The organism is Streptomyces sp. HUAS 31, from assembly GCF_028198125.1.
In the GTDB taxonomy this organism is placed as follows: domain Bacteria; phylum Actinomycetota; class Actinomycetes; order Streptomycetales; family Streptomycetaceae; genus Streptomyces; species Streptomyces chartreusis.
Map to the genome: position 1 here is coordinate 1,712,827 of NZ_CP116353.1, position 57,093 is coordinate 1,769,919.

Below are 57,093 nucleotides of genomic sequence, written 5' to 3' on the forward strand. Positions count from 1 at the left end.
AGCTTCGCCCAGATCTCGCGGATGCGCGGCACGTCCCGCTCGCGCATGGCCCGGTTCATGTCGGAGAAGTCGGCGCCCTCTTCGAGGCACTTGTTCCACGCCTCGGCGACGTCGCGGTAGACCTGCGGCAGGTCGTCGATCGTCTCGGCGTAGTGCGACTCGCCCTTGAGGTCGACGACGGTGGAGGGCGTGGCCTCGGCGAGGGGGTTGGGGAACGGGCTGGTCTTCAGGCCCACCAGGTCGATGTAGTGCTGGAGCGCCGTGGAGGACGGCGGGAAGCGCATCGCGCCCATCTCGGCCGTCAGGCCCTCGGTGCTGGGGCCGTCGAAGCCGACGGTGCGCAGCCGGCCGCCGATCTCGTCGGCCTCGTACACGACCGGCTTCAGGCCCATCTTCATCAGCTCGTAGGCGGCGATGATGCCGGACAGGCCGCCGCCGATGACCGCGATCTCGGTGCCGTGCCCGGTCGCCGGTATCTGGCCGAGCCCCGCCGGGTGGGCGAGGAAGTCGTCGTAGGCGTAAGGGAAGTCCGGGCCGAACATGGTGATCGGCGGCTGCTGCTGCTCGTCGGTGTGCTCGACGGCGTTGGGCACCATGGACGTCATGGGGTACGGACTCCTTGCGACTGCGTCAGGGGGGGGGAAGCGGGGGAAGCGGGGGAATTCAGACGAGCGATCCGTAGAGGCCGGGGCGGCGGTCCTTCAGATACGGGTTCGCCTCGCGGGAAGCGGCGACGAAGGAGGGGTCGACGTCGGCGAGGACGAGTTCCTCGGCGTGGCCGGCCCGGGTGCGGGCGACTCCGTCGGGGCCGGCGAGCGTGGAGAGGCCGACGAACTCGAACTCCCCTTCCCGGCCGACCCGGTTGACGTAGGCGACGTACATCTGGTTCTCGAAGGCCCGCACCGGGATCATCGACTCGGCGACGAACTGGAACGGGTGCATCTGCGCCGTCGGCACGACGAGCAGGTCGGTGCCGGCGAGGGCGTGGGCCCGGACGTTCTCCGGGAACTCGACGTCGTAGCAGATCAGGATGCCGACCCGGACGCCGTGGAGTTCGGCCTGGACGATCTGCCGGTCGCCCGGCGTGAAGTGGTCGCGCTCGAAGCAGCCGAAGAGATGGGTCTTGCGGTAGTTCGCCAGTCGGGTGCCGTCGGCGGAGATCAGCTGGGCGGAGTTGAAGACGACGTCGCCCTCGCGCTCCGGGTAGCCGTAGACGACGGCCAGGCCGTGCCGGCCGGCGATCTCGGCGACCGCGTCCGCGCAGTCGCCGTCGGCGGGCTCGGCGAGACGGGCGATGTCGTCGCCGATCGCGTAGCCGGTGAGGAACATCTCCGGCGCCACCAGCAGCCCGGCGCCCGCGGCGGCGGCACGGTCCGCGGCGTCGTCGAGGACCTTGAGGTTCTCGACGGTCGAGCCGGGACGGCCGGAGCTCTGGAGCAGGGCGGTGCGCATGCGTGTCCTCACCGGGGCGAAAGGGTGATTGTGGGGGCCATGTAGACGGTACGGGCGGCTGACCAGGCCGGACAAGAAGGAGCCGTTGCGCGCCGGTGAGCGGTTTGTTGCGTGCGCCGCGGGGTCGGCGGCGATTCGTTGCGCGACCTCGGGCGTAGTTCCGCTCGTCCCCGGGGCGCAGGGCCCGGCGACTCCCCCGCCGAGCGGCGGAGACCGGGTCCCGCCCCCGGCGCGATGTGGCACCGGCACGGCACCGGGAGAGTGGGGACCGACCGCTTGACCTGGGGAAAGGACCGCGATGAACCACCGTACGAAGATCGTCGTGCTCGGCTCCGCACTGCTGCTCTGCGCCACGGCGGCCTCCGCCGCCGCCACCGCGTCCGACGACGCGCCGCGGCAGCGGGAGGCAGCCGCGCTCACCGGCACCGCCAAGCTGTACCGCTCGGCCGGGGACGACATCACGTTCTCCTTCGACGCCCATCTGGCGGCGAAGGACAACGCCGACCCGATGAAGGCGACCGGCACCTTCGAGTGGAGCCACTACCTGGACGGCGAGGGCGCCCGGGCGAAGGCGAAGGTCGACTGCCTGGTCACCGGCGGGAAGGTGGCCGTCGTCTCCGGTGTGATCACCGACTCCGACCTGCCGGGCGCCGAGGGCAAGCGGGTCGGCATCACCGTCCATGACGTCGGCCGCCGTGACCGGCTCGGCTACAGCTGGGCCTCCACGGGCAGCCCCGTCGAGACGAAGGAGCTGCCCAAGTGCGTGGGCTCCGCCCCCTTCGAGAAGGTCAGGAAGGGGACGGGCGACTTCACGGTCGTGCCGTGGCGGCCCGACTTCTAGCGAGCGCCAGCGCCGTCACCAGATAGGGCACCGCCAGCACGGCGAAGACGGTGCTGTGCGCCGCCTCGGTGCCGAGCAGCGCGTACACGCCGAAGGTGACGACCGTGGCGAGCTCGGTGCCCAGGCTCGCCACGGAGGTGAGCGTGGCCCGGCGCGACTCGTCGATGCGGTGCTGGAGCCGGACGTCGGCGAGCACCTCGGCCAGCTGGAACCCGGCGAAGGCGAGGCCGACCAGCGCGATACCGGCCAGGGACCGGGCCGCGGCGCCGACGGCCAGGGCGAGGGCACTGGCCGCGAGGAGCGCCGCGAGCCCGGTCGTGCCGAGGCGTTCGGCCGGTCCGGTCAGGAGGCTGCCCAGGGTGACGCCTGCCCAGATCAGCATGATCAGGTACGGCACGGTCGCCTCGGCGACGCCGAGGTCGCGGACCAGCAGCGGGGTGTACTCGTCGAGCGCGCCCCACACCGCGGCGACGGCGGGGACCAGCAGCAGGGCGCCGCGCACCGTACGGTCCCCGCGGACCTCGGCGAGTCCGGTCCGCAGGGTCTTCGCCCAGCCGTCGTCGCCGGTCCCGGGCCGCACCCGGTGCTCGGGGAAGCGGGTCGCGACGGCGGCGGTCAGCACACAGGCGACGAAGCTGGCGGCACCGACCGCCGCGTAGCCCCCGCGGGCGAGGACGGGCCCGGCGAGGCCGATGGAGGACACGGTGCCCAGCAGCCGCGCGGCCCGGGACCGGCCCATGACGCCGGCGTACCGGTCGGCAGCGCCCAGCCGGTCCAGTTCGTCGTAGACCAGCGCCTCCAGGGCACCGGAGCCGAGCGCCCCGCCGGCGCCCCACAGGACGAAGCCGGCCGCGAAGGCCCAGTACGACGGGACGGCCACCCACAGGACGAAGCCGGCGGCGGTGAGCAGCGGGCCGATCCACAGCAGCCGGCGCCGCGACACGGCGTCGGCCCAGGCACCGGAGGGCACCTCCAGGAGCACACCGGTGATCGACCACAGGGCGAACAGGGAGGAGATCTGCCAGAGCGACATGCCGGTGTCGGCGAACAGCAGCGCGTACACCGGGTAGAGCAGGACGAAGTCGTCGAGGAACGAGTAGCCGTACAGCGTGGTCGTCAGCCGCCGGACACCGGTGGCGGGCACACGCGCAGGTGAGAGTGTCATGAGGCCTTCCCGCAGGGACGTTTCGGACACCGGGGGTACGGCGTCCGAGGCGGCCCTCGGGAGGCACGGCTGGTGGATCAATGTCGCCAGGTCATGGCACCGATGGTAGGCGCCCGTGGCTCATTCGCGCAGGGAGAATGTGGTGATCACGGCGGCGTGGTCGGACGGCCACTCGTTGTGCTCCACGTCCGGCCACGGGCGCGGTGTGCCGCTGACGCAGGTCTGGGAGTGCAGCACGCGCAGGCCCCGGTGCAGCACGAAGTCGATCCGGTCCTGCGGCTCCGGGCGGCCGCTGCCGTCCTCGTGCAGGGCGTGGATCGGCGACCAGGTGTGGCCGGGGTGGGCGGCGGGGTCGGGGTGGGCCTCCCGGTAGGAGTCGCGCAGGCCCGCCTCCTCCGCCGCCTTCGTCACCGGCCACTCGACGTCCGGGCGGTCGAGGTGGGAGGGGCTGTTGAAGTCGCCGACGAGGACGACGGGCACGCCGGGGGCGGCGCTCTCCTCGATCCGGTGCAGGGCGTCCCGCATCTGTGCGAGCCGCACCTGTTCATGGGCGACGAGCTCGGCGGCCGGGAGCCCGTCGAAGGCGGACTCGTAGGGGCCGTAGGGCGTGTAGTCGAGGTGGGCCGTCCAGATGTCGACCTCGCGCTCGCCCGCCCGGACCCGGACGCCGGCCGCGCCGTAGAAGCCGACGGCCGGGTCGCCGAATCGGGCCGTGATCGGATGGCGGCTGATGACGCCGAGGTTCTCGCCGGCCCGGTGGTGGTACCAGCCGAGGGCGTCGGCGAGGTCCTCGGCGGCGGTGCCGTTGGTCTCCTGGAGGCCGACCACGTCGACGCCGGTCTCGGCGATGACCTTGAGCTGCTTGGCGAGGTGGTCATGGACCTTGGTGCCGCCGTGCCAGAGGTTCCAGCTCATGACGCGCAGCTCGTGCGAGGGCGCGGCGGCGGTCGGCAGGGTGCGCAGCCGCTGCGTGGTGACACCCTCCAGGCTGGGCAGGACGGTCCGGCCGGGGGCCGGCTCGATCGGTGCGAGCGAGGGCACCGCGAGCACCGTGCAACCGGCCGCCTCGGCGGAGCTGACGCCGGTACGGGTGTCCTCGACGGCGACGCAGGCCGCCGGGTCGACGCCGAGGGCGCGGCAAGCGGCGAGGTAGGGGTCGGGGGCGGGCTTGGTGCGGTCGGTGTCGTCGGCGGTGACGGAGACCGCGAAGCGGCTCGCGCCGAGGGCTTCGAGGACGGTGTCGGCGACGGCCCGGGGAGACGCCGTGACCAGGGCCGTGGGGACGCCGTCGCGGGCGAGGGCGTCGAGCAGGTCGAGGGCGCCGGGGCGCGGGACGATGCCGGCGCGGACCCGGTCGGCGAACTCGCGGTGCAGCGCGTCGGCAAGTTCGGCGGCCGGCGCGCCGGTGGCCGCGGCCAGCCAGTCGGCGGTGTGCTCGACGGGCCGGCCGAGCACCTCGGCCTCGTCCGCCTCGGTCAGGGCCCGGCCGGCGACCTGCTCCACCGCCTCCCACCACAGTCGCTCGGTGTCGACGAGCGTGCCGTCCATGTCGAACAGGACGGCCTGGAGCGGGAGTCGAGTCACGGTTGTCTCTTTCTTGCGTGGGGGGATCAGGTGGGTCGTACGGGGGTCAGCGGCTGCGTTCGGCCACCAGTACGGGCCGCTCGGGCAGCGACACGCTCACCGCGGCGCCCGCGCCGAGCGCGGCCGTCTCATGGGCGGGCAGGTCGGCCTTCACCTCGGTGCCGTCGGCGAGCCGTACGGTCAGCCGGGTGGTGGCGCCGAGGAACGCGGTGGCGACCACGCGCGCCTCGGAGGCGTCGTCGGCGCGCACGGCCACGGCCTCCGGCCGCACCAGCACGTCGACCTCGGACATCCGGGGTGCGTCGCCGTCGACGGGCAGCCGCCGGCCCAGCACCTCGACATCGCCGTCGACGAGCGTGCCCGGGATCCGGCTCATGGTGCCGACGAACTCGGCGACGAAGGCGGTCGCGGGCCGGCCGTACAACTCGGCGGGCTCGGCGCACTGTTCGAGCCGCCCGGAGCGCATGACGGCGACCCGGTCGGCCATGGACAGGGCCTCCTCCTGGTCGTGGGTGACGAACAGGGTGGTGATGCCGAGCTCCCGCTGCAGCCGCCGGATCTCCTCGCGCAGCGTCAGGCGGACCTTGGCGTCCAGTGCGGAGAGCGGCTCGTCGAGGAGCAGGACCCGCGGGCGCAGGGCGAGCGCGCGGGCCAGGGCGATGCGCTGCTGCTGGCCGCCGGAGAGCTCGTGCGGGTAGCGCTCGCCCTTGTCGGCGAGGCCGACCAGCTCCAGCAACTCGGCGGCGCGGGCCCGCCGTTCGGCGGTGCGCACCTTGCGCATGCGCAGCCCGAAGGCCACGTTGTCGAGGGCGCTCAGATGCGGGAAGAGGCTGTACGACTGGAAGACCATGCCGGCGTCACGGCGGTGCGCGGGGATGGCGGTGACGTCCTCGCCGTCCACCAGCACCTGCCCGGAGTCGGGGTGTTCGAACCCGGCGAGCATGCGCAGGGCGGTGGTCTTGCCGCAGCCGGACGGGCCGAGCAGGGCGAGCAGTTCGCCGGGTTCGACGGTGAGGTCGAGTCCGTCGAGGGCGACGGTGGACCCGAACTCCCGGCGCAGGCCGCGGAATTCGACGGTGGCGGCCTGCACGGCCGTCGCTTCGGCTGTCTTTTCTAGCACGGTCATGATCATCCCCGGGAGTCGGAACGGGTACGGCCGCCGAAGCCGGCCATCACGAGAAGGAGCACCCAGGTCACGAGCAGGCTCAGCACGGACACGGCGACCGACAGCTGGGCCTGCGAGCCGCTGACGTTCACGATCCACACGGCGAAGGGCTGGAAGCCCAGCAGCTGCGCGACCGTGAACTCGCCGAGCACGAGGGCGAGGGTGAGGAAGGAGGCGTTGAGCAGGGCGCCGCGGAGGTTGGGCAGCACGGCCCGGACCAGCGCCTGCGGCCAGCCGGCACCGCAGCTGCGGGCGGCCTCCACCAGGGTGCGTACGTCGATGGCGCGCAGTCCGGCGTCCAGGGCCCGGTACACGAACGGCAGCGCCATCACGACGTAGGCCAGGACCAGCACCACGGGGAAGTCCGGGTTCTGGATCGCGACGAACGTCTGGAACAGCGGCGTGCGCGACAGGTGCTCGGGCCCCCACTTCAGCACCGTGCCGATGCCGGCGACGAACGCGATGGGCGGCACGACCAGCGGCAGCGAGCAAACCACCTCGACGACCGGCCGCAGCCGGGGCGCGCCGAGCCGCAGGGCGACCATGGCGGGCACCATCAGCAGCAGGACGACGACGATGGTGGCGAGGGCCAGCTCCAGCGAGAGCAGCAGGCTGGAGACGAAGCCCTCGGTGGAGAAGATCTGCGTGTACGCGTCGAAGGTGAGTCCCTGCCCGGGCACATCGACGGTGAATACGACGGACGCGGCCAGCGGCACCAGGAAGTACAGGCCGGCGAGGCCGAGCACGCCCCACCGCCACAGGTTCAGGCGAGCCATCGGGCGCTCCGTCGTTGCAGGGGCAGATACACGGCCATCACCAGGCCGGCGACCAGGACCATGTCGAGGCTGAGGGCGAGCGCCACGTTCTCCTGCCCGACCAGGACGTTCCCGGAGAGCGCGTCGGCGATCTGGAGTGTGACCAGCGGGATCGAGCTGCCCACCATGGCGGCGGCCGTGGCATACGCGGCGAAGGCGCTGCCGAAGAGCAGGACGAAGCCGCCGAGGAGCGTGGGCAGCAGGACGGGCAGGGCCACGTGCCGCCAGTACTGCGCGGTCGTCGCGCCGTTGTTCTGCGCCGCCTCGCGCCACTGGGAGCGCAGGCCCTCCAGGGCGGGGGTGATGGTGAGGACCATCAGCGGGATCAGGAAGTACAGGTAGACCAGGACCAGGCCCCAGAAGCTGTACAGGTCCCAGCCCTTGTCGCTCAGGCCCAGGTGCCGGGTCAGCACACCGGCGTTGCCGAGCGTGGCGACGAAGGCGAAGGCCAGCGGGACGCCGCCGAAGTTCGCGAGCACCCCGGAGGCGGTGAGCACGGCCTCGCGCAGCGCGCGGAAGCGGGAGGTCACCACGGCCTGGGCGAGCGGCAGCCCGAACAGGGTGCCGAGCGCGGCGGAGACCGCGGACAGTTTGACGCTGCCGAGCAGGGCCGTGAGGTAGGCGCCCTGCAGCGAGTTCGTCAGGTTGTCGGCGGTGTACGAGGTCGCGGCCGTGGCCGGGTCCTTGGCGGTGAAGGCGCCGTTCAGCATGGCCAGGGCGGGGAGGCCGAAGGCCAGCGCGGTGAAGACGAGGAGCGGGAGGACGGCGAGCCAGCCGCCGACGGCACGGCGCCGCCGCTTCAGCGGAGCGGCGGTCGCCGTGTCGACCCGGGTGAGGGTGGTCGTCATCCGGAGACGGCCTTCGCCCAGCCCTGGCCGAGAACCGTCTTGGCCTTGTTCTGCTGGTCCTCGGTCGGGAAGGCGGGCGTCCCGGAGACCTCGGGCAGCTTGGCCGCGGCCGTCTTGTCGAGGGTGCCGGCCTTGTCCATGGCGGGCATCAGCACCGGGCGGGCGAAGCCCTTGAGCCACAGGTTCTGGCCCTCGGTGCTGTAGAGGTACTCCTGCCACAGGCGGGCGGCCGCGGGATGCGGGGCGTCCTTGTTGACGGCCTGGGAGTAGTACTGCGAGAACTTGCCGTCGCTCGGCACCGACACCTGCCAGTCGACGCCCTTGGACTTGAACTCCTCGGCGTAGCCGGCGTTGAGGTAGTCCCAGTCGATGCTGATGGGCGTCTCGCCCTTCTCGACGGTGGCCGGCGTCGACTCGACGGGCGTGTAGTTGCCGTTCTTCTTCAGCTTGCCGAAGAAGTCCAGGCCGGGCTGGATGTCGTCGAAGGAGCCGCCGCTCGCGAGCGCCGCCGCGTAGACGCCGCCGAAGGCGGAGCCGGACTTGGTGGGGTTGCCGTTGAGGGCGACCTGGCCCTTGTACTGCGGCTTCAGCAGGTCGGCGAAGGTCTTCGGGCACTCCTTGACCCGCTTCGCGTCGCAGCCTATGGAGATGTAGCCGCCGTAGTCGTTGTACCAGCGGGCCTGCGTGTCCTTCTGGCCCTCGGGGATGTCGGCGAAGGTCTCGACCTTGTACGGCGCGAGCAGCCCCTGCTGGGCGGCGCTGATCGCGAAGGAGCTGCCGAGGTCGAGCACGTCGGGGGCGCGGTCCTGCCCCTTGCGCGAGGTCACGGCGTTGATCTCGTCCTGGCTGGACCCGTCGGGGTTCTCGACCTCGATCTTGATGCCGTACTTCTTCTGGAAGCCGTCGATGAGGGCACCGTAGTTGGCCCAGTCGCGGGGCAGCGCCATGGCGTGCAGCGTGCCCTCCTTCTTGGCCGCCGCGACCAGCTTGTCCATCCCGCCGAGGTCGGCGGCGGAGGTGGCGGTGGCGGCGCTCTTGCCGTCGGCGGCGGTGGACGCGTTGTCGGGGGCGGCGCCACAGGCGCTCAGGGCGAGTGCGGCGACGACGGCGAGGGCACCGCCGAGGGCGGCGTTTCTCGGCAGGGCTGTACTCGGCAGGGACGTGGACACGGTTTCTCCAGGGGACGCGCGAGGGTGCAGGAGGATCTTGCCCAAGGAAAGATCTCAAACTTGTCTGAACAAGTTGGCCCCAGTAGGCCCGCCGATGGTGACACGTTCGTAAACACTGGCGAAAGCCTCTGCCCTGAATTTGTGCACACTCCCCTCAGAAACGGAGTGCTGGACGATCTCGATTACGCTGGTCACGCTGTGCACAGCAACGGACTCAGAGGGGAAGCATGACGGCGCGACACGAGGAGATCGCCGACGAGCTGCGTCGGGCGATCGACCGCGAGGAGTACACGGTCGGCTCGCTGCTGCCCGCCGAGACGGACCTCGCGGCCCGGTACGGCGTCTCGCGCGGCACGGTCCGCCAGGCCGTCGCGGCACTGACCGCCGAGGGCCTCATCGGCTCGCGCCAGGGCGCCCGCCGGGTGGTCCTGGCCAGCCGCCGCAGCCAGAGCTTCGCGGAGCTGCGCAGCTTCGCCCAGTGGGCGAACGCGATGGGCCGGGAGGCGACCGGCCACGTGGTCTCGCAGGAGTACCGCCCGGCGACGAAGGAGGACGCGGTACGCCTCCAACTGTCCGCCGGCACCCCGGTGTTGCACGTCCTGCGGGTGCGCGGCCTGGATGGCGAGCCGGTGCTTGTGGAGCGCACGGTCTACGCGGACTGGATCTCACCGGCCGTCGAGTCCATAGAGCCCGACTGCGCGTCGGTCACCCAACGCCTGTACGAGGACACGGGGTTGGTCTTCGCCTACGGCGAGCACGTCATCGACGCGGTGTCAGCGGGCGCCCAGGACGCCGAGTTGCTGGGCCTCCGCCGCACGAGCCCGCTGCTGCGGGTACGGCGCGTGACGACGACCCGCGAGGGCCGCCCGGTGGAGTGGTCGGACGACCGCTACCGCTCGGACGCGGTGAGCTTCAGCGTCCACAACTCGATCGACAACAACGCCCTGGCGAGAAAGACGGCCGACTGACGTCCTCCGCCAAACGGCTGTGCGGGTCCGCCTGCGGGAGGACGCAGCGGCGTGGCAGGGCGGGCGAGACTTCCCCCATGGACGCCACCGAGATCCCCGCCCTGCCGTTCGTCGACGAGCACGCGACACTCGTCGAGGCGGACACCGACGCCGTCTGGCAAGAGCTGACCGCCCTGATGGACGGCTCCCGCGGGTTCAAGGCGGCGGTGTCGATCCCGGGCCAGGAGCTGGCATACGTCGGCCGCCACCCGTTCTCGACGTACGCGCTGCTCTTCCACCTGGTGGAGACGCCCCAGGGCCACACCCGCCTGCGGGCGGAGACCCGGGCGAGGTTCCCGGGCCGGGCGGGCACCGTCTACCGAGGGCTCGTCATCGGCACGGGCGCCCACGCACTGGTCGTCCGGCACATGCTGAAGAAGGTCCGCAGGAACTTCCTGTAGGGGCGCGGGGAACTGCGCGACCAGCCCCCACCGGCCCGCGGATGAAACCCGGCCTCCCCGCGGAGCGCTACGTAGGCGACCCGGAAGAGAACCGGCGCAACAAGGGCGACAGCACCAGCACCGACTTGGTCCGCTCCACGAACGGCTCCCCGGCGATCCGCTCGAGCACCCGCTCGAAATGCCGCATGTCAGAGGCGAAGACCTGCACCACCGCATCCGCCTCACCGGTGACGGTGGACGCGGCCACAACCTCCTGATACCGCTCGAGCCCCCGCCGAATCGTCTCCGGCGAGGTGTTGTGCCGGCAGTAGATCTCGACGAACCCTTCGGTCTCCCAGCCGAGGGCCGACGGATCCACCCGCACGGTGAACCCGGTGATGGCTCCGGTGGCACGCAGCCGGTCCACGCGCCGTTTCACGGCGGGCGCGGACAGGCCGACGAGTTGCCCGATGTCCGCGTAGGAGCGGCGGGCGTCCTCGGCGAGGGCGTGCACGATGCGTTCGTCGAGATCGTTCAGCACTGCGGGTGGTTCACTTCACTTCTGATGTGGCAAGACGGGAACGGCGGTAGCCGTACAGGAAGTAGAACACGAGACCGGCGGCCATCCAGCACCCGAAGACCACCCAGGTGACGGTGTCGAGGCTGAACATGTTGTACGCGCAGAACAGGAAGCCCAGCACCGGCAGCACCGGCCCGAACGGCACCCTGAACGTGCGCTCGAGCTCCGGCCGCTTCACGCGCAGCACGATCACCGCGATGTTGACCAGCGCGAAGGCGAACAGCGTGCCGATGCTGGTGGCGTCGACGAGCTTGCCCAGCGGGATGAGGGCCGCGAGGGCGCCGCAGAACACGGACACGATGACGGTGTTGAGGCGCGGCGCGCCGGTCTTCGCGTGGACCTTGCCGAGCGCCTTGGGCACCAGGCCGTCACGGGACATGGCGAAGAGGATGCGGGTCTGGCCGTAGAGCACGGTCAGGACCACGCTCGCGATGGAGATGACGGCGCCGAGGGCGAGCAGCGTGCCCCAGTAGGACTGGCCGCTGACGTCGTTCATGATCGCGGCGAGGGAGGCCTCGGAGCCCTCGAACTTGGTCCAGTTCCAGGCGCCGACGGCGACACCCGCGACGAGGACGTACAGCGCGGTCACGATGATCAGCGAGAGCATGATCGCCTTCGGCAGGTCACGCTTGGGGTCCTTGGCCTCCTCACCGGCGGTGGAGGCGGCGTCGAAGCCGATGTAGGAGAAGAACAGGGTGGCGCCCGCGGCGCTCACACCGGCCATGCCGAGCGGCATGAAGTCCTCGTAGTTGCCGGACTTGAAGCCCATGAAACCGACCGCGCAGAACAGCACCAGCGCGACGATCTTGACGGCGACCATGATCGTGTTGGCGCGGGCGGACTCGCGGACGCCGCCGAGCAGGAACACCATCGCCAGCATCACGACGATCAGCGCGGGCAGGTTGATGATCCCGCCCTCGCCGGGCGCGGAGGACAGCACGGACGGGATGGTGACGCCTATCGTCCCGTCGAGCAGCTCGTTGAGGTACTCGCCCCAGCCGACGGCGACGGCGGCCACCGAGACGCCGTACTCCAGCACCAGACACCAGCCGCAGACCCAGGCGACGAGCTCACCCATCGTTGCGTACGCATACGAGTAGGAGGAGCCCGCGACCGGGATGCTGCCGGCCAGCTCGGCGTAGGACAGGGCCGAGAACAGCGCCGTGAGACCGGCGATCACGAAGGCCAGGGTGACCGCGGGACCGGCCTCCGGGACGGCGTCGCCGAGGACGACGAAAATGCCGGTGCCGAGTGTGGCACCGATGCTGATCATGGTGAGCTGCCACAGGCCGAGGGAGCGTCGCAGGGACCCTCCGTCGCCCTGGCCACCCTCTGCGACCAGGTGTTCCACGGGCTTGCGACGCATCAGGCGCGCGCCGACGCCCGGGGACGCGGGGGCGGCTTTCTGGCCTGGGGACTGCGGGGGTGCGCCTTGGTCGAGCACGCGCTGGCTCCTTATCGCTGCCGTTCAGGGCGACAGGGACCAGCGGCACCCCTGGCGACAGGGACCCACCGAGCGGGGTCCCTGCCACGCCACGTACGAGGCGACAGCCTAGGGCGAGAGACGTTGCTGGTGAAATGCAGCAACCTTGCGTGTGCCCGCATGATCATTGCGTGTCTGGCGGCTGGGTGGGTGTTCGTTGCAGGGGGGCTTTCGACCGTTGCAAGGCGCGGGTGGCCGGTGGCTTGTCGCGCAGTTCCCCGCGCCCCTGAAGGTGCGTTCGCCGCACCCCCCTGAAGGGGCGCGGGGAACTGCGCGAACGGCCCCCAAGCACCCGCAGTCGCCCGAACACAGCAGGACCCGAGCTACTGGGCGAGCCGGTCTTGACTGAGCGTCAGCTCCAGCTGGCGTGCAGCGGCTTGCCCTCGGCGTAGCCGGCGGCGCTCTGGATGCCGACGACGGCCTTCTCGGCGAACTCCTCCAGGGAGCCGGCACCCGCGTAGGTGCAGGACGACCGCACGCCCGCGATGATCGAGTCGATCAGGTCCTCCACGCCGGGCCGGGCCGGGTCGAGGAACATACGGGAGGTGGAGATGCCCTCCTCGAACAGCGCCTTGCGGGCACGGTCGTAGGACGACTCCTCGGACGTACGGTTGCGCACGGCACGCGCGGAGGCCATGCCGAAGGACTCCTTGTAGAGCCGCCCGCCGGCGTCCTGCTGGAGGTCGCCCGGCGACTCGTACGTCCCCGCGAACCAGGACCCGATCATCACGTTGGACGCGCCGGCGGCGAGCGCCATGGCGACGTCACGCGGGTGCCGGACACCGCCGTCGGCCCACACGTGCTTGCCGTACTTCTTCGCCTCGGCCGCGCACTCCAGCACCGCGGAGAACTGCGGCCGGCCGACGCCGGTCATCATGCGGGTGGTGCACATCGCGCCCGGTCCGACACCGACCTTGATGATGTCGGCACCGGCCTCGATCAGGTCCCGCACACCCTCGGCGGCGACGATGTTGCCCGCGACGATCGGCACCTGCGGGTCGAGCGCCCGCACGGTCCGGATGGCGGCGATCATCGACTCCTGGTGGCCGTGCGCCGTGTCGATGACGAGGGTGTCGACGCCCGCGTCGAGCAGCTGCTTGGCCTTGCCCGCCACGTCGCCGTTGATCCCGACGGCGGCCGCAATGCGCAGCTTGCCGTCGGCGTCCAAGGCGGGCGTGTACAGCGTGGCGCGCAGGGCGCCCTTACGGGTCAGGATGCCCGCGAGACGGCCCTCGGAGTCCACGGCCGGGGCGTAGCGCCGGTTGTGGCCGTCGAGCTTGTTGAAGGCCTCACGGGGGTCGATTCCGGCGTCCAGGAGCAGCAGGTCGCGGGACATGACGACTTCGAGCTGCGTGAAGCGGTCCACGCCGGAGAGGTCCTCGTCGGTGACCACGCCGACCGGCCGCTGGTTCTCGTCGACGACCACGCCGGCGTTGTGGGCCCGCTTGGGCAGCAGGGCCAGCGCGTCGGCGACGGTCTGGTGCGGGGCCAGCACGATCGGCGTGTCGAGGACGTGGTGCCGGCTCTTGACCCAGCCGACGACCTCGGTGACGACCTCGATCGGGATGTCCTGCGGGATGACGACCAGGCCGCCGCGCCGGGCCATCGTCTCGGCCATACGGCGGCCGGCGATGGCGGTCATGTTGGCGACGACCAGCGGGATCGTGGTGCCCGTGCCGTCCGGGGCGCTGAGGTCCACCCCCTGCCGCGAACCGACCGCGCTACGGCTCGGGACCATGAAGACGTCGTCGTACGTCAGGTCGTACGGGGGCTGGATGTCATTGAGGAAACGCACGTGCTGCACATCCCAGTCGATCAGAGGTGGCCCCCGGACAGGTCAGCCAGGGGGAAGAGCACGTACTTCATTGTCCCATGCTGACCGGATTGCGATGCACGGTTGCTTCATACGAGCAGGTCAGAGGCTCCCTGGGAGGATCCTCCAAGGGCGAGCAGCACGGAGAGCGCCGACGTGCGGTCCACCGCCTCGGCGAACACCTCCTGAGCGGTCTCCCACTCGTCGGGCCGGGCCTTCGCGTACGGCCGCCAGTTCCGTACGACGATCCGCATCCCCTGCTCGGCGGCGCTTTCCGGCCACACCGTGCGGTCGGAGAGGGAGTCGGCCAGCGCGTCCCAGTTGCGCCCGAACCAGTCGGGCAGCCGCAGATCACGGGCGCAGCGGTCCATCAGGCCCGCCTTGTCCGTGACCCCGTCCAGGTCGAGCGTGACCACGAGCTCCGTCATGCCGGTACCGCCCCGTCGTAGTGGTCGTCGATTCGTGGTGGTCGTACACGAAGGAGGGGGCGGCCGCGGCCACCCCCTCCTGATGTTCCGTCAGTTCCCGTCCGGATCCACCCTGTTGAGCGCCGGCTTCGGTGTCGGACCCGCTGCCATCAACACGTCCGCCGCCGATGTGTCCGTCACCAGGCTGGTGACGAGCCCGGACCGCAGCACCGCGTCGATCGCGGCCGCCTTGCGCGCCCCGCCCGCGATCGCGACGACCTCCGGGATACGACGGAGCTGGTCGGCCTTGACGGTGATGCAGCGCTCGCCGAGGTCCCGCCCCACGCGTCGGCCCTCGGCGTCGAAGAGGTGCGCGGACATCTCGGCGGCGACGCCGAGCGAGGCGTAGTGCGCGCGCTCCTCGTCGCTGAGCATGTCGTGCACCGTCGAGATGCCCGGCTCCCAGGAGCCGATGGAGACGCAGGCGACGGTGACCTTGTCGAAGTACTCGAAGGCCCGGGCGATGCCCGTCTGGTGGCGCAGTGCCGCCGCGGTGGCCGCGTCCGGCAGCAGCATCGGCGCGTAGATGGGGTGGGCGTCACCGCCCGACACCTGGGCCGCCCGGCGGACCGCCTCGACCGAACCGCGCTCGGCGGTCCCGGCGTCGTAGACACCCGTCAGCTGCACCACCGTGCACGGCGGCAGCCGGTCCAGGGCCGCGGCCATGTGGATGGTGGACCGGCCCCAGGCCAGGCCCAGCACGTCACCCTCGTTCACCAGCTCGCCGAGCAGGTCGGCGGCCACTTCTCCCAGGTTCTCCGGGTCGGGCGTCTCCTCGGCGTCGGCCGGGGACTCGACCACGACCGCGTGCCGCAGGCCGTAGCGGGCGCGCAGCGCGTCGGAGCGCTCGGCGTCCAGCTCGGCCGGCACCCGGATCTCGATACGCACCAGATCCCGTTCGAGAGCGGTCTCCAGGACCCGGGCCACCTTGAAGCGGCTGACGCCGAACTCCTCGGCGATCTGGATCTTGGATTTCCCCTCGAGGTAGAAGCGGCGGGCCATGGCCGCCGCCTGCACCAGCTCAGCGGGTCCCATCCGCATGGCTGACCGGCCCGCCGACATACCCGACACGGCGATCTCCTCACTGCTGTTCACACTCTGGATTCGCCGTTCATCCTTGCAGATCCGGCGCTCTTGATCCGCCCTGATGGGCGCCGTTCACGTTCCCTTGGCTCAGTGGTCGCATGCCCAGGCGGCGGACTTCGTCGCGTCCTCCGCCTGAGCGCGCAACGCGCGGACCGCCGCGGCGGGGTCGTCCGCCCCGTACACCGCCGAACCGGCGACGAAGACGTCCGCGCCCGCCTCCGCGCACCGCTCGATGGTGGTGGCCGAGACACCGCCGTCGACCTGGAGCCACAGGTCGAGGCCGTGCTTGCTGATCAACTCGCGGGTGCGGCGAATCTTCGGAAGCATGATGTCGAGAAACGCCTGACCACCGAAGCCCGGCTCGACCGTCATGATCAGCAGCATGTCGAGTTCGGGCAGCAGATCCTCGTACGGCTCGATGGGCGTCGCCGGCTTCAGCGCCATGGAGGCGCGGGCGCCCTTGGCCCTGATCTCGCGGGCCAGTCGCACGGGGGCGGCGGCGGCCTCGACATGGAAGGTGACGGAGGAGGCCCCCGCTTCCACGTACTGGGGCGCCCACCGATCGGGGGCCTCGATCATCAGATGGCAGTCCAGCGGGGTGTCCGTCGCACGGGCCAGGGACTCTACGACCGGCACGCCGAGCGTGAGGTTCGGGACGAAATGGTTGTCCATGACGTCGACGTGGAGGTAGTCGGCTCCCTCGACCGCCTTCGCCTCGTCCGCGAGGCGGGCGAAGTCGGCGGACAGGATGCTGGGGTTGATCTGCGCGGCCATGACCCAAGCCTGCCATGTCCGGGCACGAATGTTCGCGCCGGTCCAGACCTAAGACGTTCATCGGATGTTGTGGCCGGGCCGTGCGTGCCATGCTGGGCCGCCGGCCGGATCGCTGTACGGCTGCGGGGGTGACCATGACGGAGACCCGGGACAAGAACCGGCGGACGGGTTCGGGACAGCAGGGCATAGCCCATCTGGTCTGCGGACGACGCGCCAAGTGGGTGGTGCTGGCCCTGTGGCTGGTGGTGCTGTTCGTGACGGCGCCGCTCGCCCAGAAGCTGAGCGACGCGCAGGACAACGACGCGGCGTCCTGGCTGCCCGGGTCAGCGGAATCCACCCAAGTCCTCCAGATCTCGGAGGACTTCAGGCCGGAGCAGATCCCGGCGGTCGTCATCTACGCCCGTGACAGTGGCCTCACGGCCCAGGACCGGGCCGCGATCACCGAGGACGTGGCCCAGCTCAAGCAGCTGACCGCCCACGGCATCCGGGGCGACGAGACCCGCGGGCCCGTCTTCGAACGGGAGATCGACCCGCGCGCCGCGCAGGTCCAGGTCCCGATCACGATGGACGAGCAGGGCTGGGACCGTATCGCACCCGCCGTCGACTCCATCCGGGACATCGTCGGGACGAGCAGCGGCGGCCTGGCCGTGTACATCACGGGGCCGGGCGGCACCTCGGCGGACTTCGCCGAGGCGTTCGAGGGCATCGACTCCACGCTTCTGCTGTCGGCGATGGCGGTCGTCATCGTCATGCTGCTGATCACCTACCGCAGCCCGACCCTGCTCCTGGTCCCCCTGGTCGCCGTGATCGTCGCCCTGTTCACCGCGCAGGCCATCATCTATCTCCTGGCCGAGCACGGCGGTCTCACGGTCAACGGCCAGAGCGCGGGGATCCTGACGGTCCTCGTCTTCGGCGCGGGCACCGACTACGCGCTGCTGCTCGTCGCCCGATATCGGGAAGAACTCCGCCATCACGAGGACCGTCACGAGGCGATGGCCCTCGCGCTGCACCGCGCGGGCCCCGCGGTACTGGCCTCCGGCGCGACCGTCGTCCTGAGCATGCTGGTGCTGCTCGCGGCGGAGATGAACTCGACGAGCGGTCTCGGCCCGGTCGCCGCGATCGGTGTGGCGGTGGGCCTGCTGGCGATGGTGACCCTCTTCCCCGCGCTGCTCGTCATCTTCGGCCGCTGGATCTTCTGGCCGGTGATCCCGCACATCGGCGCGGAGAACCCGCACGAGCGCGGCGTCTGGGCCCGCATGGGCCGCAACATCGCCCGCCGCCCCCGGACAACCTGGGCCATCACGGCAGCGGTCCTCGCGGTCTGCTCCCTGGGCCTGCTCCAACTGCGCGCCGAGGGGCTGAGCAACGCCGACGCCTTCACCGACAAACCGGAGTCGATCACCGGACAGGAGATCTCGGAGGAGTACTTCCCGGCCGGCAGCGGCGACCCCCTGGTCATCGTCAGCAACCAGGCCCAGGCCCGCGAGGTGGGCCGCGCCGTCGCCGACACCCCGGGTGTCGTCCCCGAGTCCCTCGGCCTGCCGCCGGGCACGAAACCGTTCTTCGAGGGCAAGGTGCTGTTCGAGGCGACGATGACCGCCCCGTCCGACAGCGAGGCCGCGAAGCAGACGGTCGAACGGGTACGGGACGCCGTCCACGCGGTGCCGGACGCCGACGCCCAGGTGGGCGGCGGCACGGCGGCCCTGCTCGACGCGGACGAGGCGACGACCCACGACAACATCCTGATCATCCCGCTGGTCCTGGTCGTGGTGATGCTGATCCTGGCCGCCCTGCTGCGGGCCCTGATCGCCCCGCTGCTGCTGATCGGGACGGTGATCCTGTCCTTCACCGCGGCGCTCGGCATCAGCGCGCTGGCCTTCCGCCACATCTTCGACTACGCCGGCGAGTCGACCGACTTCCCGCTGTTCGTCTTCGTGTTCCTGGTGGCGCTGGGCATCGACTACAACATCTTCCTGACCACCCGCATCCGCGAGGAGGCCGCCCACCAGGGCACCCGCAAGGGCGTCATCACGGGCTTGGCCGCCACCGGCGCGGTCATCACCTCCGCCGGCCTGGTCCTCGCCGGCACCTTCGCCGCCCTGGGCACCCTCCCGATGGTCGCCTTCGCCGAGATCGGCTTCACGGTCGCGCTGGGCGTGCTCCTGGACACCTTCATCGTGCGCTCGGTCCTGGTGACGTCCCTGTTCCTGGACGTGGGCAAGAAGGTGTGGTGGCCACACAGATTGTCACGGGAGGACGGGGATCCGGCGGCGGTCACGGGGGCGGAGACGAGGGTCGGTCAGCGGGGTGGCTGACGGAGCGTGCAACGCAGCGGGGTGGCTGACGGAGCATGCGGCGAGCTACGGCTCCGCCCCCGCCTTCAGCCGACCTTCCGCATCAACGCCAGATACATCGCGTCCGTCCCGTGCACATGAGGCCACAACTGCACATCGGGCCCCTCCCCCAGCTCCGGCACGCCCGGCAGCAGCTCCCGCGCGTCGATCAACTCGACGTCGGCCCGCTGCTTCAGTACGTCGTCGACCACCGCCCGCGTCTCGGCAAGATGCGGCGAGCAGGTCGCGTACCCGACGACGCCCCCCACCCGCACGGAGTCGATCGCGCCGCGCAGCAGCTCCCGCTGGAGCGGGGCGAACCCGTCCAGGTCCTCCGGCCGGCGCCGCCAGCGCGCCTCCGGCCGGCGCCGCAGTGCCCCGAGCCCGGTGCACGGCACGTCCACCAGTGCCCGGTCGAAAATCCCGGCCCGCCACGGCGGCCGCGTCCCGTCGGCGGCGATGACCTGGTAAGGCCCCGGATTGCCGTGCAGGGCCTTCGCCACCAGCCCGGCCCGGTGCGGCTGCTTCTCGGACGCCAACAGCATCGCCCCGCGCTCGGCGGCGAGCGCCGCGAGGAGCGCGGCCTTCCCGCCGGGCCCGGCACACCCGTCCAGCCACTTCTCGTCGGGCCCGTCGAGCGGCGCGTTGGCGAGCGCGAGCGCGACGAGCTGACTGCCCTCGTCCTGCACCCCCGCACGCCCTTCGCGCACTGCCTCGATGGCCCCCGGCTCCCCGCCCTCGGCCAACCGCACGGCGTACGGCGACCAGCGCCCCGCCACCGCGGCCTCCTCGCCGAGCAGTTCCTCGGTCGTGGCCCGCCCGGGCCGCGCGACCAGCGTCACCTCGGGCCGCTCGTTGTCGGCCTCCAGCAGCCGCTCGATCCCGGCGCGCCCGCCGCCGAGCGAGTCCCACAGCGCGGAGACGACCCATCGCGGATGCGAATGCACGACGGCGAGATGCTCCTCGGGATCGTCGTCGTACGGCGGCGCGACCCGCTGGATCCACCCGTCCAGATCGTCCTGCGCGACCTTCCGCAGCACGGCGTTGACGAACTTCGCGCGCCCGTCGCCGAGCACGACCCGGGCGAGTTCGACGGACGCCGACACCGCGGCATGCGTGGGAATCCGCGTCCCCAGCAGCTGATGCGCACCCAGGCTCAGCACATCCAGCACCGGCGGGTCGACCTCGCGCAACGGCCGGTCCACACACGCGGCGATGATCGCGTCGTACGTCCCCTGCCGCCGCAGCGTCCCGTACACCAGCTCGGTGGCGAGCGCGGCGTCCCGCCCGTCGAAGTCGCCCTTCTCGCGCGCCTTCCGCAGCAGCGGCGGCAGAACGAGGTTGGCGTACGCGTCCCGCTCGTCCACCGCGCGCAGCGCTTCGAAGGCGAGGACGCGGACGGGGTCCTTCTTGGGCCGTCGGTAGGGCTTGCCGGGTTTGCGGGGCCGACGGGAGGTGTCGCTCACGAAAAGGTGCTCCGGATTACTGGATGAGATGTACGACCAGCCTACGTCGCAGGGTCGGCCCGACGGACGGCCGGTCAAGCCCCGACGCTCTCCCCGTCGCCGATCCGCACACCCCGCGCCCAGTCGGCGGCGCGCATCGGCTTCTTGCCCTGCGCCTGCACCCACAGCAGCTCGACGGCGTACGACCCGGTCCCGACGTACACGTTGTTCTTGGCCACGGAGAGCGCACCGGGGGCGAGGTCGTCCCGCCCCGGCACCGGCTGCACCTGGATGAGCTTGAGCCGCTCGCCGCGGAAGGTGGTCCAGGCGCCCGGCGCGGGGGTGCAACCGCGCACCAGCCGGTCGACCCGCAGCGAGGGGGCGCTCCAGTCGATGTGCGCGTCCTCGACGTTGACCTTGGGAGCGAGAGTGATGCCGTCGGCCGGCTGCGGTACGGCCTTCAGCGTGCCCTCCTCGATCCCGTCCATGGTCGCGGACAGCAGCCCGGCGCCCGCGAAGGCGAGCCGGGTGAGGAGGTCGCCGCTGGTGTCGGTGGACCGGATCGCCTCGGTGACGGTGCCGTAGACGGGCCCGGAGTCGAGCCCCTCCTCGATGAGGAACGTGGAGGCCCCGGTGATCTCGTCGCCGGCCATGATGGAGTGCTGCACGGGCGCCGCCCCGCGCCAGGCGGGCAGCAGCGAGAAGTGCAGGTTGACCCAGCCGTGGGCCGGCACGTCGAGGGCGACGCGGGGCAGCAGGGCGCCGTAGGCGACGACGGGGCAGCAGTCCGGCGCGATCTCCCGCAGCCGCTCCAGGAACTCGGGATCGCGCGGCTTGGCCGGCTTGAGCACCTCGATCCCGGCCTCCTCGGCCCGCTCGGCCACCGGGCTCGCCACCAGCCTGCGCCCACGGCCGGCGGGCGCGTCGGGCCGGGTGACGACGGCGGCCACGTCGTGCCGCCCGGAGGCGATCAGAGCGTCCAGAGCGGGAACGGCGACCTCGGGGGTACCGGCGAAGACAAGCTTCATGGGTGGGCACGGGCCTCTCGGTCGGGATCGGTTGAGATCGGTCGGGATCGGTGGGGATCGGTGGGGATCGGTTGGGCAACGCACAAGTCTATGGGAGTCGTCCGAGGCCGAAGGTCTGGACGTACACACCACCCAGGGGCGTGGGCATATGCCCACACGCCCCTATTGCGTGACCCGCGGAGCACTCCCGCGTTGGTCAAGAAAGAGTTGACCACAACGGGCCGCAACCGCCGTACGCGCGGCCCTCTCCTTTCATCGCCGGTTCGAGAGGCTTGTTCATGGCCGACCACGCAACCCACGACGCCCAGGCTCGGGCCAGCCTGCACTTGCTGGTGCGGGACATCGAGCGGGTCCGCCGGCAGGTGGACGCACTGCGCACGCTCACCGCGCAACTGGGCAATGTCTACCGCCCGCGCCGCTCCGGTCCCTCCACGGGCTTCGTCGTCTACGGACGCGCGCCCGCCCCGACGGTCCGTCTCGCCCAGGAGCTGCGGGACAGCGTCGAAACCCTGGTCACGGCAGCCGTGGACTTCGACCGCTCGCTCGGCTTCTCCTGGGACGCGGTGGGTTCCGCCCTCGGCGTCACCAAGCAGGCGGTCCACCGTCGCTACGGCGCGCGCCGCGCCGCCACCCAGGCAGCGGCCGAGGCCGAGCGCACGTCCGAACCGTCGGGCACCCGGACGGTCAACGTCTCCACGGCCCTCCCGCCGGTGCCTACGGTCCCCGCGGCCCGCTCGATGCCGACACAGCCGACGGCAGGCAGCCCCGGCCTGCGCGACGAGGCCAGGCCCACCGCGTTCCCGGGCCCGCGCAACGGCTGACCCCCAGCACTCTGCCCTCCTGGAGCGCACCCAGGAGGGCAGAGTTTTGTCCGGGGGCGGGCACGGGGCCCCGCTGCTTGGCCTTGAGGCGCATGTCGGTCGCCGCCAGGCGCAAGAGGCGATGCCTCCGCCCTCACCGGGTACAGCAGGCACCGCCTCCACCCTCACCCGGCACAGGAGGCACCGCCTCCACCCTCACCCGATATCAGGCGGATCAATCCGAACCCGCACCGCGACCTCGTTCGCGCCCCGCGCCATCCGAGCCGCCTGCGCGGCCTTCAGCGCGGCGGCCAACGCGGCCCCGCTCCCCGGCGGCACCCGGATCAACGCCCGGTCCCACTGCTCCCCCGGCGGCGGCCCGCCCACCCGACGAGGTCGCCCCACCGCCGTGACGGCAACCGGCACCGGCCCCAACACCTCGGCGTCCCGCGGCAGCTCGGCCGTACGGAGGAACTCGGCGACCGCCTCCCCGGGCCCGGACACCGCGGCCATCCGGGACACCGGCGGAAACCCCAGCTCGGCCCGCTCGCCGAGCTCGCGCACGGCGTGCCCGACGGGGTCCCACCGCACCAACGCCTGTACGGGCCGCAGCGTGGGCTCGGCGACGACGACCACCGTCCCCCCGGCGCCCTGCGGCCGTACCAGCGAGGCCGCCGCGATCCAACGGCCCAGCGCGTCCTCCCCCGCCCGCAGATCGGGCCGTCCGAGCATGGCCCAGCCGTCCAGCAGCAGCGCCGCGGCATAGCCGCCCTCGGCGACGGGCTCGGCGCCCGGTGTGCTCACGACCAGCGCGGGCGTGCCCGGCACGGTGTCCAGGACATGCTCACGCCCGGACGTCCGCACCGGAACGGCGGGAAAGGCCCGCCCCAGCTCCTCGGCGGTCCGACGCGCCCCCACCACCTGGGCGCGCAGCCGGAAGCCGCCGCATTCCGGGCAGTGCCAGGCACCCTCGTCGCGCCCGCACCACCCGCACTTCAGATCGGCCCCGGAACCCTGCGCCTCCAGCGGCCCGGAGCAGTGCCGGCACCGGGCGGGCGCACGGCAGTTGGCGCACGCCATCCGGGGCACGTAGCCGCGCCGGGGCACCTGCACGAGCACCGGCCCGTGCCGCAGTCCTTCCCGCACCGCCTGCCAGGCGAGCGTGGGCAACCGGGCGGCGCGGGCGGCCTCGTCCCGCGCGAGATCACCGTCCCCGACGGTCCGTACGAGCGGAGCCGCGCCCCGCACCTGCTCCCGCCCGGCGACCAACGGCCGGGCCCAGCCGCTCTCCACGAGTTGCGCGGCCTCGACGGTGCAGCTCCAACTCCCCAGCAGGAAGCCGCACTTGTCCTGGGCCGCCCGGAGCAGCAGCACTTCGCGCGCGTGGGGCTGCGGGGCGTGCTGCTCGCTGTGGCTGTCGTCGCCGTCGTCCCACAGGGCTACAAGGCCCAGGTCCTGCACGGGCGCGAACATGGCGGCACGTGTCCCCACGACCGCGCGCACACTCCCCCGCCGCACCGCGAGCCACTCCCGGTACCGCTTCTCGGGCCCGGCGTCGGCGGTGAGCACCGCATGCCGTCCCTCGCCCATCAGCGAGGTCAGGGCGGCGTCGACCCGCGCCACGGCCCTCCCGTCGGGCAGCACGACGAGCGCTCCCCGCCCGGAGGCCAACGTGGCGACGACGGCGCGGGCCAGTTCCTCGCTCCACTCAGGTCCGGGCAAGGCGTTCCACACGGCACGCGGCGCGCCCCCGGAAGCGAGCGCGTCCAGGAAGCCGGGCCCGCGCTCATAGCGCCCCCAGGACCCCGCCTCGGGCTTGCCGGGCGGCGGAAGCGGCTCCGGTGAGGGCCGCTGCTCGGCCCGCGCGCTGCGCGGCGGCACGGCCAGCTGAATCACATCGGCCAGCCCACCGGCGTACCGGTCGGCGACGGCTCGCGCGAGCCCCAACAGCTCCTCGCTCAGGACCCGCTCGGGCGAGACGACCTGGGCGAGCGCCGCCAGCGGACCCGAGTAGTCGGACTCGGCGACCCGCTCGACGAGGAACCCGTCGATGAGCCCGCCGCCCTCGCGCCGCCCCTCGCGCACCCGATGCCGCCCGGCCCCGAACCGCACCCGCACCCGCACCCCGGGCTGTGCGTCCGCGTCCAGCTCCTCCGGCACGGCGTAGTCGAAGTACCGGTCGAGATGCAGTACGCCCTTGTCGACCAGCACCCGCGCCACCGGCAATCGCTCGGCGAGCTTGGCCCCCCGCCAGGTCCTGGGCTTGGCCCGCGGTGTCCTGGCCTGCCGCACAGTCTCCCGGATGAGCGCGAGCTGCTCGGGCGACGCCCCCTCGGCGCCGCCGCCCTCAGTCCCGTTCTCGCTGCTCACGCTTGCATTCTTACCAAACGCCACTGACAACCGACGCCCGCCCGAGTTCCCGACCGGCGACGGACCGCACTCTGCCTTGGACCACTCGGCCACGCCACCGGACCCACCCCGGCCGACGGCGGGATTCGAACCCGCGGGGGACACAGCCCCGAAGTACCCGTCGCCTTCGCACCGGACGCCCCGGCTCGAACCTCCCGAGATCACCTCGGCAGCGGCACACAAACTCTCAGTTTCACCGCGCACCCCAAGGGCCCGCTCCACAGAAGCAGCCGCAACCCTCGCACCGGGAGACCATCAGCGTACGAATCCGCAAGCACGGCTTGCCAGCCATTTCCGTGATCGTTCCGGCCGCCCGCTTCGAGCCATGCTTGCCGCGGCCCTCCAGCCCGGTATCAGAACTGGAAACGGGAAACTCCGGCGCCCGCCTTGCCCGAGTCGCTCACCGAGCCGACGCTGTGGGGACCGGGCGGCCCGAGAGACCGGGGACGTCGGCCCAAGGGGGGAGACAGGTGCTGGAGCAGCCACCTGCGTTCGGCGCCGAGCTGCGGCGCCTGCGCATCGCGGCCGGACTCACACTGGCGCAACTCGCGTCATCGGTGCACTACAGCAAGGGACAACTCAGCAAGATCGAGACGGGACAGAAGCGCCCCTCGCCCGAACTGGCGCGGCTGTGTGACGCCACGCTCGACGCAGACGGTGCGCTGGCCTCCCTGGTCTCCACGCGGCCGCCGAGGGCCGCCGCCCGGCCCTCAAAGCGTGCTCACGTCGCCTCCGGGACAACAGGAGCCGAGCACCTCATGGACAAAACGCCTCCGGGACCCCCGGCTCCGCCTTCGCGTCGCCAGGTGATCGCCGTGGGAGCCGCAGCGATCCTCCCGCTCGGGCCGGGCGATGACATGACGCCACCGGCGTCCGTATCGGCAGGCCCGCCGGTGAGCGGCACCGAGGCCCACGGCGAACCGCTGGTGGACGCCTACCGGACGCTCCTGGCTCAGTACCGTCGACTCGGCCAGGTGTCACCTCCGGCCGCCGTGCTTCCGGTGGTCGCCGAGCAGACACGGGCGCTGCGCGCACTCGCGGAACGGACGGGTTCCCGGACCGGCCGTGAACTGCTCGCTCTGGCGGCGCGTTTCGCCGAGTTCACGGGCTGGCTGTCGCAGGAGGCCGACGACGAGGACGCGGCGTTGCGCTGGACGGCACACGCCGTGGACCTGGCCGCCGCCAGTGGTGATCGTGACCTGGCGTCGTACGCACTGGTGCGCCGCGCGCTGATCACGTACTACCGCGGCGAGGCCGACGACACCATCGCCCTGGCCGAGGGCGCCCGCTCGGACCGGCTGCCTCCGCGTGTCCGGGGCCTGGCCGCACAGCGCGAGGCTCAGGGCCATGCGCTCGCCGGAGACTACGACGCCTGCATGCGCGGCCTGGACCGAGCGCGCTCGCTTCTCGCCCGGGACCCGGGGCCGTCCTCCGGCGGTCCGGTGCTCGGCACGATCCACCTCAACGACCCCGTCTCCATGATCACGGGCTGGTGCCTGGTCGACCTCGGCAGGCCACGGGCTGCTGCCGAGATCCTCGACCGTGAGTGCGCACGACTGCCCGTCGACGCCTGGCGGACCCAGGTCCGCTACGGCGTCCGGCGTGCCCTCGCACACGCGCGGGCCGGGGAGATCGACCACGCCTGCGAGCTCACCGAGCAGTTGCTGCCGCTCGCCACGACCGTGTCCTCCGCGACCGTCACGACGGACTTGCGCCGACTGTCACGGACTCTCTCCCGCCATCCGCGCAACCGGTCGTATCTGGCCGTCTCACCGCGCCTCACGGCCGTCCTCACCCCCGCTCCCTAGCGGCGGAACCCGCGTTCACTCCTTGTGCCCTTTCCGGAAGAGAGGCCGATCTGCCATGCCCGACGTCTTCATCAACTACCGCACCGGTGACGGAGAACAGGCCGCCGCCACCCTCGACGGAGCCTTGTCCGCACGGTTCGGCAGGGATCGGATCTACTACGCCAGCAAGTCGATCCCGCCCGGCACGCCCTTCGACGGCCATCTGATCCACAGCGTGCGACGCAGCGGCGTCCTGCTGGCTCTGATCGGGCCCGGCTGGATCGGACACGAGGCGCTGCGCAGCGACGGCGACTGGGTCGGCAGGGAGATCCAGGAAGCCTTCCTCTGCGACATCCGGGTCATCCCTGTGCTGCTCGGCCGCAGGACCGAACGTCCCACCAAGGACGAACTCCCTCCCCCGCTGAGGAAAATCGCCGACTGCCAGAGCCTGCGCTACGACCACCAGAACAAGGAGTACGACCTCATGCAGATCGGGGACAACCTGGCCAGGCTCGTACCGGAACTCGCCGCTGCCGACAGGGAGGCTCCCGCGGAGCAGGACTCCTCCTCGCCGACGTACAACATCGCCGGCGGCGTCCATGGCACCGCCGTACAGGGCACGGTCAACGGCGAGGTCAACACCGTCCGAGAGGCCCACGGTCCCGTCCACATCGGCCCCAGCAACGTACGTATGGGTGATGGTGGCAACTATTTCCAGGGCGGCAACGAAGGCGGTGTCCGGCAGAGCTTCGGGCGTTCCCGTCCCGAGGAGGACGACGAACGGTGAGCGACCGGAACGGGGACACCTACAACTACAACGTCAGCAACAACTACTTCGGATCCGAGCCTCTCCTCAACACTCCTCGCGCCACGCCCCGGCGAGTCGCCGACGATCAACTCAGGCGGCTGCAGCAGGAATTCGCACGTCCCGTCGGCATGGGTGAGGCGTTCGACGTCCTGACTGAAGAGCACACCGTCATCCTCCACGGGACACCAGGCAGCGGGAGCGCCTCGGCTGCCCGGGTCCTGCTGTGCGAACTCCCGCGCGACGGCGGCACTTACCACGAGCTCACGCCGGAGGCACCCGAGGTGTGCGCCGGCCCGTGGCTGTCCCCCGACCTCATCGATGAACGCGACCGGATGCTGCTCGACCTGTCCGCCACAGACGAGCGGACCTGGCGTGCCGTACACGATGAACTCTCCGGATTCCGGTATGAGGTCCTGCGCAGACACGCATTCCTCGCGCTCGTGCTGCCAGGCCGGTTCGAGGAAAGGCTCTCGCCTCAGTTCACGCAGTTCCGCAGGGAGATCGGCCGCCCCGATGAGTGGGAGGCCGTCAACAGGCACCTATCGCTCGCCGGAGTACACGAAAACGTCCGCGACCTGGCACCTCCCGCCCTGCGCACATATCTGAACAGCGGGCCACCTATGCGCGACCTGGCCCGGCTGGCCGAGCGCATCGGCACCGCCGCTCGGGGCCCCGGGGACTTCGCCACCTGGTGCGAGGCCGCCCTCGCCGCCCAGACGGACCGCACCCGCGATGTCGCCGACGCCGTACGCCGACTGCGCAAAGGCAGACAGCGCGCACTGTTTCTCACGACGGCGATGCTGGAGGGCGCACGCGCCGAGGCAGTGCACCGCGCCACGAATCTCCTGGTCGAAGAGGCGGGATCCACCCACGACGAGCGCCCGCTCCTGGAGCACAAGCAGCTCTCACTGCGGCTGGAGACGGTCGGCGCCAAGGCAGGCCCGGACGCGCGGGTCCACTTCACCGAACCCGGCTTCGCCGAAGCCACGCGTCGCCTCTTCTGGAACGACCTGCCCGATGTCCGTGAACCACTCTGCAATTGGCTGACCAAGGCCCTGAAGGTGCGAGGGCTCGACGAGTCGGACTCGGCGAAGGCTGTCGCACGGTTCACCGACCTGTGTCTGAGCACGCACGAGTTCGAACGGCTCACCAAACTCGTCGAGCGCTGGACGCTCGACTCGGCCCACCGCGGGACCGAGGTGCGGGCCGCCGCCCAGCTCCTCCAGCACGGCATCGAGGATGAGCGTTTGAACACCAGGTTCCGGTCGGCGATCTACCACTGGAGCACCGGTCGACCGTCCAAGCACCTGCGCGAAGTTCTGGTCGAGGTCTGCGCCAAGGTGATGTCGATCCACCATCCCGAACCCGCGCTCGTACGCCTCCACCACCTCGCCCGCAACGAGCCTCACCCGAGTACGGTCGCCCGCGAGGCTCTCCTCGCCCATGTGAACGAGGACGTACGGCTTCAGCGCCGTCTGCTCGCCAGGCTGGCGACGCAGTCCGAGCGGCACCACCGCGCCGACGCAGACCTGTTTCTCCATCTGACGGATCTTCCCGGCAACTTCCGCCTGGCCGCACCTACGCGGGAATGGCTCACCGTGTGCTGGCGCATGGCCTTCAACCTGCTGGATCCGGGCCGCTGGGCCGTCTGCACCACGCGTTGGCTGACCACTGCTGACCACGACGACGACCTCGCCGAAGCGACCCTGAGCATCCTGGTGGATGCCTCCGACACGAGCTATCCGGTGCTCAGCCGCATCTACGCCGACGCCCGTCGGAGCGTCTCGCCCGAGCTCGCCTCCCGCCTACTGAATTCGATCAACAACGCACAGCGCGCCCGCTTCACGCGTGTGGCGCCCGACCTGGAGGTGTCTCCGTCATGAGCTCCGGCCAGAAGACCGTCTCGGCGTTCCTCAGCCTGATCAGCGCCCTGATCGTCCTTATCCTCGGGCTGACGCTGCACTGGCCGCTGTGGATGTGGCTGGGCACGATCGCCGTGCTCCTGGCGGCCTGGTCACTCGCGACGTACTCGGCGATCCGCGCACGCAAACGCGACCCGTTCCCACCCGGCTCCCTCATCGAGCAGCCGGCTCCCCCGGCCGTGGAACGCCAGGAGCGATACGTGAGCCAGGTCCCGCTGTCCAGCCGCGAGGCCGACTACGACTTCCTGTTCTCCGCCCGGGTGCGCTGGATCCCCGCCGATCCCATGGCGAGCGAGCAGTTGATCAACCCGGGGGCGCTGGCAGTGGAGGCTGTCCTCGCCCGCGCAGGCCGCATCACCGCGGACATGGACCCCTTCAGAAGCTCGCTCGTCCAGCATCAGCTCAACGCTGCGCTCGGCGTCATGGAGCCGGACCGAGACGGCCACCTGCACGCGATGGCCCTGGAGGTCGAGCTGACCCTCACGGACGAGGACCAGGAACGGCTGGACAGGTTGGCTGCGATCCGCAAGGACGAGGCGCTGTGGGAACACCAGCGCAAGTACGAGCAGAACAAGCGCGAGTACCTGGGCAACGACGTGCTCACGAGTACGGGCAGCGCGGTCGTGTGGTGGCTGGCGAGGAACGACGACCAGGTCGAGAAGACCGTCAAGGACATCGGCCTCCTGGCGCGGCTCTCCTCCGCCGCGAACGACAGGGAGGTCGACGAACCCTTCCGATACCTGGTCCCGGAGGCCTTTCCTCCTCCCCCGGAGCCGGACGGGCCACTGCCGGCTCACGAGGCCCCGTTCCGGCACATGACCACCGCAGCGGACCTCTTCTCCGACTTCTTCCGGAAGGTCGGATTCAGCCCGGGGGAGCAAGAGGCCGTGCTGATCGCGGAACAGGTCGCCTGCGCGATCGCCCCGCGCGACACAGTGGCGGCCGAGGAGATTCGGCGCCGCTTCGCCGGTTTTCAGGCAGCCGCGCATATGAACGGTGCCGGCCCGGCTCAGGAAGACGACAGCAGCCGGCCGTAGGGCCGACTGAGAGACGCCGAGGCCCGGCCCCCGAAGGGGCCGGGCCTCGTACGAACCGTGGAGCCGGGCTTACAGCCCCGCAGCCTTCTTCAGCGCCTCCACGCGGTCCGTCCGCTCCCAGGTGAACTCCGGCAGCTCACGGCCGAAGTGGCCGTAGGCCGCCGTCTGGGCGTAGATCGGGCGCAGCAGGTCGAGGTCGCGGATGATCGCGGCCGGGCGGAGGTCGAAGACCTCGTCGATCGCCTTCTCGATCTTCTCGGGCTCGATCTTGTGGGTGCCGAAGGTCTCGACGAACAGGCCCACCGGCTCGGCCTTGCCGATCGCGTACGCCACCTGGACCTCGCAGCGGGCGGCCAGACCGGCCGCTACGACGTTCTTGGCGACCCAGCGCATCGCGTACGCCGCCGAACGGTCGACCTTGGACGGGTCCTTGCCGGAGAAGGCACCGCCGCCGTGCCGGGCCATGCCGCCGTAGGTGTCGATGATGATCTTCCGGCCGGTCAGGCCCGCGTCACCCATCGGACCGCCGATCTCGAAGCGACCGGTGGGGTTGACCAGGAGGCGGTAGTTCTCGGTGTCCAGCTTGATGCCCTCGTCGAGGAGGGCCTTGAGCTCCGGCTCGACCACGAACTCGCGGATGTCGGGCGCGAGAAGCGAGTCGAGGTCGATGTCGCTCGCGTGCTGCGAGGAGACGACCACGGTGTCCAGACGGACCGCCTTGTCACCGTCGTACTCGATGGTGACCTGCGTCTTGCCGTCCGGGCGCAGGTAGGGAATGGTGCCGTTCTTGCGGACCTCGGAGAGGCGCTTGGACAGGCGGTGCGCCAGGAAGATCGGCAGCGGCATCAGCGTCGGCGTCTCGTCCGTGGCGTAGCCGAACATCAGGCCCTGGTCACCGGCACCCTGACGGTCGAGCTCGTCCTCGTCGCCCTCGACCCGGGACTCGTACGCCGTGTCCACGCCCTGCGCGATGTCGGGCGACTGCGAGCCGATCGAGACGGAGACTCCGCAGGAGGCGCCGTCGAAGCCCTTCTTGGAGGAGTCGTAGCCGATCTCGAGGATCTTGTTGCGGACCAGCGTCGCGATGTCCGCGTACGTCTTGGTCGTGACCTCTCCGGCCACATGCACGAGCCCGGTGGTGATCAGGGTCTCGACAGCGACCCGGGAGGACGGGTCCTCGCGCAGAAGCGCGTCGAGAATGGTGTCGCTGATCTGGTCAGCGATCTTGTCGGGGTGACCCTCGGTCACGGACTCCGAGGTGAACAGGCGACGGGACACAACGCTCCCTGTGGTTGCAGCGGCTGCTGGCTGATCATTGGCGGACGGTCGGGAGCTGCGCCCGGCGTCGTCCGAGGACAGTTTATCTGTCGTGCTCGGTCACGGACCCCCTGTCTCGCCTCTCGGGAGGGCTGTGACCTGCGGCACGGGCATTCTGCCCAATGTCACACCCCCTTGACCAGGCACGCCACACCGGAATCAAGGAAGGCACGAGAGAAGCCCGGGCGCATCAAACAATTCACCCGAGCCGTCGCGCCACCAGGTCCCACACCGTTTCGGCCAGGGCCTCCTTGGGTCCGTACGGGACCGGGGTCTCGCTGCCGTCGGCGCCCAGGACGACCGCCTCGTTCTCCTCCGAGCCGAACGTCTTGCGCTCCCCCACCTCGTTCACCACGAGGAGGTCGCACCCCTTGCGTTCCAGCTTCTTACGGCCGTTGGCCAGCACATTGTCCGTCTCGGCGGCGAAGCCGACGATCACCTGGCCGGGGCGGGCACGGTCGGCGGAGATCTCCGCGAGGATGTCCGGATTACGCACCAGAACGATGGGTTCCGGATCCTCCCCGTCCTTCTTCTTGATCTTTCCGGCGGCGTAGGTCGCGGGGCGGAAGTCGGCGACCGCGGCCGCCATCACCACCGCGTCGGCGTCCGAGGCCGCCTTGAGGACCGCCTCCCGCAGCTGCACGGCCGTGCCGACCGGCACGACGTCCACGCCGGCGGGCTCGGGCAGTCCCGCGTTCGCCGAGATCAGCGTGACGCGGGCGCCCCGGGCGGCGGCGGTGCGGGCGAGGGCGTAGCCCTGCTTGCCGGAGGAGCGGTTGCCGAGGAAGCGGACCGGGTCGAGGGGCTCGCGGGTGCCGCCGGCGCTGACGACGACGTGCCGTCCCTTGAGGTCGGGCTCGGTGACGCCGCGGGCCAGCACCCGGCGGCAGACCTCGAAGATCTCGGCCGGGTCGGGCAGCCGGCCCTTGCCGGTGTCCACGCCGGTGAGCCGGCCGACGGCGGGCTCGATGACGATCGCGCCGCGTCGGCGCAGCGTCGCCACGTTCTCCTGGGTGGCCGCGTGCTCCCACATCTCGGTGTGCATGGCGGGTGCGAAGACCACCGGGCAGCGGGCGGTGAGCAGGGTGTTGGTCAGCAGGTCGTCGGCGAGGCCGTGCGCGGCCTTGGCGAGGGTGTCGGCCGTGGCCGGGGCGACGATCACCAGGTCGGCGTGCTGGCCGATGCGGACGTGCGGGACCTCGTGGACGTCGTCCCAGACCTCCGTCGAGACGGGGTTGCCGGAGAGGGCGGACCAGGTGGCGGCACCGACGAAGTGCAGGGCGGAGGCCGTGGGGACGACGCGGACGTCGTGCCCCGACTCGGTGAGCCTGCGCAGCAGCTCACAGGCCTTGTACGCGGCGATGCCGCCGCTGACCCCCAGAACGACCTTCGGCTTGTCCACCGGGCCTCCCCACTCGTTGACCGATGACTCCATGCTGCATCACGGGCGGGACCGTCCCCGCACCCCGAGCAGACCACAGGCCCGACAGTCGCTGCTGCCGGGCCTGTGGAAAAGCCAGCTCAAAGCTGAAAATACTACTTACTGCGCCGAGCCTTTTACTGCGCCGGGCCTTCGACGGCCTCGGACGTCAGCAGACCCGCGTTGATCTCGCGCAGGGCGATCGAGAGCGGCTTCTCGTGGACGTGGGTGTCGACGAGCGGACCGACGTACTCGAGGAGGCCCTCGCCGAGCTGCGAGTAGTACGCGTTGATCTGGCGGGCCCGCTTGGCCGCGTAGATCACGAGGCTGTACTTCGAGTCGGTGGCCTCGAGGAGCTCGTCGATCGGCGGGTTGATGATGCCCTCGGGCGCGGAGATGGAAGAGGACACGCTCTACCTTCCGATGGATGGGAAAGATTCAGTGCGCATGATCAGGCCTGGCTGAATCGGTCAGGACCGAACAGTCATGACCACACAGTCACGATCACACAACGTCCACCAAGGCTAGCAGCTCGCGCGCCACGTCCTCGACGGAGGTGTTGACCAGGGTGGTGTCGAACTCCGGCTCGGCCGCCAGCTCGACCTTCGCCGCGTCCAGCCGGCGTTCGATCACCTCGGGCGCCTCGGTGCCACGCCCGGTGAGTCTGCGCACGAGCTCCTCCCAGGAGGGAGGAGCCAGGAACACCAGCTGAGCCTCGGCCATGGACTCACGGACCTGCCGCGCCCCCTGGAGGTCGATCTCCAGCAGGACGGGCTCACCCGCCTCCAGCCGCTCCAGCACGGCCGCACGCGGCGTGCCGTAGCGGTTGCCGGCGAACTCCGCCCACTCCAGCAGCTCACCGTTGGCGATCAGCTTGTCCATCTCGTCGTCGGTGACGAAGAAGTAGTGGACACCGTGCTTCTCGCCGGGGCGGGGCTTGCGGGTCGTCGCCGACACCGAGAGCCAGACCTCGGGGTGTTCCTTGCGCATATGGGCGACGACCGTGCTCTTGCCGACCCCTGAGGGGCCGGAGAGCACGGTCAGCCGCGGACGTTCACTCATGCAGCGATTATTCCAGCAATCCCGGAGTGCCCGGGACTCCCTGTCTCAAGAGCGCCGGCTCAGGAGCCGGTGCTGCCGAACTCACGCTCCAGGGAGGCGATCTGGTTCGAGCCGAGACCGCGCACGCGGCGGCTCTCGGAGATGCCGAGTCGCTCCATGATCTGCTTGGCGCGGACCTTGCCCACGCCCGGCAGGGACTCAAGCAGCGCGGAGACCTTCATCTTGCCGATGACGTCGTTCTCCTGGCCCTGCTTGATGACCTCGTGCAGGGAGGCGCCGGAGTGCTTGAGTCGATTCTTGACCTCGGCCCGCTCCCGGCGAGCCGCGGCGGCCTTTTCGAGCGCGGCTGCGCGCTGTTCAGGGGTAAGGGGCGGAAGAGCCACGCCTACGTCACCTCGGATGTCGAACTGTCGGATACGGACCGGTGAGGAACCTAGTCGCCCCACACCTGGGGAGCCACGAGCAACACGCTGCCCGCACTCCCCCACTGCCTGAAGGGCGTGGGAGGCTCCCTCACTCGTCGGAGACTAGCGGCCAAGTCCGCCAGAGTCAGCGAGAACAGCGGAAAAGTCCTGGTCAGCCTCCGTCAGGCCGGACATTTAGGACATAATGCCCTGGATTTGAGGATGTATCCAGACTCAAGTCGGCCGCGGGCCACTCATCGGAGGACCCCCGCGACCGGCTCGAACACCTCTGCCGGCGGTCAGACGCCCGATACGGCGTGCGCGATCTCATCGGCGAAGCGTGACGCGGACTCACGCAGCGCGACGACGTCCGGCCCGTGCCGCAGAACGCCCCGGCTGACGTTCGGGACGACATTGCGCGCAGCGGCGCCGAAGACGTGCGGAAGATCCGCCGCCGTGGCGCCCTGGGCCCCGATGCCGGGCGCGAGGATCGGACCATTGATCGAGAGGTCGTAGGACGACAGGTCGCCGAGCGTGGCCCCGACGACCGCGCCGAAGGACCCCATCGGCTGCTCGCCCTCGTTCTCGGCCGCCAGGTGCGCCAGCATCGTCGCGCCGACGGTGCGGCCGTCCGCGCGGACCGCGTGCTGGACCTCGCCGCCCTCCGGGTTCGACGTCAGCGCGAGCACGAACAGCCCGGCGCCGCTCTCCCGGGCCAGCGCGATGGCCGGCGAGAGCGATCCGTAGCCGAGGTACGGCGAGACGGTCAGCGCGTCGGAGAACAGCGGCGAGTCCTTGCGCAGGAAGGTCTCGGCGTACGCGGCCATGGTCGAGCCGATGTCGCCGCGCTTGGCGTCCATCACCACCAGCGCCCCGGCCGCGCGCGCCTCCTCGACCGACTTCTCCAGGACGGCGACGCCGCGCGACCCGAAGCGCTCGAAGAACGCGCTCTGCGGCTTGAGCACGGCGACCCGGTCGGCCATCGCCTCCACGACCGTGCGGCTGAACCGCTCCAGGCCCGCCACGTCGTCGTTCAGGCCCCACTCGGACAGCAGGGAGGCGTGCGGGTCGATCCCGACGCACAGGGGGCCGCGCTCGTCCATGGCACGGCGCAGACGTGCGCCGAAGGGTTCGAGAGAGCTCATGCCGGCTTCCTTACGTCGGCGCCGACCGCGTCGGCGAGGGTGGCGTACGGGCTGTTGCGCAGGCGCGCGGCGAGCCCCTTGTGGATGGCACGGCCCCAGAAGGGCCCCTCGTAGATGAACGCGCTGTATCCCTGCACGAGCGTGGCACCGGCGAGGATGCGCTGCCAGGCGTCCTCGGCGTTCTCGACGCCGCCGACGCCCACCAGGGTGATCCGGTCGCCCACGCGCGCGTACAGGCGCCGCAGGACCTCCAGGGAGCGCGCCTTGAGGGGTGCTCCGGACAGGCCGCCGGTCTCCTTCACGAGGGTGGGGTCCGACTTCAGCCCGAGTCCCTCGCGCGCGATGGTGGTGTTCGTGGCGATGATCCCGTCCAGGCCCAGCTCGACGGCCAGGTCGGCGACGGCGTCGACGTCCTCGTCGGCGAGGTCCGGCGCGATCTTCACGAGCAGCGGCACCCGGCGGCCGGGCACCGTGCGGTCGGCGGCCTCGCGGACGGCGCTCAGGAGCGGCCGCAGGGACTCCGTGGCCTGGAGGTTGCGCAGGCCGGGCGTGTTGGGCGAGGAGACGTTCACGACCAGGTAGTCGGCGTACGGCGCGAGCCGCTCGGTCGACTTCACGTAGTCGGCGGCGGCCTCGGCCTCCGGGACGACCTTGGTCTTGCCGATGTTGACGCCGACGACGGTCCTGAAGACGGGCGTACGGGAGGCCAGGCGGGCCGCCACGGCCAGCGAGCCCTCGTTGTTGAAGCCCATGCGGTTGATGAGCGCGCGGTCCTGCACGAGCCTGAACAGCCGCTTCTTGGGGTTGCCCGGCTGTGCCTCGCCGGTCACGGTGCCGATCTCGACGTGGTCGAAGCCCAGCATCGACATCCCGTCGATCGCGACGGCGTTCTTGTCGAAGCCGGCGGCGAGCCCGAAGGGGCCGTGCATGCGCAGCCCGAAGGCCTCGGTGCGCAGCTCCTTGTGGCGGGGCGCGAGGGCGGCCGCGACGAAGGTGCGCAGCACGGGGATGCGGGCGGCGAGCCGGATCCAGCGGAACGCCAGGTGATGGGCCTGCTCCGGGTCCATCCGTTTGAAGACCAGACGGAAGAAAAGCTTGTACATCGTGTTGTCCTCTTCGAAGCCTCGGTGAGCCTCATGAAGAGGGGGACACCGTTTCCGGTGTCCCCCTCAGGGCTGCTAGTCGCGGGCCGCGGTCAGATGCTCGGCGTGTTCCTGGAGGGAACGCACGCCCACATCGCCGTGGTTGAGGGCGTCGATGCCCTGGACGGCGGCGGCGAGCGCCTGGACCGTCGTCAGGCAGGGCACGGACCGCGCCACGGCCGCCGTACGGATGTCGTAGCCGTCGAGGCGGCCGCCGGTGCCGTACGGGGTGTTGACGATGAGGTCGACCTCGCCGTCGTGGATGAGCTGGACGATGGTCTTCTCGCCGTTCGGGCCCTCGCCCTCGGACTGCTTGCGCACGACGGTGGCGTTGATGCCGTTGCGCTTGAGGACCTCGGCGGTGCCGGAGGTGGCCATCAGCTCGAAGCCGTGGGCGACCAGCTCACGCGCCGGGAAGATCATCGAGCGCTTGTCGCGGTTGGCGACCGAGATGAACGCGCGGCCCTTGGTGGGCAGCGGGCCGTAGGCGCCCGCCTGCGACTTGGCGTACGCCGTGCCGAAGACGGAGTCGATGCCCATGACCTCGCCGGTGGAGCGCATCTCCGGGCCGAGGATGGTGTCGACGCCGCGGCCGTGGATGTCGCGGAAGCGCGACCACGGCATGACGGCCTCCTTGACGGAGATCGGCGCGTCGAGCGGGAGTTCGCCGCCGTCGCCGGTCGCCGGAAGGATCCCTTCCGTGCGCAGTTCGGCGATGGTCGCGCCCAGCGAGATCCGGGCGGCGGCCTTCGCCAGCGGCACCGCGGTCGCCTTCGAGGTGAAGGGGACGGTGCGGGAGGCGCGCGGGTTGGCCTCCAGGACGTACAGGATGTCGCCGGCCATCGCGAACTGGATGTTAATGAGGCCGCGTACGCCGACGCCCTTGGCGATGGCCTCCGTGGAGGCCCGCAGGCGCTTGATGTCGAAGCCGCCGAGCGTGATCGGGGGCAGGGCGCACGCCGAGTCGCCGGAGTGGATGCCGGCCTCCTCGATGTGCTCCATGACGCCGCCGAGGTACAGCTCATGGCCGTCGTAGAGCGCGTCGACGTCGATCTCGATGGCGTCGTCCAGGAACCGGTCGACGAGGACCGGCCGCGAGGGGCTGATCTCGGTCGACTCGGCGATGTAGGACTCCAGCCGGGTCTCGTCGTAGACGATCTCCATGCCGCGCCCGCCGAGGACGTACGACGGCCGCACCAGGACCGGGTAGCCGATCTCGTCCGCGATGGCCTTGGCGCCCGCGAAGGTGGTCGCGGTGCCGTGCTTGGGGGCCGGCAGGCCCGCCTCGGCGAGGACGCGGCCGAAGGCGCCCCGGTCCTCGGCGGCGTGGATGGCCTCAGGCGAGGTGCCGACGATCGGCACGCCGTTGTCCTTCAGGGCCTGCGACAGGCCCAGCGGGGTCTGACCGCCGAGCTGCACGACGACGCCCGCCACCGGCCCGGCCTGCTGCTCCGCGTGGACGATCTCCAGCACGTCCTCCAGCGTCAGCGGCTCGAAGTACAGGCGGTCGGAGGTGTCGTAGTCCGTGGAGACGGTCTCGGGGTTGCAGTTGACCATCACGGTCTCGTACCCGGCGTCGCTCAGCGCGAAGGAGGCGTGGACGCAGGAGTAGTCGAACTCGATGCCCTGGCCGATGCGGTTGGGGCCGGAGCCCAGGATGATGACGGCCGGCTTCTCGCGCGGCGCGACCTCGGTCTCCTCGTCGTAGGAGGAGTAGAAGTACGGCGTCCTCGCGGCGAACTCGGCGGCGCAGGTGTCGACCGTCTTGTAGACCGGGCGGATGCCCAGCGCGTGCCGCACCTCGCGCACGACGTCCTCGCGCAGGCCGCGGATCTCGCCGATCTGCTGGTCGGAGAAGCCGTGCCGCTTGGCCTCGGCGAGCAGCTCGGGGGTGAGCTTCGCGGCCTCGGCGATCTCGTCGGCGATCTCCTTGATCAGGAAGAGCTGGTCGACGAACCAGGGGTCGATCTTCGTGTACTCGAAGACCTCCTCCTGGGTGGCGCCCGCGCGGATGGCCTGCATGACGGCGTTGATACGGCCGTCGGTGGGGCGGACGGCCTCGCGCAGCAGCTCGACCTTGTCGCCGGGCTCGCCCACGAAGGTGAACTGGCTGCCCTTCTTCTCCAGCGAGCGCAGCGCCTTCTGGAATGCCTCGGTGAAGTTGCGGCCGATGGCCATGGCCTCGCCGACCGACTTCATGGTGGTGGTGAGGGTGGAGTCGGCCTGCGGGAACTTCTCGAAGGCGAACCGCGGGGCCTTGACGACCACGTAGTCGAGCGTGGGCTCGAAGGAGGCCGGGGTCTCCTGCGTGATGTCGTTCGGGATCTCGTCGAGGGTGTAGCCGACGGCGAGCTTGGCCGCGATCTTGGCGATGGGGAAGCCGGTCGCCTTGGAGGCGAGGGCCGAGGAGCGCGACACGCGCGGGTTCATCTCGATGACGATCACGCGACCGTCCTCGGGGTTCACCGCGAACTGGATGTTGCAGCCGCCGGTGTCGACGCCGACCTCGCGGATGATCGCGATACCGACGTCACGCAGCACCTGGTACTCGCGGTCGGTGAGGGTCATCGCCGGCGCGACCGTGATGGAGTCGCCGGTGTGCACGCCCATCGGGTCGAAGTTCTCGATGGAGCAGACGACCACGACGTTGTCGTGCTTGTCGCGCATCAGCTCCAGCTCGTACTCCTTCCAGCCGAGGATGGACTCCTCCAGGAGCACCTCGGTGGTCGGGGAGAGCGTGAGGCCCTGGCCGGCGATGCGGCGCAGCTCCTCCTCGTCGTGCGCGAAGCCGGAGCCGGCGCCGCCCATGGTGAAGGACGGGCGCACCACGACCGGGTAGCCGCCGAGGGTCTCGACACCCGCGAGGACGTCCTCCATCGAGTGGCAGATCACCGAGCGGGCGGACTCGCCGTGCCCGATCTTGCCGCGGACCGCCTCGACGACGTCCTTGAAGAGGTCGCGGTCCTCGCCCTTGTTGATGGCCTCGACGTTGGCGCCGATCAGCTCGACGCCGTACTTCTCCAGCGTGCCCGCCTCGTGCAGCGAGATCGCGGTGTTGAGGGCCGTCTGGCCGCCCAGGGTGGGCAGCAGCGTGTCGGGCCGCTCCTTGGCGATGATCTTCTCGACGAACTCCGGGGTGATCGGCTCGACGTAGGTGGCGTCGGCGATCTCCGGGTCGGTCATGATCGTCGCCGGGTTGGAGTTCACGAGGATGACGCGCAGGCCCTCGGACTTCAGGACCCGGCAGGCCTGCGTGCCGGAGTAGTCGAACTCGGCGGCCTGGCCGATGACGATCGGGCCGGAGCCGATGACCAGGACGGACTGGATATCGGTGCGCTTAGGCACGCTGGCCCTCCATCAGGGATACGAAGCGGTCGAACAGGTAGGCGGCGTCGTGCGGGCCCGCTGCCGCTTCGGGGTGGTACTGGACGCTGAAGGCCGGCTTGTCGAGGAGGTGGAGTCCCTCCACCACGTTGTCGTTGAGGCAGACGTGGGAGACCTCGGCACGGCCGTAGGGGGTCTCGGAGACCTTGTCGGTCGGCGCGTCCACGGCGAAGCCGTGGTTGTGCGCGGTGACCTCGACCTTGCCGGTCGTGCGGTCCTGGACCGGCTGGTTGATGCCGCGGTGGCCGTACTTCAGCTTGTAGGTGCCGAAGCCGAGGGCGCGGCCGAGGATCTGGTTGCCGAAGCAGATGCCGAACAGCGGGGTGCCGCGCTCCAGGACCGCCTGCATGACGGAGACCGGGTGGTCGGCGGTGGCCGGGTCGCCGGGGCCGTTGGAGAAGAACACGCCGTCGGGGTTCACGGCGTAGACGTCGTCGGCGGTGGCCGTGGCGGGCAGCACGTGCACCTCGATGCCGCGCTCGGCCATGCGGTGCGGGGTCATGCCCTTGATGCCGAGGTCGACGGCGGCGACGGTGAACTTCTTCTCGCCGATCGCCGGGACGACGTACGCCTCCTTGGTGGCCACCTCGGCGGAGAGGTCGGCGCCCTTCATCTCGGGAGCCTGGCGGACCTCGGCGAGCATGGTGCCCTCGTCGGGCAGGGCGTTGCCGGAGAAGATGCCGACGCGCATGGCGCCGAGCTCGCGCAGGTGGCGGGTGAGGGCGCGGGTGTCGATGCCGGAGATTCCGACGACGCCCTGGCGGCGCAGCTCCTCGTCCAGCGAGCGCTTGGCGCGCCAGTTGGAGGGCACGCGCGCGGGGTCGCGCACGACGTAGCCGGCGACCCAGATCTGCTTGCTCTCCGGGTCCTCGTCGTTGACGCCGGTGTTGCCGACGTGCGGGGCGGTCATCACGACGACCTGGCGGTGGTACGACGGGTCGGTGAGGGTCTCCTGGTAGCCGGTCATGCCGGTGGAGAACACGGCCTCGCCGAAGGTCACCCCCACGGCCCCGTAGGCGCGGCCGCGGAACATCCGGCCGTCCTCCAGGACGAGTACCGCGGGAACCTTGCCGGCTCCCCTTGTGGAGGTCGTCATCGTTCGGCGCCTTCCGTGCTGTTGTTGTCGATCTTGGAGTTGTCGATCATGGAGTTAATGGCGTCGACCCACTCGTTGTGCTCGGCCGCGTGGTCCGAGCGGAATCCGGAGTCGATCAGCCGCTCGCCGTGCGCCCAGGTCACCACGAGCAGTCCGCCCTCGGTCAGGACCTTGCCGGCGATGCCCTTGTCGAGCCGGGCCTCGCGCAGCTGCGCGGCGGGGACGAAGAAGTCGGTCGCGCCGGGGCGTACGACGTCCAGTCCCGCGTCCGTCAGGGTGAGCTCGACCCGGCTGCGGGTGCCCAGGCCGTGCGCCACGATGCGGTCGAGCCACTGACCTGCGGTGGTCGAGCCGTGATAGCGGCCGCTCATGCTCAGTCTCGCCGGGCCGGGGTCGTCCGGCGCGCTGGGCAGCTCGGGCAGGTCGCCCTGGAGCGTGCCGCGCCATTTCCAGCCCTCGCGCATCAGCCAGTAGACGAGCGCGACGAAGAGGGCGAGTCCGACGAGCCAGCCCACGCGGGCGGCCCAGTCGGTGACCTCGGCCGACTTCTTTTCGGCGGCGAGTCCGGCGGCGAGCAGAGTTGCAGGTGTCACGTGAGCTTCCCGTCGACGAGCGTGGCCTTGCCCCGGAGCCACGTGTGCGTCACACGGCCCGGCAGCTCACGTCCCTCGTACGGGGTGTTGCGGCTGCGCGAGGCGAAGCCCGCGGGGTCCACGGACCCACGGTATTCCGTGTCGACGAGCGTGAGGTTGGCGGGCTCACCAGCCGAGACGGGACGGCCGTGCCCGCCGGCCTGCCCGATCTGCGCGGGCTTGACGGACATGCGCTCGGCGACCCCGGCCCAGGTCAGGAGCCCGGTGTCCACCATGGTCGCCTGCACCACCGACAGCGCGGTCTCCAGGCCGACCATCCCCATGGCGGCCGCGGCCCACTCGCAGTCCTTGTCCTCGTGCGGGTGCGGGGCGTGGTCGGTGGCGACGATGTCGATCGTGCCGTCGGCGAGCGCCTCGCGCAGCGCCATCACGTCACGCTCGGTGCGCAGCGGCGGGTTCACCTTGTAGACCGGGTTGTAGGTGCGCACCATCTCGTCGGTGAGGAGCAGGTGGTGCGGGGTGACCTCGGCGGTGACGTCGATGCCGCGGGACTTGGCCCAGCGGACGATCTCGACGGACCCGGCGGTCGACAGGTGGCAGATGTGAACGCGGGAGCCGACGTGCTCGGCGAGCAGGACATCCCGGGCGATGATCGATTCTTCGGCCACCGCGGGCCAGCCGCCGAGACCCAGCTCGGCGGAGACGACGCCCTCGTTCATCTGGGCGCCCTCGGTCAGCCGCGGCTCCTGCGCGTGCTGGGCGACGACCCCACCGAAGGCCTTCACGTACTCCAGCGCGCGGCGCATGATCACGGCGTCGTCGACGCACTTGCCGTCGTCGGAGAAGACGGTGACGCCGGCGGCCGACTCGTGCATGGCGCCCAGCTCGGCGAGCTTGCGCCCCTCCAGGCCGACGGTGACGGCCCCGATGGGCTGCACGTCGCAGTAGCCGTGCTCCTGGCCGAGCCTGTAGACCTGCTCGACCACGCCGGCGGTGTCGGCGACCGGGAAGGTGTTGGCCATGGCGAACACGGCCGTGAAGCCGCCGGAGGCCGCCGCGCGGGTGCCGGTCAGCACGGTCTCGGAGTCCTCGCGGCCCGGCTCGCGCAGATGGGTGTGGAGGTCGACCAGGCCCGGCAGGAGGACCTTGCCGGCCGCCTCGACGACCTGGGCGCCCTCGTCGCTCAGGGCGGTGCCCACCGCGGCGATGGTCCCGCCGTCGATCAGCACGTCCTGCGGCTCGCCGCCGAGCACCTTCGCACCACGGATCAGGATCTTGCTCATGGTCTTACTTCTCCTCGGTACGGGTGTGGGCGGCGGCCGGTTCGTTCCCGCCCAGCAGCAGGTAGAGAACGGCCATCCGGATGGAGACTCCGTTTGCGACCTGCTCGATGGCGGTGCAGCGCTCAGAGTCGGCGACCTCGGCGGTGATCTCCATGCCGCGGACCATCGGGCCGGGGTGCATCACGATGGCGTGCTCGGGCATCTTCGCCATGCGGTCGCCGTCGAGGCCGTAGCGCCGCGAGTACTCGCGCTCGGTCGGGAAGAACGCGGCGTTCATCCGCTCGCGCTGCACGCGCAGCATCATCACCGCGTCGGACTTCGGAAGGGTGCTGTCGAGGTCGTACGACACCTCGCAGGGCCAGGTCTCGACGCCGACCGGCACCAGGGTGGGCGGGGCGACCAGGGTGACCTCGGCGCCGAGGGTGTGCAGCAGGTCGACGTTGGAGCGGGCGACGCGGCTGTGCAGCACGTCGCCGACGATCGTGATGCGCCGGCCGTCGAGGTCCTGGCCGAGCCCGGCGTCCCGGCCGACGAGCCGGCGGCGCATCGTGAAGGCGTCCAGGAGGGCCTGCGTGGGGTGCTGGTGGGTGCCGTCGCCGGCGTTGATGACGGCCGCGTCGATCCAGCCGGAGTTGGCGAGGCGGTACGGCGCTCCGGAGGCGCCGTGCCGGATGACCACGGCGTCGACGCCCATGGCCTCCAGGGTCTGGGCGGTGTCCTTCAGGGACTCGCCCTTGGAGACGCTCGATCCCTTGGCGGTGAAGTTGATGACGTCCGCGGACAGCCGCTTCTCGGCGGCCTCGAAGGAGATGCGGGTGCGCGTGGAGTCCTCGAAGAAGAGGTTCACGACGGTGCGGCCGCGCAGGGTCGGCAACTTCTTGATCGGCCGGTCGGCGACCCGGGCCATCTCCTCGGCGGTGTCGAGGATCAGGACGGCGTCGTCGCGGGTGAGGTCGGCGGCCGAGATGAGATGACGCTGCATCTGTCAGGCTCCGTAAGGCAGTTCAATCGGGAGAATCAGGGCAGACGGGTGCGCGCGAGGGCGCACTGAGCGGACGTACGACAGCGGCGTACGCCTCAGGCGCTACTGGGAGGTCTGCTTGGCACCGAGCAGCACGGTGTCGCGACCGTCCTCCTCGGCGAGCTGGACCTTGACCGTCTCCCGCAGCGACGTGGGGATGTTCTTGCCGACGTAGTCGGCGCGGATGGGCAGTTCGCGGTGGCCCCGGTCGACGAGGACCGCGAGCTGGACCGCGCGCGGACGGCCGATGTCGTTGAGGGCGTCGAGCGCGGCGCGGATGGTGCGGCCGGAGAACAGGACGTCGTCGACGAGGATGACGAGGCGGCCGTCGATGCCGTCACCGGGGATCTCGGTGCGGGCGAGCGCACGCGGCGGGTGCATGCGCAGGTCGTCGCGGTACATCGTGATGTCGAGCGAGCCGACCGGCATCTTGCGCTCGGTGATCTCCTCGAGCTTGGCGGCGAGCCGCTGGGCGAGGAAGACGCCTCGGGTGGGAATCCCGAGGAGCACCACGTCGTCGGCGCCCTTGGCGCGCTCGACGATCTCGTGGGCGATGCGGGTCAACACCCGCGCGATGTCAGGGCCTTCGAGAACGGGCCTGGCGTCGGACGCTTGCGAGTCCTGCTGCCTGTCCATACGAAAAGGACCTCCTTCTCCGCCTCACGGGACGGACCTTAAAGGACGTCTGGTTTGCGCCATACACGTTAGCAGGCCGCCGGAGGGCGCCTCATCACCCCCTTGGCCCAATCGGCCACCGATAGCACGGAAGCGTCGGTGTGGACCATTCGGCTTGACGGGCCAGAGTAACGCTGCGTAACCTCACAGTGAGTTACCAACCGCGCGGCATGGAACCCAAGCCAGACCGCGTCGACACAGTGTCCGGGGAGCTATATGTCCAGCGAATACGCCAAACAGCTCGGGGCCAAACTCCGGGCCATCCGCACCCAGCAGGGCCTTTCCCTCCACGGTGTCGAGGAGAAGTCCCAGGGACGCTGGAAGGCCGTCGTGGTCGGTTCGTACGAGCGCGGTGACCGCGCCGTGACCGTGCAGCGCCTCGCCGAGTTGGCGGATTTCTACGGCGTTCCGGTTCAGGAGCTGCTGCCGGGCACCACGCCGGGCGGGGCCGCCGAGCCGCCGCCGAAGCTGGTCCTGGACCTGGAGCGGCTGGCTCATGTGCCGGCCGAGAAGGCGGGTCCGCTGCAGCGCTATGCCGCGACCATCCAGTCGCAGCGCGGTGACTACAACGGCAAGGTGCTCTCGATCCGCCAGGACGACCTGCGCACACTCGCCGTCATCTACGACCAGTCCCCCTCGGTCCTCACCGAGCAGCTGATCAGCTGGGGCGTGCTGGACGCGGACGCGCGTCGCGCGGTCTCCCACGCCGACGAGGGCTGAGCCCGCCACGTCTGAGCAGAAACGTACCGCCGGGGTGGCCGAAACCGATTGGGTTGCGGCCACCCCGGCGGCTTTCTGCCGCCGTTGGAAGCCCCGGAGGCACAAGAAGACGCGGGAGGGCCCGCCGCCCCCGCGGGGGGCCCTCCCGCGTCTTCGTCGAGCCCTTACGCCTCTTCGCGGCGCAGCGAGGGCTTGAGGTCCTTGAAACGGCCGAGGAGGCCGTTGACGAACGAGGGCGACTCGTCCGTGGAGAACTCCTTCGCCAGCTGCACCATCTCGTCCAGCACGACGGCGTCCGGGGTCTCGTCGACCCAGATCAGCTCGTACGCGCCGAGGCGGAGGATGTTGCGGTCCACGACCGGCATCCGGTCCAGCGTCCAGCCGACGGCGTACTGCGCGATCAGTTCGTCGATGCGCCTCGCGTGCTGCGCGTAGCCCTCGACGAGCTGCATCGTGTACTCGCTGACCGGCGGCTGCCGGGTGTCGGTCCGGGAGAGCCGGATCCAGTCCGCGAGGACCGTCAGGACGTCCGCTCCGCGCTGGTCCCCCTCGAAGAGGATCTGGAAGGCGCGCTTGCGGGCCGTGTTGCGGGCAGCCAATTTAGCTGTTCACCCGGCCGAGGTAGTCGCTCGTGCGGGTGTCGACCTTGATCTTCTCACCGGTGGTGATGAAGAGCGGGACCTGGATCTGGTGACCGGTCTCCAGGGTGGCGGGCTTGGTGCCACCGGTGGAGCGGTCGCCCTGGACGCCCGGCTCGGTCTCCTGGATGACCAGCTCGACGGCGGCCGGCAGCTCGACGAAGAGCACCTCGCCCTCGTGCTGGGCGACGGTGGCCATGAAGCCCTCGATCAGGAAGTTCGCGGCGTCGCCGACGGCCTTCCGGTCGACCATGAGCTGGTCGTAGGTCTCCATGTCCATGAAGACGAAGTACTCGCCGTCCATGTACGAGAACTGCATGTCGCGCTTGTCGACGGTGGCCGTCTCGACCTTCACGCCGGCGTTGAAGGTCTTGTCGACGACCTTCCCGGAGAGCACGTTCTTGAGCTTGGTGCGCACGAAGGCCGGGCCCTTGCCGGGCTTGACGTGCTGGAACTCGACGACGGACCACAGCTGGCCGCCGTCGAGCTTGAGCACCATGCCGTTCTTGAGGTCGTTCGTGGAAGCCACGGTTGCGGAATCTCCTGGACTGACGTGGACGACCCCGGCGCACGCACTCCGAGCGGCGCCGGGGAAGTGCGGGTGCGTTCCCGCGTCGTTCGGTGCGTGCTCTCGGTGTGCCGGGTGGAGGTCCTCGTAGCGGAGCTACTAGGGCCTTCGGCCGGTGCGGCGAGAGTGCGTGCCGGGCGGCGTGGGGACGTGCCTGGACTTCCCTGGGGTCGCTAGAGCGCGAGCAGCTCCTTGGTCGTGATGGTGAGTAGCTCGGGTCCGCCGTCCGCCTCGGGGCGGACGACGAGCGTGTCATCGATCCGGACGCCGCCCCGGCCCGGGAGGTGGACCCCCGGTTCGACGGTGACCGGCACGCAAGCGTCCAGTTTACCCATGGCCGCGGGAGCCAACTGCGGGTCCTCGTCGATTTCGAGTCCCACACCGTGCCCCGTCAGCGCCGGAAGGCCCACCGCGTACCCCGCGGAGTCCAGCACCTGGCGCGCGGCACGGTCCACGTCACGGTAGGCGGCGCCGGGTGCCAGCATCTCCCGTCCGGCCCGCTGGGCTGCGAAGACCAGGTCGTACAGATCGATCTGCCAGTCGGCGGGGGACGTGCCGATGACGAAGGTACGGCCGATCTCGCAGCGGTAGCCGCGGTACGTCGCCCCCAGGCAGACGGAGAGGAAATCGCCCTCCTCGACCCGGCGGTCGGTGGGCCGGTGCGCGCGTCGGCCGGAGTTCGGGCCGGTGGCGACGGCGGTCGGGAAGGCGGGTCCGTCGGCACCGTGATCCACGAGGCGGCGTTCGAGTTCGAGGGCGAGATGGCGCTCGGTGCGGCCGACGAGGATGGATTCGAGGAGCTCACCGAGGGCCTGGTCGGCGATCTCGGCGCCGATGCGCAGGCAGGAGATCTCCTCCTCGTCCTTCACGACGCGGAGCTGTTCGACCGCGCCGCCGAGGTCGGTCAGGCGCAGCCGGGGCACGACGGAGCGCATCGCCCGGTGCCGGGCGACGGTGAGGTGGTGTTCCTCCACGGCGAGGGAGTCGCCGCCCTGTCCGGCGGCGAGGTCGGCCGCGGCGACCGCGGGGTCACCGCCGGCGCCGGGAAGGATGTGCGTCCGCAGGGCCTCGTCGGGGCGGCCCTCGGCGGGGCGGTCGCCGGGTGGGCCGACGCACACGAGCAGGTCCTCGTTCTTGCCGATGAGCAGCACGGAGTCCTGCGGGGCTGCGCCCGCGAGGTAGCGGACGTTCGCGGGGCGGGAGATCAGCGCGGAGGCGCTGCCGCTGGCTTGGCAGCGTTCCCGTAGGCGGGTTCGGCGGGCGGCGTACACCTCTGACATGACACGAGCGTAGGAGGCTCGTCCGGTTTGTGCCGGTTGGGAGGGAGCCGTTCGGACGAGGGGGTGCCACCTGAGGCCGGGTGCCGTGTGCGGGTGGGTGGGGGTTGCTCGCGCAGTTCCCCGCGCCCCTTCAGGGCGGCCCGATCGCGTTGGCTACCAGCTCGGCGGGCTCGCGATCGAGCGGGCCAGTACGTCGTCCAGGACCCGGGCCGTCTGCGGGACGTCGAGCTGGGAGTTGTCGATGATCGGCAGCCCCGAGCCGTACCAGCCCGCCATACGGCCGTGGATCCGGGCGACCTCCTCGTCGGTGAGGCGGCGGTTGCCCGCGCGTTCGGCGTTGCGCTCCAGGACGATCTCCAGGCCGGGCAGCAGCACCACCGGCAGCAGCCCCGGACCGACGTGACGCTTCCAGCCGCCGAGGCCGACCACCGGGCGGTCGGGGAAGACCGCGTCGTCGAGGATGCAGGAAATGCCGTTGGCCAGGAAGTTCCGCGCGGCGAAGCCGCAGGTGCGGCGGGCCAGACGGTACTGGGCCTCGGAGTTGTCGTTCCACCCGGACTGGGGGTCGGCGAAGCCCGAGCGGACCCATTCGCGCACGTCGTCGAGGCTGATGTGGGCCGTGGGGACCCGGCGGTGGTCCGCCCAGTACTTGGCGACGCTCGTCTTGCCGGCTCCGGCCGGGCCGATGAGCAGCACCGCGATGGTCGTGGTCGACGTGTCGGGTACCGAGGCGGCGGGCGGGGCACTCGGCATGCCGACGGGGCCGCCGGGCGGCAGCGGTACATGGCCCGTGGTCTCGGGGGCCTGCGGGGCCTGGACGTGGTGGGGCGTGTGCGGGACCGGTCCGGGAGGTGCGAAGCCCTGCGCCGGAGGCGGCGGAGGCACCGGCGCGGATCCCTGGTGGGGAGCAGGCCCCTGATGCGCGGCAGGCCCCTGATGCGGGACCTGACCCTGGTGCGCGGCGGGCCCCGGGTGCCCACCCGGGTGATGCGCACCCGGGTCGTGTGCGGCCGGTGTCCACCCGTGCCCCGGCTGATGGGGCGGCGGCAGCGGAGAACCCACTGCATGCTGCATCCGGTGCCACTCCGTCTCGTCTTCCATGGCCATTGGCGCTGGCAGCGGGCTCGCGGCCCGCCCCCTACCGAACGGTACCGCCCCCGGCCGCCGTTTGGTGAACGGCCGGTGGCGGTCTGAAGTGCCCATCGCCACAGGCGAATCGGACGGAACGGTGATTCGGTGGACTTACTGGCCGACTTCGCCGTACGCGGCGAGCAGCACGGCCGGGTCCGGTCCCTCCAGGACGGTGGGCTTGGCCAGACCGTCCAGGACGATGAAGCGCAGCAGGTCGCCGCGGGACTTCTTGTCGACCTTCATCGTCTGGAGCAGCTTGGGCCACTGGTCGTATCGGTAGGTGAGCGGCAGGCCCACCGATTCGAGGATCGTGCGGTGCCGGTCAGCCGTCGCGTCGTCCAACCGCCCGGCGAGACGGCCCAGTTCGGCGGCGAAGTGCATACCGACGGCGACCGCGGCGCCGTGCCGCCACTTGTAGCGCTCGTTCTTCTCGATCGCGTGGCCGAGCGTATGGCCGTAGTTGAGGATCTCCCGCAGGCCCGACTCCTTGAGGTCCGACGAGACGACCTCGGCCTTGACCCGGATCGAGCGCTCGATCAGCTCGGCGGTGTGCGGGCCGGCCGGGGTGCGCGCGGCCTCGGGGTCGGCCTCGATCAGCTCCAGGATCGCCGGGTCGGCGATGAAACCGGCCTTGATGATCTCCGCGAGACCGGAGACGTAGTCGTTGACGGGCAGGGAGTCCAGCGCGGCCAGGTCGCACAGCACGCCGGCCGGCGGGTGGAAGGCACCCACGAGGTTCTTGCCCTCGGCGGTGTTGATGCCGGTCTTGCCGCCGACGGCCGCGTCCACCATGGCCAGCACGGTGGTGGGGACCGCGATCCAGCGCACCCCGCGCAGCCAGGTCGCGGCCACGAACCCGGCGAGGTCGGTGGTCGCGCCGCCGCCGACGCCGACGATCGCGTCGGAGCGGGTGAACCCGGACTGCCCGAGGGCCTTCCAGCAGTAAGCCGCGACCTCGGCGGTCTTGGCCTCCTCGGCGTTCGGCACCTGGATGGCGACCGCATCGAAGCCCTGCTCGGCCAGATCGGCCCGCAGCGCCTCGCCGGTCTCGGCCAGCGCCTCCGGGTGGATCACGGCGACCCGCTTGGCCCGCGCCCCGATCAACCCGCCGAGCTCGCCCAGGAGCTGACGGCCCACCAGGACCTCGTACGGCTCGCTGCCCGCGGTACCGCCGACCTGGATCCGCGTCACTGCCTCAGTCATGCGTCCTTCAACTCCAGTGCGTCCAGGGCGGCTTGAGTCACCTCTTCGGGCGTACGACCGTCGGTGGCGACGACCGCCGTGGCCACCGACTCGTACAGATGGCGGCGGGCCTCCATCAGCTCGCGCCACTGCTTGCGCGGATTGACCGCGAGCAGCGGGCGGGCGGCGTTCAGGCCGGTGCGCTTGACCGCCTCCTCGACGTCCATCGAGAGGTAGACGACCCGCTGCCCGAGCAGCAGCGCGCGCGTGTCCTCGTCCAGGATCGAGCCGCCGCCCAGCGCCAGGACGCCGTCGTGCTCGGTCAGCGCCCGCTGCACGGCCTGCTTCTCGATCGCTCGGAAGACCGGCTCGCCCTCGTCGACGAAGATCTCCGCGATGGTCCGGCCCTGCTCGGCCACGATGTCGTCGTCGGTGTCCCGGTAACCCACGCCGAGGCGCTCGGCGAGCAGCTGTCCGACCGTGGACTTGCCCACGCCCATCGGCCCGATCAGCACCACCACAGGCGCTGCGCTCATCGGATCGCGAGGTTGTCGAGGTACGACACGACGTTGCGGCGGGTCTCGGTCACCGAGTCGCCGCCGAACTTCTCCGCGACCGCGTCCGCGAGGACGAGCGCCACCATGGCCTCGGCGACGATGCCGGCGGCCGGGACCGCGGAGACGTCGGAGCGCTGGTGGTGGGCCTGCGTGGCCTCGCCGGTCGTGACGTCGACCGTCTGCAGGGCCCGGGGCACGGTCGCGATCGGCTTCATCGCGGCGCGCACCCGCAGCAGCTCACCGGTACTGAGGCCGCCCTCGGTGCCGCCGGCGCGGCCGGACACGCGCCGGATGCCCTCCGGGGTGTTCACGATCTCGTCGTGCGCCTTGGAACCCGGCACCCGGGCCAGTTCGAAGCCGTCGCCGAGTTCGACGCCCTTGATCGCCTGGATGCCCATGAGGGCGCCGGCGAGGCGGGCGTCCAGCTTGCGGTCCCAGTGCACGTGCGAGCCGAGGCCCACGGGGACGCCGTAGGCGAGCACCTCGACCACACCGCCGAGGGTGTCGCCGTCCTTGTGGGCCTGGTCGACCTCCGCGACCATCGCCTTCGAGGTGTCCGCGTCGAGGCAGCGCAGCGGGTCGGCGTCCAGCTTCTCGACGTCGGCCGGCGTCGGGTACACACCCTGCGGGGCCTTCACGGAGCACAGCTCGACGACGTGGCTGACGATCTCGATGCCGGCCGTCTCCTTCAGGTACGACCGGGCGACGGCGCCGAGGGCGACACGGGCCGCGGTCTCACGCGCGGAGGCGCGCTCCAGGATCGGCCGGGCCTCGTCGAAGCCGTACTTCTGCATGCCCGCGAGGTCGGCGTGGCCGGGGCGCGGGCGGGTCAGCGGGGCGTTGCGGGCGAGGCCGGCGAGGATCTCCGGGTCGACCGGGTCGGCGGCCATGACCTGGTCCCACTTGGGCCACTCGGTGTTGCCCACCATGATCGCCACCGGGGAGCCGAGGGTGAGGCCGTGCCGGACGCCGCCGATGAAGGTGATCTCGTCGCGCTCGAACTTCATCCGCGCACCGCGTCCATAACCGAGCCGGCGCCGGGCCAGGTGGTCCGCCACCATCTCCGTGGTGATCGGCACGCCGGCGGGAAGACCCTCCAGCGTCGCCACGAGTGCGGGACCGTGGGATTCCCCCGCGGTCAGCCAGCGCAACCTGCTCAACGGTGCTCCTCAGTGCTCGCGCCCTGGTACTGCCCTGCGTACACGTGTCCTCGCGTACGTCGACGGCGCGACCAGGTGCGCGGCCCCGGCCCGCCACCTTCGATCCTCCCACGTCCGGCACCGGTCCCCGGCCGCCGGTCCACCAGGCGGACGGAAAATGGACGGTGCCGGACCACGGGCGGCGATCAGGCCGGGGTGTTGCCCTGCGGCTGCTGCGGGGCGTACGCACCGAGGAAGTCGGCGCCGCTGGGCTGCGCCGGCTGCGGCTGTGCCTGCTGCTGCGGGGCGTACGGGCCCAGGTAGTCGGCGCCGCGGCCCTGCCCGTGCCGGTGCCCCGGCTGGGCGGTCGGCACGGCCTGCGCCTGACGTGCGGCGCGACGCCGGTCGATCTTGCGCTTGATCTTGAAGACCCAGGATCCGACGACGAGCAGGATCACCAGGACGAGCACCGGAATCTGCACCCAGTCCGGCATGAATTGCAGGACGATCTCGAATATTTCGCTCTTGCCGGACGCCAGCGGCACACCAGTGGACACTGCTTCTACTCCCCCTAGATCCTCTCCGCCCCCTGCGGAACTCAGCGGATCTTAGCGGTTCGCGAGAGCCCGCTCGCCCGCTTTTCGCATGGCCTCCAGGGGCGCCGGAACCCGGCCGGTCATCTGCTCGACCTGCAGCACCGCCTGGTGCACGAGCAGGTCGAGTCCGCTGACGACGGCTCCGCCGAACATGGACCAGCGCGCCGCGAGGGAGGTGGGCCAGGGGTCGTAGAGCACGTCGAACAGGGTGGCGGGGCGCTCAGGTACGGCGGCCGCGAGGGCGTCCGTCGTACCGGCGGGGGTGGTCGCGATCACCAGCGGCGCGTGCAGTGCCCGGTCCGCCTCCGCCCAGTCGGCCGTGCGGACGTCGACGTCGAGCCGCTCGCCCCACTGCCGCATCTCCGCGGCGCGGGCCTCGCTGCGCACGTACGCCACGACCTCGCCGGTGCAGACGCGCGCGAGTGCCGCCAGCGCGGAGGAGGCCGTGGCGCCGGCGCCGAGGATCGCTGCCGACTCGACCTGGTCGACGCCGTGTTCGCGCAGCGCGGCGACCATGCCGGGGATGTCTGTGTTGTCGCCGACGAGCCGCCCGTCCTCGGTACGGACGACGGTGTTGACGGCCTCCACCGAGGCCGCCGTCTCGCTGATCCCGTCGAGCAGCGGGATGATCGCCCGCTTGAGCGGCATGGTCAGGGACAACCCCGCCCACTTGGGGCCGAGTTCCGAGACGAACCCGGGCAGCGCCGCCTCGTCGACCTCGAACCGGTCGTACGACCAGTCCACGAGCCCGAGTGCCTCGTAGGCGGCGCGGTGCAGCACCGGGGAGAGGGAGTGGGCGATGGGCTTGCCGAGTACGGCGGCCCGGCGGGCGTCAGTTGCCCGAGCTCTCATTGAACTTGTCCTTGAGCTTCTGGAAATCGTCGTGCGTCTTGGCGAATTCGGTCTTGCTCACGCCGTCGACCGCGACGAAGTAGTACCAGCCCTGATCGGTCGGATTCAGCGTCCCCTTGAGCGCACCGTCGCCGGGATTGCCGATCGGTCCGGGCGGAAGACCCTTCTGCGTATACGTGTTGTACGGGTCCTGATTGCTGTTGATCTCGTCTTCGCTGATATTGATGTTGCTCTCGCCCTTCAGGTAGTTGAAGGTCGAGTCGAACTGCAGCAGTCCGTAGGTCTCGGGGTTCGCGCGGTCGAGGCGGTTGTAGACGACCTCCGCCATCTTGCGGTAGTCGTCGTCGGTCTTGCCCTCGGCCTGGACGAGGCTGGCGACCGTGATGACCTGCAACGGGCTGTCCAGCTTGAGCGCCTTGGCCTTGGCCTCGAGGTCGAGCGACTTGTACTTGCTCGCGGCCCGGGACACCATGTCCTTCAGGACCGTCTCCGGCTTCATGCCCTTGGCGGCGGGATAGGTGCCCGGGTAGAGGAATCCTTCCAGCGGATCCTTGATCTCGCTGTTGTCGTTCGCCCAACTCGGCAGTCCGAGGCTCTTGAAATCCTTCTCGGCGAATTTCTTCGTGGTGCCGGCCGAAAGGTCCAGCTGTTCGTCGATCGCCTTGTAGACGGTCACATTCCGCTCGCCCGGCTTTACCAGGACATTGTTCTGGCTCTTCGGGTCGAGCATCATCTCGACGGCGCTCTCGGCGGACATTTCCTTGTGCAGGAGATAGGCGCCGGCCTGGATCGACTTCCCGTCGGGATTCTGCGACTGGGCGGCGACGAACGCGTCGACACTCTTGACGACACCGGCCTGCTTGAGCCGCTGGCCGATCTCGTTGCCGAGGGCGCCCTTGGGGATCTCCACGGTGACGGTCTCGCCCGTGCCGTCCCCGGCGAAGTCCGGCGCCGAGCCGAAACGATCCTGGTAAAACTGGTATCCGAAATATCCGACTCCGCCCACACCGCCCGCGAAGACGAGGGACACCACCAGACAGGCGCACCCACTGCGCCGCTTCTTGGGTTTGCCGCCCCGGGACCGGCGCTCCCCGCGGCCGTCCCCCGAGTCGTCGTCGGAGTCGTCGTCATCGTCGCCGCCCGCGAAGAAGGCGTGTTCGCCCTGGTCGGGGCCGGGATCCCAGTCGGTCTGCGGCGGCTCGGGCTCGGCCTGCCGCCGGCTCGGCGGCTCCGGCGGCGGATAGGCGTCGGGAGTGCCGTAGTAGTCGGCCTGCTCACCGCCGTACGCCGCGGCCTGCTGCCCGTAGGGGTCCGGGTGGTTGGGGTACTGGGCGTGCTGATGGGGGCCGGTGGCCCAGCCGTTGTTGTCGTACGACTGCTGCGGCTGCTGCTGATGTCCGGGGTACTGCTGCTGGTCGTACTGGTGCGGGTACTGCTGCGCCTGACCCTGCTGCTGGTACTGCTGCTGACCGTACGCGTCCTGCTGGCCGTGGCCCCACTCGTCGTAGTGCTGCTGCTGCGGCTGCTGCGGATAGTGCTGCTGGCCGCCGTAGGCAGCCTGCTGGCCCGTGTGGGCCTGCTGGCCTTCCCATCCGCCGTCCCCGTACAACGGGTCCTCCGGATGCCACGGTTCGGAGCCTTGGCCCCGGCCATACTCAGTCATCGATCCCCTAGAGCCGCGAGGCGGCGGTCGCCCGGCTGCTGCAGATCCGGCTTCCGTCCCGCCTCTCTTTGTGCGCCAGCTGTTCGAACACCGGCGCATCGCGCGGAACGTTACCGTATCGCGATCAGATAACCACTTCGACGCTCTCGCCCGGAGCTTTACCTGACACCCGTTCGGATTCGAGCGCCTGCTGCAAGATGATCACGGCAGCTGCCTGGTCGATCACGGCGCGGCCCTTCTTCGACTTCACGCCCGAGGCGCGCAGTCCCTGACTGGCCGTCACGGTCGTCATCCGCTCGTCCACGAGCCTGACCGGTACGGGCGCGATCATGCGCGCCAGTTCCTGCGCGAAGCCGCGGACCTTGACCGCGGCCGGGCCCTCGCCGCCCTTCAGGGAGCGGGGCAGGCCGACGACGACCTCAAGCGGCTCGTACTCCTCGACGAGCTGCTTCAGGCGGCGGTGAGCTGCGGGAACGTCCCGGCCCGGGACCGTCTCCACCGGGGTGGCGAGGATCCCGTCGGGGTCGCACGAGGCGACGCCGATACGGGCGTCGCCCACGTCGATCGCGAGACGACGGCCGCGGCGCATGCCCCGGCCGTCGCCACTCGCGTGTGTGTCTTCGCTCACTTGGCCGTTTCCGTCACGAGCCGCTCGACGGCGTCGACGGCGTCGCCGATGGCGGCCGGGTTCTGGCCGCCGCCCTGGGCGACGTCCGGCTTGCCGCCACCGCCGCCGCCGAGGGTCTTGGCGGCGGTACGGACCAGGTCACCGGCCTTGAGGCCACGGTCACGGGCGGCGTCGTTGGTGGCGATGACCGTCAGCGGCTTGCCGTTGTTGACGGTGAACAGGGCGACCACGGCGGCACGTCCGCCCTGGATACGGCCGCGCACGTCGAGGACCAGCTTGCGCAGGTCGTCCGGCGTGGTGCCGTCCGGGACCTGGCCGGTGACGACGGCGATGCCGCGCACGTCCTTGGCCGACTCGGCGAGACCGGCGGCGGCCTGGAGCACCTTCTCGGCGCGGAACTTCTCGATCTCCTTCTCGGCGTCCTTCAGCTTGCCGAGCATGGCGGAGACCTTCTCCGGGAGCTCCTCCGGACGGCCCTTGATCAGCTCCTGGAGCTGGGCGACCACCGTGTGCTCACGGGCGAGGAAGTTGTAGGCGTCCACACCGACCAGGGCCTCGATACGGCGCACGCCCGAGCCGATGGACGACTCGCCCAGCAGCTTGACCAGGCCGAGCTGGGCGGTGTTGTGCACGTGCGTGCCGCCGCACAGCTCCTTGGAGAAGTCGCCGATGGTCACGACGCGCACGCGCTCGCCGTACTTCTCGCCGAACTCGGCGATGGCGCCCTGCTTCTTGGCCTCGTCGATGCCCATGACCTCGGCGTGCACGTCGAGGTCGCGGGCGAGCACCTCGTTGATCTTCTGCTCGACGTCGGTCATCACGGCCGTCGGGACGGCGGAGGGCGAACCGAAGTCGAAGCGGAAGCGGCCGGGCTGGTTCTCGGAACCGGCCTGGGCGGCCGTCGGGCCGAGGGCGTCGCGCAGGGCCTGGTGGGTGAGGTGGGTGGCCGAGTGGGCGCGGGCGATGGCCGTGCGGCGACGCGAGTCGATCGAGGCGTGGGCCTTGGCGCCGACGGTGACCTCGCCGACCTGGACGACGCCCTTGTGGACGTAGACGCCCGGGACCGGCTTCTGGCAGTCGCGGATCTCGATCACGGCACCGGTGTCGACCTTGATGCGGCCGGTGTCACCGATCTGACCGCCGCCCTCGGCGTAGAACGGGGTGCGGTCGAGGACGATCTCGACCTCGTCGCCCTCGGTGGCGGCCGGGGAGGAGGCGCCGTCGACGAGGATGCCGACGACGGTGGACTCGCCCTCGGTGTCGCCGTAGCCGATGAAGTCGGTCTCGCCGGTCTTGTCGGCGATCTCCCGGTAGGCGCCGGCGCCGGCGTGGCCGGTCTTCTTGGCCTGGGCGTCGGCCTTGGCGCGCTCCCGCTGCTCCTTCATCAGGCGCCGGAAGC

At 70.8% G+C, this 57,093-nt stretch carries 52 protein-coding genes (2 of these 52 cut by a window edge); 10 read left to right on the forward strand and 42 right to left on the reverse strand.

Going from position 1 to position 57,093, the window contains the following annotated elements:
* Positions 1–605, reverse strand: the 5' end (the start) of a protein-coding gene (locus tag PGH47_RS07385) for a flavin monoamine oxidase family protein (protein WP_271662770.1). Its footprint begins 1,099 nt before the window's first position; only the first 605 of its 1,704 coding nucleotides appear in the window; it begins with the start codon at positions 603–605; the stop codon falls past the left edge of the window.
* A 58-nt stretch (positions 606–663) separates the two neighbouring features.
* Entirely contained in the window at positions 664–1,452 is a 789-nt protein-coding gene (locus tag PGH47_RS07390; protein ID WP_271662771.1) for a carbon-nitrogen hydrolase family protein, read from the reverse strand.
* Positions 1,453–1,750: 298 nt separating this feature from the next.
* Between PGH47_RS07390 and PGH47_RS07395 the strand changes: the two genes are divergently transcribed.
* Positions 1,751–2,293, forward strand: coding sequence for a Repetin (locus PGH47_RS07395; protein WP_271662772.1), 543 nt, complete (start codon positions 1,751–1,753; stop codon positions 2,291–2,293).
* Here the strand turns inward: PGH47_RS07395 and PGH47_RS07400 are convergent.
* The 6 genes from PGH47_RS07400 to PGH47_RS07425 form a co-directional block, all read right to left on the reverse strand.
* Positions 2,262–3,458 (reverse strand): MFS transporter, encoded by a 1,197-nt coding sequence (locus PGH47_RS07400; RefSeq protein ID WP_271662773.1) that lies wholly within the window; start codon positions 3,456–3,458, stop codon positions 2,262–2,264. The two genes, PGH47_RS07395 and PGH47_RS07400, sit on opposite strands and share 32 nt — an antisense overlap.
* 120 nt (positions 3,459–3,578) lie before the next feature.
* Entirely contained in the window at positions 3,579–5,042 is a 1,464-nt protein-coding gene (locus PGH47_RS07405) for an HAD-IA family hydrolase (protein ID WP_271662774.1), read from the reverse strand.
* A gap of 46 nt (positions 5,043–5,088) precedes the next feature.
* Complete coding sequence (locus PGH47_RS07410) at positions 5,089–6,168, reverse strand: ABC transporter ATP-binding protein (RefSeq protein WP_271662775.1); 1,080 nt, start codon at positions 6,166–6,168, stop codon at positions 5,089–5,091.
* A 2-nt stretch (positions 6,169–6,170) separates the two neighbouring features.
* Positions 6,171–6,983, reverse strand: coding sequence for an ABC transporter permease (locus PGH47_RS07415; protein WP_271662776.1), 813 nt, complete (start codon positions 6,981–6,983; stop codon positions 6,171–6,173).
* Positions 6,971–7,870, reverse strand: coding sequence for an ABC transporter permease (locus PGH47_RS07420; protein WP_271662777.1), 900 nt, complete (start codon positions 7,868–7,870; stop codon positions 6,971–6,973). Before PGH47_RS07420 ends, PGH47_RS07415 begins: the two co-directional genes overlap by 13 nt.
* Positions 7,867–9,039, reverse strand: coding sequence for an ABC transporter substrate-binding protein (locus PGH47_RS07425; protein ID WP_271662778.1), 1,173 nt, complete (start codon positions 9,037–9,039; stop codon positions 7,867–7,869). Before PGH47_RS07425 ends, PGH47_RS07420 begins: the two co-directional genes overlap by 4 nt.
* A 227-nt stretch (positions 9,040–9,266) precedes the next feature.
* Here PGH47_RS07425 and PGH47_RS07430 point away from each other — a divergent pair, with 227 nt between their 5' ends.
* Entirely contained in the window at positions 9,267–10,007 is a 741-nt protein-coding gene (locus PGH47_RS07430; protein WP_271662779.1) for a GntR family transcriptional regulator, read from the forward strand.
* A 77-nt stretch (positions 10,008–10,084) separates the two neighbouring features.
* Positions 10,085–10,447 (forward strand): hypothetical protein, encoded by a 363-nt coding sequence (locus PGH47_RS07435; RefSeq protein WP_271662780.1) that lies wholly within the window; start codon positions 10,085–10,087, stop codon positions 10,445–10,447.
* Between the two features lie 67 nt (positions 10,448–10,514).
* On the opposite strand, the gene PGH47_RS07440 is transcribed toward PGH47_RS07435, so the two are convergent.
* The 6 genes from PGH47_RS07440 to rpe form a co-directional block, all read right to left on the reverse strand.
* On the reverse strand, positions 10,515–10,967 hold the full coding sequence (locus tag PGH47_RS07440; RefSeq protein ID WP_030947984.1) for an Lrp/AsnC family transcriptional regulator: 453 nt from the start codon (positions 10,965–10,967) through the stop codon (positions 10,515–10,517).
* A 10-nt stretch (positions 10,968–10,977) separates the two neighbouring features.
* Complete coding sequence (locus PGH47_RS07445) at positions 10,978–12,450, reverse strand: amino acid permease (protein WP_107909394.1); 1,473 nt, start codon at positions 12,448–12,450, stop codon at positions 10,978–10,980.
* Between the two features lie 391 nt (positions 12,451–12,841).
* Positions 12,842–14,284 carry a GuaB1 family IMP dehydrogenase-related protein gene (locus tag PGH47_RS07450; protein ID WP_163017202.1) on the reverse strand — a complete coding sequence of 481 codons (1,443 nt, stop codon included), beginning with the start codon at positions 14,282–14,284 and terminating at the stop codon, positions 12,842–12,844.
* Between the two features lie 107 nt (positions 14,285–14,391).
* On the reverse strand, positions 14,392–14,730 hold the full coding sequence (locus tag PGH47_RS07455) for a barstar family protein (RefSeq protein WP_271662781.1): 339 nt from the start codon (positions 14,728–14,730) through the stop codon (positions 14,392–14,394).
* Between the two features lie 90 nt (positions 14,731–14,820).
* Positions 14,821–15,864, reverse strand: coding sequence for a sugar-binding transcriptional regulator (locus tag PGH47_RS07460; protein ID WP_271662782.1), 1,044 nt, complete (start codon positions 15,862–15,864; stop codon positions 14,821–14,823).
* Positions 15,865–15,942: 78 nt separating this feature from the next.
* Positions 15,943–16,629, reverse strand: coding sequence for a ribulose-phosphate 3-epimerase (rpe, locus tag PGH47_RS07465; RefSeq protein ID WP_176577859.1), 687 nt, complete (start codon positions 16,627–16,629; stop codon positions 15,943–15,945).
* Positions 16,630–16,763: 134 nt separating this feature from the next.
* Here rpe and PGH47_RS07470 point away from each other — a divergent pair, with 134 nt between their 5' ends.
* Positions 16,764–18,944 (forward strand): MMPL family transporter, encoded by a 2,181-nt coding sequence (locus PGH47_RS07470; RefSeq protein WP_271662783.1) that lies wholly within the window; start codon positions 16,764–16,766, stop codon positions 18,942–18,944.
* A 65-nt stretch (positions 18,945–19,009) separates the two neighbouring features.
* Here PGH47_RS07470 and PGH47_RS07475 read toward each other — a convergent pair whose 3' ends face one another.
* Positions 19,010–20,428, reverse strand: a complete 1,419-nt coding sequence (locus tag PGH47_RS07475; protein ID WP_271662784.1) for an RsmB/NOP family class I SAM-dependent RNA methyltransferase — start codon at positions 20,426–20,428, stop codon at positions 19,010–19,012.
* Positions 20,429–20,502: 74 nt separating this feature from the next.
* Positions 20,503–21,435, reverse strand: coding sequence for a methionyl-tRNA formyltransferase (fmt, locus tag PGH47_RS07480; protein WP_271662785.1), 933 nt, complete (start codon positions 21,433–21,435; stop codon positions 20,503–20,505).
* A gap of 278 nt (positions 21,436–21,713) precedes the next feature.
* Here fmt and PGH47_RS07485 point away from each other — a divergent pair, with 278 nt between their 5' ends.
* Positions 21,714–22,256 carry a hypothetical protein gene (locus tag PGH47_RS07485; protein WP_125525721.1) on the forward strand — a complete coding sequence of 181 codons (543 nt, stop codon included), beginning with the start codon at positions 21,714–21,716 and terminating at the stop codon, positions 22,254–22,256.
* Positions 22,257–22,451: 195 nt separating this feature from the next.
* On the opposite strand, the gene PGH47_RS07490 is transcribed toward PGH47_RS07485, so the two are convergent.
* Positions 22,452–24,605, reverse strand: a complete 2,154-nt coding sequence (locus PGH47_RS07490; protein WP_271662786.1) for a primosomal protein N' — start codon at positions 24,603–24,605, stop codon at positions 22,452–22,454.
* A gap of 509 nt (positions 24,606–25,114) precedes the next feature.
* Here PGH47_RS07490 and PGH47_RS07495 point away from each other — a divergent pair.
* The 4 genes from PGH47_RS07495 to PGH47_RS07510 are packed head-to-tail and all read left to right on the forward strand — an operon-like array spanning position 25,115 to position 30,198.
* On the forward strand, positions 25,115–26,452 hold the full coding sequence (locus PGH47_RS07495) for a helix-turn-helix domain-containing protein (RefSeq protein WP_333937992.1): 1,338 nt from the start codon (positions 25,115–25,117) through the stop codon (positions 26,450–26,452).
* Between the two features lie 55 nt (positions 26,453–26,507).
* The gene (locus PGH47_RS07500; RefSeq protein WP_271662787.1) at positions 26,508–27,218 is read left to right on the forward strand and encodes a toll/interleukin-1 receptor domain-containing protein; all 711 of its coding nucleotides are present in this window, start codon (positions 26,508–26,510) and stop codon (positions 27,216–27,218) included.
* Entirely contained in the window at positions 27,215–29,122 is a 1,908-nt protein-coding gene (locus PGH47_RS07505; RefSeq protein WP_271662788.1) for a hypothetical protein, read from the forward strand. The genes PGH47_RS07500 and PGH47_RS07505 overlap by 4 nt, the downstream gene beginning before the upstream one ends.
* Entirely contained in the window at positions 29,119–30,198 is a 1,080-nt protein-coding gene (locus PGH47_RS07510; RefSeq protein WP_271662789.1) for a hypothetical protein, read from the forward strand. Before PGH47_RS07505 ends, PGH47_RS07510 begins: the two co-directional genes overlap by 4 nt.
* A 69-nt stretch (positions 30,199–30,267) precedes the next feature.
* Here PGH47_RS07510 and metK read toward each other — a convergent pair whose 3' ends face one another.
* From metK to pyrR, 13 genes are all read right to left on the reverse strand, one after another.
* Positions 30,268–31,476: a methionine adenosyltransferase gene (gene metK / locus PGH47_RS07515; RefSeq protein ID WP_126898354.1), complete on the reverse strand. Its 1,209-nt coding sequence runs from the start codon at positions 31,474–31,476 to the stop codon at positions 30,268–30,270.
* A 238-nt stretch (positions 31,477–31,714) separates the two neighbouring features.
* Positions 31,715–32,917, reverse strand: coding sequence for a bifunctional phosphopantothenoylcysteine decarboxylase/phosphopantothenate--cysteine ligase CoaBC (gene coaBC, locus PGH47_RS07520; protein ID WP_271662790.1), 1,203 nt, complete (start codon positions 32,915–32,917; stop codon positions 31,715–31,717).
* Positions 32,918–33,072: 155 nt separating this feature from the next.
* The gene (gene rpoZ, locus PGH47_RS07525; protein ID WP_003988945.1) at positions 33,073–33,345 is read right to left on the reverse strand and encodes a DNA-directed RNA polymerase subunit omega; all 273 of its coding nucleotides are present in this window, start codon (positions 33,343–33,345) and stop codon (positions 33,073–33,075) included.
* 94 nt (positions 33,346–33,439) lie between these two features.
* Positions 33,440–33,997 (reverse strand): guanylate kinase, encoded by a 558-nt coding sequence (gmk, locus tag PGH47_RS07530; RefSeq protein ID WP_269640394.1) that lies wholly within the window; start codon positions 33,995–33,997, stop codon positions 33,440–33,442.
* A gap of 59 nt (positions 33,998–34,056) precedes the next feature.
* Entirely contained in the window at positions 34,057–34,380 is a 324-nt protein-coding gene (locus PGH47_RS07535) for an integration host factor (protein WP_003977346.1), read from the reverse strand.
* Positions 34,381–34,700: 320 nt separating this feature from the next.
* The gene (gene pyrF, locus PGH47_RS07540) at positions 34,701–35,546 is read right to left on the reverse strand and encodes an orotidine-5'-phosphate decarboxylase (RefSeq protein WP_271662791.1); all 846 of its coding nucleotides are present in this window, start codon (positions 35,544–35,546) and stop codon (positions 34,701–34,703) included.
* Entirely contained in the window at positions 35,543–36,649 is a 1,107-nt protein-coding gene (locus tag PGH47_RS07545) for a quinone-dependent dihydroorotate dehydrogenase (protein WP_271662792.1), read from the reverse strand. Before PGH47_RS07545 ends, pyrF begins: the two co-directional genes overlap by 4 nt.
* 75 nt (positions 36,650–36,724) lie before the next feature.
* Entirely contained in the window at positions 36,725–40,033 is a 3,309-nt protein-coding gene (gene carB, locus PGH47_RS07550; RefSeq protein WP_271662793.1) for a carbamoyl-phosphate synthase large subunit, read from the reverse strand.
* The gene (gene carA / locus PGH47_RS07555) at positions 40,026–41,168 is read right to left on the reverse strand and encodes a glutamine-hydrolyzing carbamoyl-phosphate synthase small subunit (protein ID WP_107909379.1); all 1,143 of its coding nucleotides are present in this window, start codon (positions 41,166–41,168) and stop codon (positions 40,026–40,028) included. Before carA ends, carB begins: the two co-directional genes overlap by 8 nt.
* Positions 41,165–41,761 (reverse strand): PH-like domain-containing protein, encoded by a 597-nt coding sequence (locus tag PGH47_RS07560; protein WP_271662794.1) that lies wholly within the window; start codon positions 41,759–41,761, stop codon positions 41,165–41,167. The genes carA and PGH47_RS07560 overlap by 4 nt, the downstream gene beginning before the upstream one ends.
* Positions 41,758–43,044: a dihydroorotase gene (locus tag PGH47_RS07565; protein WP_271662795.1), complete on the reverse strand. Its 1,287-nt coding sequence runs from the start codon at positions 43,042–43,044 to the stop codon at positions 41,758–41,760. The genes PGH47_RS07560 and PGH47_RS07565 overlap by 4 nt, the downstream gene beginning before the upstream one ends.
* Before the next feature lie 4 nt (positions 43,045–43,048).
* Positions 43,049–44,026, reverse strand: coding sequence for an aspartate carbamoyltransferase catalytic subunit (locus PGH47_RS07570; protein WP_030947387.1), 978 nt, complete (start codon positions 44,024–44,026; stop codon positions 43,049–43,051).
* A 102-nt stretch (positions 44,027–44,128) separates the two neighbouring features.
* Positions 44,129–44,701, reverse strand: coding sequence for a bifunctional pyr operon transcriptional regulator/uracil phosphoribosyltransferase PyrR (gene pyrR / locus PGH47_RS07575; protein ID WP_030947389.1), 573 nt, complete (start codon positions 44,699–44,701; stop codon positions 44,129–44,131).
* 255 nt (positions 44,702–44,956) lie between these two features.
* Here pyrR and bldD point away from each other — a divergent pair, with 255 nt between their 5' ends.
* Positions 44,957–45,460 (forward strand): transcriptional regulator BldD, encoded by a 504-nt coding sequence (gene bldD, locus PGH47_RS07580; RefSeq protein WP_007491469.1) that lies wholly within the window; start codon positions 44,957–44,959, stop codon positions 45,458–45,460.
* A gap of 164 nt (positions 45,461–45,624) precedes the next feature.
* On the opposite strand, the gene nusB is transcribed toward bldD, so the two are convergent.
* From nusB to alaS, 12 genes are all read right to left on the reverse strand, one after another.
* Positions 45,625–46,059 (reverse strand): transcription antitermination factor NusB, encoded by a 435-nt coding sequence (gene nusB, locus PGH47_RS07585; protein ID WP_125527467.1) that lies wholly within the window; start codon positions 46,057–46,059, stop codon positions 45,625–45,627.
* A 1-nt stretch (position 46,060) separates the two neighbouring features.
* The gene (efp, locus tag PGH47_RS07590; protein WP_030947394.1) at positions 46,061–46,627 is read right to left on the reverse strand and encodes an elongation factor P; all 567 of its coding nucleotides are present in this window, start codon (positions 46,625–46,627) and stop codon (positions 46,061–46,063) included.
* A 212-nt stretch (positions 46,628–46,839) separates the two neighbouring features.
* Positions 46,840–47,946, reverse strand: a complete 1,107-nt coding sequence (locus tag PGH47_RS07595) for an aminopeptidase P family protein (RefSeq protein ID WP_271662796.1) — start codon at positions 47,944–47,946, stop codon at positions 46,840–46,842.
* 153 nt (positions 47,947–48,099) lie between these two features.
* A complete protein-coding gene (locus PGH47_RS07600) occupies positions 48,100–49,020 on the reverse strand; it encodes a Pro-rich N-terminal domain-containing protein (protein ID WP_271662797.1) in 921 nt (306 codons plus the stop codon).
* Between the two features lie 168 nt (positions 49,021–49,188).
* Positions 49,189–50,280: a 3-dehydroquinate synthase gene (gene aroB / locus PGH47_RS07605; protein ID WP_271662798.1), complete on the reverse strand. Its 1,092-nt coding sequence runs from the start codon at positions 50,278–50,280 to the stop codon at positions 49,189–49,191.
* A complete protein-coding gene (locus PGH47_RS07610; RefSeq protein ID WP_271662799.1) occupies positions 50,277–50,795 on the reverse strand; it encodes a shikimate kinase in 519 nt (172 codons plus the stop codon). Before PGH47_RS07610 ends, aroB begins: the two co-directional genes overlap by 4 nt.
* Positions 50,792–51,976 carry a chorismate synthase gene (gene aroC / locus PGH47_RS07615; protein WP_107909370.1) on the reverse strand — a complete coding sequence of 395 codons (1,185 nt, stop codon included), beginning with the start codon at positions 51,974–51,976 and terminating at the stop codon, positions 50,792–50,794. Before aroC ends, PGH47_RS07610 begins: the two co-directional genes overlap by 4 nt.
* A 185-nt stretch (positions 51,977–52,161) precedes the next feature.
* Positions 52,162–52,512 carry a hypothetical protein gene (locus tag PGH47_RS07620; RefSeq protein ID WP_271662800.1) on the reverse strand — a complete coding sequence of 117 codons (351 nt, stop codon included), beginning with the start codon at positions 52,510–52,512 and terminating at the stop codon, positions 52,162–52,164.
* Between the two features lie 51 nt (positions 52,513–52,563).
* Positions 52,564–53,403: a shikimate dehydrogenase gene (locus PGH47_RS07625; RefSeq protein WP_271662801.1), complete on the reverse strand. Its 840-nt coding sequence runs from the start codon at positions 53,401–53,403 to the stop codon at positions 52,564–52,566.
* On the reverse strand, positions 53,384–55,066 hold the full coding sequence (mltG, locus tag PGH47_RS07630; RefSeq protein WP_271662802.1) for an endolytic transglycosylase MltG: 1,683 nt from the start codon (positions 55,064–55,066) through the stop codon (positions 53,384–53,386). The genes PGH47_RS07625 and mltG overlap by 20 nt, the downstream gene beginning before the upstream one ends.
* A gap of 124 nt (positions 55,067–55,190) precedes the next feature.
* Positions 55,191–55,655 carry a Holliday junction resolvase RuvX gene (gene ruvX, locus PGH47_RS07635; RefSeq protein ID WP_030952630.1) on the reverse strand — a complete coding sequence of 155 codons (465 nt, stop codon included), beginning with the start codon at positions 55,653–55,655 and terminating at the stop codon, positions 55,191–55,193.
* Positions 55,656–55,690: 35 nt separating this feature from the next.
* Positions 55,691–57,093, reverse strand: partial view of an alanine--tRNA ligase gene (gene alaS / locus PGH47_RS07640; protein ID WP_271662803.1) — the 3' portion only. 1,270 nt of this gene lie beyond the right edge of the window; 1,403 of the gene's 2,673 nt are visible here — the last part of the coding sequence; its start codon lies off the right edge, out of view — the gene reads right to left on this strand; the stop codon is at positions 55,691–55,693.

Excerpts from the sequence above, each read along its gene's own strand:
- PGH47_RS07390 (WP_271662771.1), bottom strand. The coding sequence starts at position 1,452 with ATGCGCACCGCCCTGCTCCAGAGCTCCGGCCGTCCCGGCTCGACCGTC.
- PGH47_RS07395 (WP_271662772.1), top strand. The coding sequence starts at position 1,751 with ATGAACCACCGTACGAAGATCGTCGTGCTCGGCTCCGCACTGCTGCTC.
- PGH47_RS07400 (WP_271662773.1), bottom strand. The coding sequence starts at position 3,458 with ATGACACTCTCACCTGCGCGTGTGCCCGCCACCGGTGTCCGGCGGCTG.
- PGH47_RS07410 (WP_271662775.1), bottom strand. The coding sequence starts at position 6,168 with ATGACCGTGCTAGAAAAGACAGCCGAAGCGACGGCCGTGCAGGCCGCC.
- PGH47_RS07415 (WP_271662776.1), bottom strand. The coding sequence starts at position 6,983 with ATGGCTCGCCTGAACCTGTGGCGGTGGGGCGTGCTCGGCCTCGCCGGC.
- PGH47_RS07420 (WP_271662777.1), bottom strand. The coding sequence starts at position 7,870 with ATGACGACCACCCTCACCCGGGTCGACACGGCGACCGCCGCTCCGCTG.
- PGH47_RS07430 (WP_271662779.1), top strand. The coding sequence starts at position 9,267 with ATGACGGCGCGACACGAGGAGATCGCCGACGAGCTGCGTCGGGCGATC.
- PGH47_RS07435 (WP_271662780.1), top strand. The coding sequence starts at position 10,085 with ATGGACGCCACCGAGATCCCCGCCCTGCCGTTCGTCGACGAGCACGCG.
- PGH47_RS07455 (WP_271662781.1), bottom strand. The coding sequence starts at position 14,730 with ATGACGGAGCTCGTGGTCACGCTCGACCTGGACGGGGTCACGGACAAG.
- rpe (WP_176577859.1), bottom strand. The coding sequence starts at position 16,629 with ATGGCCGCGCAGATCAACCCCAGCATCCTGTCCGCCGACTTCGCCCGC.
- PGH47_RS07470 (WP_271662783.1), top strand. The coding sequence starts at position 16,764 with ATGACGGAGACCCGGGACAAGAACCGGCGGACGGGTTCGGGACAGCAG.
- fmt (WP_271662785.1), bottom strand. The coding sequence starts at position 21,435 with ATGAAGCTTGTCTTCGCCGGTACCCCCGAGGTCGCCGTTCCCGCTCTG.
- PGH47_RS07485 (WP_125525721.1), top strand. The coding sequence starts at position 21,714 with ATGGCCGACCACGCAACCCACGACGCCCAGGCTCGGGCCAGCCTGCAC.
- PGH47_RS07500 (WP_271662787.1), top strand. The coding sequence starts at position 26,508 with ATGCCCGACGTCTTCATCAACTACCGCACCGGTGACGGAGAACAGGCC.
- PGH47_RS07510 (WP_271662789.1), top strand. The coding sequence starts at position 29,119 with ATGAGCTCCGGCCAGAAGACCGTCTCGGCGTTCCTCAGCCTGATCAGC.
- gmk (WP_269640394.1), bottom strand. The coding sequence starts at position 33,997 with ATGAGTGAACGTCCGCGGCTGACCGTGCTCTCCGGCCCCTCAGGGGTC.
- pyrF (WP_271662791.1), bottom strand. The coding sequence starts at position 35,546 with ATGAGCTCTCTCGAACCCTTCGGCGCACGTCTGCGCCGTGCCATGGAC.
- PGH47_RS07545 (WP_271662792.1), bottom strand. The coding sequence starts at position 36,649 with ATGTACAAGCTTTTCTTCCGTCTGGTCTTCAAACGGATGGACCCGGAG.
- carA (WP_107909379.1), bottom strand. The coding sequence starts at position 41,168 with ATGACGACCTCCACAAGGGGAGCCGGCAAGGTTCCCGCGGTACTCGTC.
- PGH47_RS07565 (WP_271662795.1), bottom strand. The coding sequence starts at position 43,044 with ATGAGCAAGATCCTGATCCGTGGTGCGAAGGTGCTCGGCGGCGAGCCG.
- PGH47_RS07570 (WP_030947387.1), bottom strand. The coding sequence starts at position 44,026 with ATGCAGCGTCATCTCATCTCGGCCGCCGACCTCACCCGCGACGACGCC.
- pyrR (WP_030947389.1), bottom strand. The coding sequence starts at position 44,701 with ATGGACAGGCAGCAGGACTCGCAAGCGTCCGACGCCAGGCCCGTTCTC.
- bldD (WP_007491469.1), top strand. The coding sequence starts at position 44,957 with ATGTCCAGCGAATACGCCAAACAGCTCGGGGCCAAACTCCGGGCCATC.
- PGH47_RS07595 (WP_271662796.1), bottom strand. The coding sequence starts at position 47,946 with ATGTCAGAGGTGTACGCCGCCCGCCGAACCCGCCTACGGGAACGCTGC.
- PGH47_RS07600 (WP_271662797.1), bottom strand. The coding sequence starts at position 49,020 with ATGCAGCATGCAGTGGGTTCTCCGCTGCCGCCGCCCCATCAGCCGGGG.
- aroB (WP_271662798.1), bottom strand. The coding sequence starts at position 50,280 with ATGACTGAGGCAGTGACGCGGATCCAGGTCGGCGGTACCGCGGGCAGC.
- PGH47_RS07610 (WP_271662799.1), bottom strand. The coding sequence starts at position 50,795 with ATGAGCGCAGCGCCTGTGGTGGTGCTGATCGGGCCGATGGGCGTGGGC.
- PGH47_RS07625 (WP_271662801.1), bottom strand. The coding sequence starts at position 53,403 with ATGAGAGCTCGGGCAACTGACGCCCGCCGGGCCGCCGTACTCGGCAAG.
- mltG (WP_271662802.1), bottom strand. The coding sequence starts at position 55,066 with ATGACTGAGTATGGCCGGGGCCAAGGCTCCGAACCGTGGCATCCGGAG.
- ruvX (WP_030952630.1), bottom strand. The coding sequence starts at position 55,655 with ATGCGCCGCGGCCGTCGTCTCGCGATCGACGTGGGCGACGCCCGTATC.